This window comes from Aeromonas sp. S41-2, from assembly GCF_027705845.1.
GTDB classification, from domain to species: Bacteria; Pseudomonadota; Gammaproteobacteria; order Enterobacterales; family Aeromonadaceae; genus Aeromonas; species Aeromonas hydrophila.
Genome location: NZ_JAPDCG010000001.1, coordinates 660592 through 718262, shown reverse-complemented (window position 1 = coordinate 718262; position 57671 = coordinate 660592). Strand labels below are relative to the sequence as shown.

48 protein-coding genes (2 of these 48 only partly in view) are annotated in these 57671 nt (G+C 61.7%); 32 read left to right on the top strand and 16 right to left on the bottom strand.

Annotated elements, in window-relative coordinates:
• The 3 genes from OKC44_RS03235 to OKC44_RS03225 all read right to left on the bottom strand — a co-directional run.
• Positions 1-212, bottom strand: the 5' portion of a protein-coding gene (locus OKC44_RS03235) for a DUF2789 domain-containing protein (protein WP_011705082.1). Its footprint begins 25 nt before the window's first position; the window shows 212 of its 237 coding nt (coding positions 1-212); its start codon is at positions 210-212; its stop codon lies off the left edge, out of view.
• Between the two features lie 57 nt (positions 213-269).
• Complete coding sequence (locus tag OKC44_RS03230) at positions 270-569, bottom strand: DUF3301 domain-containing protein (protein WP_011705083.1); 300 nt, start codon at positions 567-569, stop codon at positions 270-272.
• A 69-nt stretch (positions 570-638) separates the two neighbouring features.
• Complete coding sequence (locus OKC44_RS03225) at positions 639-1667, bottom strand: DUF3549 family protein (protein ID WP_039212953.1); 1029 nt, start codon at positions 1665-1667, stop codon at positions 639-641.
• Between the two features lie 263 nt (positions 1668-1930).
• Between OKC44_RS03225 and OKC44_RS03220 the strand changes: the two genes are divergently transcribed.
• The 6 genes from OKC44_RS03220 (at position 1931) to ptsG (ending at position 8333) form a co-directional block, all read left to right on the top strand.
• On the top strand, positions 1931-2266 hold the full coding sequence (locus OKC44_RS03220; protein ID WP_011705085.1) for a YqcC family protein: 336 nt from the start codon (positions 1931-1933) through the stop codon (positions 2264-2266).
• The gene (gene truC / locus OKC44_RS03215; RefSeq protein WP_270811010.1) at positions 2263-3036 is read left to right on the top strand and encodes a tRNA pseudouridine(65) synthase TruC; all 774 of its coding nucleotides are present in this window, start codon (positions 2263-2265) and stop codon (positions 3034-3036) included. Before OKC44_RS03220 ends, truC begins: the two co-directional genes overlap by 4 nt.
• A 76-nt stretch (positions 3037-3112) precedes the next feature.
• Complete coding sequence (locus OKC44_RS03210; RefSeq protein WP_270811008.1) at positions 3113-3553, top strand: flavodoxin; 441 nt, start codon at positions 3113-3115, stop codon at positions 3551-3553.
• 528 nt (positions 3554-4081) lie between these two features.
• Positions 4082-5407 (top strand): maltoporin, encoded by a 1326-nt coding sequence (locus OKC44_RS03205; RefSeq protein WP_319867471.1) that lies wholly within the window; start codon positions 4082-4084, stop codon positions 5405-5407.
• Positions 5408-5498: 91 nt separating this feature from the next.
• On the top strand, positions 5499-6470 hold the full coding sequence (locus OKC44_RS03200) for a MalM family protein (protein ID WP_270811002.1): 972 nt from the start codon (positions 5499-5501) through the stop codon (positions 6468-6470).
• 432 nt (positions 6471-6902) lie between these two features.
• Complete coding sequence (ptsG, locus tag OKC44_RS03195; RefSeq protein WP_016349865.1) at positions 6903-8333, top strand: PTS glucose transporter subunit IIBC; 1431 nt, start codon at positions 6903-6905, stop codon at positions 8331-8333.
• A gap of 180 nt (positions 8334-8513) precedes the next feature.
• On the opposite strand, the gene OKC44_RS03190 is transcribed toward ptsG, so the two are convergent.
• The 4 genes from OKC44_RS03190 to map all read right to left on the bottom strand — a co-directional run bounded on the left by OKC44_RS03190 (position 8514) and on the right by map (position 13560).
• Positions 8514-8897: a DUF3461 family protein gene (locus tag OKC44_RS03190; protein WP_011705091.1), complete on the bottom strand. Its 384-nt coding sequence runs from the start codon at positions 8895-8897 to the stop codon at positions 8514-8516.
• Positions 8898-9025: 128 nt separating this feature from the next.
• A complete protein-coding gene (dapD, locus tag OKC44_RS03185; protein ID WP_005303473.1) occupies positions 9026-9853 on the bottom strand; it encodes a 2,3,4,5-tetrahydropyridine-2,6-dicarboxylate N-succinyltransferase in 828 nt (275 codons plus the stop codon).
• Between the two features lie 166 nt (positions 9854-10019).
• Positions 10020-12674, bottom strand: coding sequence for a bifunctional uridylyltransferase/uridylyl-removing protein GlnD (gene glnD, locus OKC44_RS03180; RefSeq protein WP_024946045.1), 2655 nt, complete (start codon positions 12672-12674; stop codon positions 10020-10022).
• Positions 12675-12771: 97 nt separating this feature from the next.
• Entirely contained in the window at positions 12772-13560 is a 789-nt protein-coding gene (gene map / locus OKC44_RS03175) for a type I methionyl aminopeptidase (protein WP_011705093.1), read from the bottom strand.
• A 359-nt stretch (positions 13561-13919) separates the two neighbouring features.
• Here map and rpsB point away from each other — a divergent pair, with 359 nt between their 5' ends.
• The 21 genes from rpsB to pdxY all read left to right on the top strand — a co-directional run bounded on the left by rpsB (position 13920) and on the right by pdxY (position 40409).
• Positions 13920-14648: a 30S ribosomal protein S2 gene (gene rpsB, locus OKC44_RS03170; protein WP_005303470.1), complete on the top strand. Its 729-nt coding sequence runs from the start codon at positions 13920-13922 to the stop codon at positions 14646-14648.
• Positions 14649-14752: 104 nt separating this feature from the next.
• Positions 14753-15634: a translation elongation factor Ts gene (gene tsf, locus OKC44_RS03165; RefSeq protein WP_016349867.1), complete on the top strand. Its 882-nt coding sequence runs from the start codon at positions 14753-14755 to the stop codon at positions 15632-15634.
• Positions 15635-15705: 71 nt separating this feature from the next.
• The gene (pyrH, locus tag OKC44_RS03160) at positions 15706-16440 is read left to right on the top strand and encodes a UMP kinase (protein WP_011705095.1); all 735 of its coding nucleotides are present in this window, start codon (positions 15706-15708) and stop codon (positions 16438-16440) included.
• A gap of 94 nt (positions 16441-16534) precedes the next feature.
• Positions 16535-17092 (top strand): ribosome recycling factor, encoded by a 558-nt coding sequence (gene frr, locus OKC44_RS03155; RefSeq protein WP_011705096.1) that lies wholly within the window; start codon positions 16535-16537, stop codon positions 17090-17092.
• Between the two features lie 72 nt (positions 17093-17164).
• Entirely contained in the window at positions 17165-17941 is a 777-nt protein-coding gene (uppS, locus tag OKC44_RS03150) for a polyprenyl diphosphate synthase (protein ID WP_270810999.1), read from the top strand.
• A gap of 26 nt (positions 17942-17967) precedes the next feature.
• Complete coding sequence (locus tag OKC44_RS03145; RefSeq protein WP_005303453.1) at positions 17968-18825, top strand: phosphatidate cytidylyltransferase; 858 nt, start codon at positions 17968-17970, stop codon at positions 18823-18825.
• A 63-nt stretch (positions 18826-18888) separates the two neighbouring features.
• Positions 18889-20082, top strand: a complete 1194-nt coding sequence (ispC, locus tag OKC44_RS03140) for a 1-deoxy-D-xylulose-5-phosphate reductoisomerase (RefSeq protein WP_270810997.1) — start codon at positions 18889-18891, stop codon at positions 20080-20082.
• Positions 20083-20164: 82 nt separating this feature from the next.
• Entirely contained in the window at positions 20165-21517 is a 1353-nt protein-coding gene (gene rseP, locus OKC44_RS03135; RefSeq protein WP_044799422.1) for a sigma E protease regulator RseP, read from the top strand.
• A gap of 34 nt (positions 21518-21551) precedes the next feature.
• Positions 21552-23975 carry an outer membrane protein assembly factor BamA gene (gene bamA / locus OKC44_RS03130; RefSeq protein WP_011705100.1) on the top strand — a complete coding sequence of 808 codons (2424 nt, stop codon included), beginning with the start codon at positions 21552-21554 and terminating at the stop codon, positions 23973-23975.
• Positions 23976-24123: 148 nt separating this feature from the next.
• Positions 24124-24636, top strand: coding sequence for an OmpH family outer membrane protein (locus OKC44_RS03125; RefSeq protein ID WP_011705101.1), 513 nt, complete (start codon positions 24124-24126; stop codon positions 24634-24636).
• A 3-nt stretch (positions 24637-24639) separates the two neighbouring features.
• Positions 24640-25659, top strand: a complete 1020-nt coding sequence (gene lpxD / locus OKC44_RS03120) for a UDP-3-O-(3-hydroxymyristoyl)glucosamine N-acyltransferase (RefSeq protein WP_011705102.1) — start codon at positions 24640-24642, stop codon at positions 25657-25659.
• A 24-nt stretch (positions 25660-25683) separates the two neighbouring features.
• On the top strand, positions 25684-26145 hold the full coding sequence (fabZ, locus tag OKC44_RS03115; RefSeq protein ID WP_010634777.1) for a 3-hydroxyacyl-ACP dehydratase FabZ: 462 nt from the start codon (positions 25684-25686) through the stop codon (positions 26143-26145).
• Positions 26146-26150: 5 nt separating this feature from the next.
• A complete protein-coding gene (lpxA, locus tag OKC44_RS03110) occupies positions 26151-26942 on the top strand; it encodes an acyl-ACP--UDP-N-acetylglucosamine O-acyltransferase (RefSeq protein ID WP_270810994.1) in 792 nt (263 codons plus the stop codon).
• Positions 26935-28074, top strand: coding sequence for a lipid-A-disaccharide synthase (gene lpxB, locus OKC44_RS03105; RefSeq protein WP_011705104.1), 1140 nt, complete (start codon positions 26935-26937; stop codon positions 28072-28074). Before lpxA ends, lpxB begins: the two co-directional genes overlap by 8 nt.
• 75 nt (positions 28075-28149) lie before the next feature.
• Entirely contained in the window at positions 28150-28740 is a 591-nt protein-coding gene (rnhB, locus tag OKC44_RS03100) for a ribonuclease HII (RefSeq protein WP_026080161.1), read from the top strand.
• Between the two features lie 38 nt (positions 28741-28778).
• Positions 28779-32258, top strand: coding sequence for a DNA polymerase III subunit alpha (gene dnaE / locus OKC44_RS03095; protein WP_270810992.1), 3480 nt, complete (start codon positions 28779-28781; stop codon positions 32256-32258).
• A 16-nt stretch (positions 32259-32274) separates the two neighbouring features.
• On the top strand, positions 32275-33225 hold the full coding sequence (accA, locus tag OKC44_RS03090) for an acetyl-CoA carboxylase carboxyl transferase subunit alpha (protein ID WP_016349878.1): 951 nt from the start codon (positions 32275-32277) through the stop codon (positions 33223-33225).
• Positions 33226-33628: 403 nt separating this feature from the next.
• Positions 33629-35149, top strand: a complete 1521-nt coding sequence (gene cadC, locus OKC44_RS03085; protein WP_270810990.1) for a lysine decarboxylation/transport transcriptional activator CadC — start codon at positions 33629-33631, stop codon at positions 35147-35149.
• 775 nt (positions 35150-35924) lie between these two features.
• On the top strand, positions 35925-37259 hold the full coding sequence (gene cadB / locus OKC44_RS03080) for a cadaverine/lysine antiporter (RefSeq protein ID WP_024946039.1): 1335 nt from the start codon (positions 35925-35927) through the stop codon (positions 37257-37259).
• A gap of 76 nt (positions 37260-37335) precedes the next feature.
• On the top strand, positions 37336-39468 hold the full coding sequence (locus OKC44_RS03075; protein WP_270810989.1) for a lysine decarboxylase CadA: 2133 nt from the start codon (positions 37336-37338) through the stop codon (positions 39466-39468).
• A 74-nt stretch (positions 39469-39542) separates the two neighbouring features.
• Positions 39543-40409, top strand: coding sequence for a pyridoxal kinase PdxY (pdxY, locus tag OKC44_RS03070; RefSeq protein ID WP_270810986.1), 867 nt, complete (start codon positions 39543-39545; stop codon positions 40407-40409).
• A 9-nt stretch (positions 40410-40418) separates the two neighbouring features.
• On the opposite strand, the gene OKC44_RS03065 is transcribed toward pdxY, so the two are convergent.
• Together OKC44_RS03065 and OKC44_RS03060 are read right to left on the bottom strand one after the other, a co-directional pair.
• Positions 40419-41840 carry an MATE family efflux transporter gene (locus tag OKC44_RS03065; RefSeq protein ID WP_270810983.1) on the bottom strand — a complete coding sequence of 474 codons (1422 nt, stop codon included), beginning with the start codon at positions 41838-41840 and terminating at the stop codon, positions 40419-40421.
• 106 nt (positions 41841-41946) lie between these two features.
• Positions 41947-42855, bottom strand: coding sequence for a LysR substrate-binding domain-containing protein (locus OKC44_RS03060; protein WP_270810981.1), 909 nt, complete (start codon positions 42853-42855; stop codon positions 41947-41949).
• A gap of 504 nt (positions 42856-43359) precedes the next feature.
• Between OKC44_RS03060 and OKC44_RS03055 the strand changes: the two genes are divergently transcribed.
• The gene (locus OKC44_RS03055; protein WP_024946034.1) at positions 43360-44655 is read left to right on the top strand and encodes an HAAAP family serine/threonine permease; all 1296 of its coding nucleotides are present in this window, start codon (positions 43360-43362) and stop codon (positions 44653-44655) included.
• Between the two features lie 67 nt (positions 44656-44722).
• Here the strand turns inward: OKC44_RS03055 and OKC44_RS03050 are convergent, their stop codons facing one another.
• Entirely contained in the window at positions 44723-45757 is a 1035-nt protein-coding gene (locus OKC44_RS03050) for an MBL fold metallo-hydrolase (protein WP_270810978.1), read from the bottom strand.
• Between the two features lie 157 nt (positions 45758-45914).
• On the opposite strand from OKC44_RS03050, the gene OKC44_RS03045 reads away from it, so the two are divergent.
• A complete protein-coding gene (locus OKC44_RS03045; RefSeq protein ID WP_270810976.1) occupies positions 45915-46817 on the top strand; it encodes a LysR family transcriptional regulator in 903 nt (300 codons plus the stop codon).
• Between the two features lie 19 nt (positions 46818-46836).
• On the opposite strand, the gene OKC44_RS03040 is transcribed toward OKC44_RS03045, so the two are convergent.
• Both OKC44_RS03040 and OKC44_RS03035 read right to left on the bottom strand, forming a co-directional pair.
• A complete protein-coding gene (locus tag OKC44_RS03040) occupies positions 46837-47781 on the bottom strand; it encodes an alpha/beta hydrolase (protein ID WP_270810974.1) in 945 nt (314 codons plus the stop codon).
• A gap of 20 nt (positions 47782-47801) precedes the next feature.
• Positions 47802-48713 (bottom strand): alpha/beta hydrolase, encoded by a 912-nt coding sequence (locus tag OKC44_RS03035; protein ID WP_270810973.1) that lies wholly within the window; start codon positions 48711-48713, stop codon positions 47802-47804.
• Between the two features lie 246 nt (positions 48714-48959).
• On the opposite strand from OKC44_RS03035, the gene OKC44_RS03030 reads away from it, so the two are divergent.
• Positions 48960-49856, top strand: coding sequence for a LysR family transcriptional regulator (locus tag OKC44_RS03030; protein ID WP_270810971.1), 897 nt, complete (start codon positions 48960-48962; stop codon positions 49854-49856).
• Between the two features lie 136 nt (positions 49857-49992).
• Complete coding sequence (yjeH, locus tag OKC44_RS03025; RefSeq protein ID WP_029301572.1) at positions 49993-51273, top strand: L-methionine/branched-chain amino acid transporter; 1281 nt, start codon at positions 49993-49995, stop codon at positions 51271-51273.
• Between the two features lie 41 nt (positions 51274-51314).
• On the opposite strand, the gene OKC44_RS03020 is transcribed toward yjeH, so the two are convergent.
• The 4 genes from OKC44_RS03020 to OKC44_RS03005 form a co-directional block, all read right to left on the bottom strand.
• A complete protein-coding gene (locus tag OKC44_RS03020; protein WP_270810966.1) occupies positions 51315-51854 on the bottom strand; it encodes a GNAT family N-acetyltransferase in 540 nt (179 codons plus the stop codon).
• An 83-nt stretch (positions 51855-51937) separates the two neighbouring features.
• A complete protein-coding gene (locus tag OKC44_RS03015; protein WP_270810965.1) occupies positions 51938-53677 on the bottom strand; it encodes an ABC-F family ATP-binding cassette domain-containing protein in 1740 nt (579 codons plus the stop codon).
• 364 nt (positions 53678-54041) lie between these two features.
• Complete coding sequence (locus OKC44_RS03010) at positions 54042-54479, bottom strand: PliI family lysozyme inhibitor of I-type lysozyme (protein WP_016349890.1); 438 nt, start codon at positions 54477-54479, stop codon at positions 54042-54044.
• Between the two features lie 110 nt (positions 54480-54589).
• On the bottom strand, positions 54590-56620 hold the full coding sequence (locus OKC44_RS03005) for a M13 family metallopeptidase (protein ID WP_270810963.1): 2031 nt from the start codon (positions 56618-56620) through the stop codon (positions 54590-54592).
• A gap of 128 nt (positions 56621-56748) precedes the next feature.
• Between OKC44_RS03005 and tilS the strand changes: the two genes are divergently transcribed.
• Positions 56749-57671 carry the 5' portion of a tRNA lysidine(34) synthetase TilS gene (tilS, locus tag OKC44_RS03000; RefSeq protein WP_270810961.1) on the top strand. It continues 418 nt past the right edge of the window, so the window shows 923 of its 1341 coding nt (coding positions 1-923); it begins with the start codon at positions 56749-56751; its stop codon lies beyond the right edge, outside the window.

Here is a 57671-nt window from a genome sequence, read left to right as displayed (position 1 = left end):
TCCAGTTCGTCGATGGCTTCCGACCAGTCCGCATCGTTCCACAGGGCATCGCGCAGAAAGTCGGCCTGGGCGCGGTTCCAGAAGGGGGCTTCCGGCAGCAGGGTCTGGTTGTCCAAGCGGTGCTCGTGAATGAAGCGGTGCAGGCTCAGCTCGTCGTTGGCCAGCCCCAGCTGGGCAAACAGGGCGGCCAGATCGTGGGTCAGGAATTCCATCTCATCTCTCCCAAGAGGCATTCCTGAACATTATAGGCCCGCCCCGTGGCAGTAGATTTACAGGGTGGGCACCCGGTGGGGTGGCAGCTCGACACCGACCACCTGCAGCCCCTGCATGCGCAGTTGCCCCAGATAGTGGCTCTCGCCATCGCTGGAGAATTCAAACTCGTAATAGGTGAGCAGCCGCAGCGGCTGGTGGGCCAGCGCACGGTGGCTGCGGGCCAGCGACAGCAGTTGCAGGTCGTGATGCTGGCAGTAGCGGCGCATGTATTGCCAGGCGAGCTCGGCCTGACGCCGCTGGTGCCAGAAGGCACCGGCACCGAGGATAAGCAGCAAGATTGCGAACATTTCACCCATCGCGGGCTCCTTCCGGGGTGTGATCCGTGGCGACAGGCGACCCGCCATGGTGGCGGGCCGCCGACATCATCAGGCCGAGGCGAACAGGCGACCGATGGCCTGGCCCAGGGCGTCGCTGCGCTCGGGGTCGCGCAGCCTGGCCAGCATATCATTGCGCAGGGCCGGCAGGGTCACCAGCTCGGCAAATACCTGATTGAAGAACTGGGTCGGCTGCAGGGCCAGCTGTTCCAGGAACAGGCTGAGCAGGCCGGCGTCCTTCAGATCGGGCCAGAGCCGACCGGCGATGGCCAGCAGCAGGGCCGGGCTCGGCTGGGTTTGCAGCAGGGTCAGCAGCTTGTTGGTGCGCATGCTGCTGCCGTTGCAGGAGGCCAGTGCCCGGCACAGGTAGGCCAGAGTCTCGGCATTGGGCTCGGCACACTCCTGTTCCTTGCCGATGCGCTCGAACAGGGCACCCTGTACGGCCGGCGGCAACGGGGCGTTTTCCAGGCTCTGGCAAAGGGCGTAGAGCGGCTCTTGCGGCAGTTTTGGCAGCGCCTTGCACACCAGCGCCAGGTTGCGTTCATCCTGCAGCCGCTCAGCCAGATCGGCAAAACCCTGTACGCCGAGGGTCTGCCATCCCTCTGGCGTCGGGGCCGCCAGATAGTGGCAGAGCCCCTCGAAGTAGGTCGAGGGGGCCTGCTCCAGCTGACGGGCCAGTTTGGCGTGCAGGCTGGCCATCTTGGCCTCGGCCGGGCGGAAGGTGTAGGGATTCTCCGCCAGACGCTGGGCCTTCTCTTCATCGAGTTCGCCGGTCAGCTTGTAGCCCAGGGTTTCCACCACCTGATCCATGAAGTGTTTGGGGCCGCTGGCGATGAGCAGACCGCGCTCGTCGAGGGCAAACTTGAGAAACCACAGGTAGTGACGGGATTCGGCCGGCTGGAAGAAGTGGACACCGAGCCAGGCGTGCTGCTGCAGGGGCCAGGGGTAAGGCTCCTGCTGCTGCTCGATGCGCTCGAAGGTGTCGCTCGCCAGCGGTCGCACCTGGCGGCCCATGTCGAACAGTTGAAACTGGGTGTCGGCCTGGGTCAAGAATTCGGTCAGCGTATTGATGGTGGACATGAGGTGATCCGGCTAAGGGTGATGCGGGCCGATTATAAGGAGGTTGCACAAGATAGCCAGTGGGGGCGCGCCGCCCGGCATCTGGCCCGGTACGCCTAGAGCGGGAGCCGCCATGGTTCTTCGCCCGTATTGTCGGCCGCAAGGGGCATGGCAGAGGATAGGGGGGAGGGTGTATAGTAACGCCCTTTTTTGCAAAGTTCGGCCTGCCGCCAGCGACACAGGATTGGCGGCGGACGGTGTGTGGTGATGAGGAAGAGAACGCAATGAATCAATATCTGCTGGTAGCCGGCCTGTTGGGTGAACTGACCGCCGAGCTGCAACGTCTGGAACGCTGGCAAGCGGCCCATCCGGGTGAAGAGGCCCTGGCCAGCGAGCTGCCATTTTGCGTCGATACCCTGAGCTTCGATCAGTGGCTGCAGTTCGTGCTGATCCCGCGCATGGAGCAGCTGGTGCTGTTGCAAGCACCGCTGCCCAGCAGCGTCTCCCTCTATCCCATGGCCAGCGAAGTCTACAAGGAGGAGCTAGCCGAGGTCGAAGCCCTGCTGCGCCTGATCGCCCGCTTCGATCTGCTGCTCTCCGGCAAAGTGGTTGAGCAATGATGCGTGAGCAGGCACAGGAAGATAACGCCTTGCAGCTGACCCTGCTTTATCAGGATGACTGGCTGGTGGCGGTCAACAAGCCCTCCGGCCTGCTGGTGCACCGCAGCTGGCTCGACAAGGCCGAGACCCGGTTTGCCATGCAGATGACCCGGGATCTCATTGGCGGTCGCCACGTCTACCCGGTACACCGGCTCGACCGGCCCACCTCGGGGGTGCTGCTGTTTGCCCTCGATCCCGCCGTGGCTCGCATCCTGACCGAAGCCTTTGCCGCCCGTCAGGTGCACAAGGAGTATCTGGCGCTGGTGCGTGGCTGGGCCCCCGAGCAGGGGCTCATCGACTATCCGCTCAAGGAGCAGCTGGACAAGATCGCCGACGCCATGAGCGACCCGGATCGTCCGGCCCAGGAGGCGGTGACCGCGTTTCGTCGCCTGCATCAGGTCGAGCTGCCCCATGCGGTCTCCAAGAAACACCCCACCAGTCGCTACAGCCTGGTTCGGCTGTTCCCCAAGACAGGCCGCAAGCATCAGCTGCGCCGCCATCTCGATCATCTATTCCACCCCATCGTCGGTGACACCACCCATGGTGATGGCCGCCACAACCGCTTCTTTCGCGAGCACTATGGTTGCGATCGCCTGCTGCTGGTGGCTCGCACCCTCAGCTTTGAGCATCCGGTGCTGAAGGTGCCGATGCGGATCCAGGCGCCGCTGGGGCAGGAAGTACTGCAGCTGTTTGCCGAGCTGGGCTGGCCCGCCAGCGAGAGCGACTACTGAGGCTGACGATCGCGGGGTGTTGCCCAAGCTGTTGCTGTGGCATGCTGGGCATCCATGTTGGTCAAAGGGGTCCGTGATGGCGCAGATAGACATAGTGGTGGGAACCGTATACGGCGCAGCCATGCTGGTGGCCGAGACGCTGGCGGCACAGCTGGAGCAGGCGGGGCACGGCTGCCAGGTGTTCGAGGAAGCCGAGCTGGCAGATCTTGATGCGAGTCGATTCTTGCTGGTCATCACGGCTACCACGGGGCAAGGCGATATTCCGCCCAATCTGCAGCCACTGGCCACCGCCCTGGCTGACCGGGCCCCCTACATGAAAGGGTGGCGTTATGCACTGATCGCCATGGGAGACAGCAGCTACGAGCACTTTTGCGGTGCCGGTCGTCACCTCGATGCGCTGTTGCAGGAGCTCGGTGCCAGTCCTCTGCTGCCCCGGCTGGAGATAGATGCCACCGTCGACGATGAGCCGGAAAAGGTGGCGCTGGCCTGGCTCAATGGCTGGCTAAATAAACTGTAGCGATCGTCCGTTTTTATCCTTTATTCATCCCCGCTCAGCCCGTCTGGCGGGGATGTTTATTTTGCGATAATCAGCAGTCTCAACTGACCATATTTGCCCGATATTTATCCGGTTATTTTCCACGTCATCCCCGCTTTGCTCAGCGATTTATTTCGGGGGCAGCCGACATGTCTCAAATTTAAAAGTTCCCCATTGAAAGCGATTTCAGTCATGTTTTTGTCATCAATTTGAATATTTATAACTTATTCATCGAAGCGAATTAATGGTTGGTAGCGGTTTCATGATGGATCTTTTCGCTTTTGCTCCCGTTTGGGTGGTGAATTATTGCATGGTTAGGTCGATTATCATCGTACAAAACCCTCCACGGCCAATGCTGGGCGATTTGTCGCCATTTTGTGAATCAGCTCATGTTTGTCCCGAAATTGGCTACCTATAATCGGCCTCGGTTATCACCTAAACGTTTTTATGGTGATAAGAACTTGGATATTCAGGATCACACTCCTCTCAGCGGGAATAAGGAAAATGAAAATGAAAGCAAAGTGGCTCCCGATCGCTGCAGCAGTAACCGCAGCCCTGGCTTCCCAAGCCGCCTTCGCCGTTGATTTCCACGGCTACTTCCGTTCAGGTGTCGGCGTTTCCGGTGACGGCGACATGGTGAAATACAACGTGAACAAGGTTGGTCGTCTGGGTAACGAAAATGATACCTACGGCGAAGTTCAGCTGGGTCAGGAAGTATTCAACAAGGACGGCAAGACTTTCTACGTTGACTCCATGTTTGCCATGACTTCCAACGGTTCCAACGACTGGGAAGGTACCGGCACCGTTTGTAACTTCGATGCCAAGCAGTGTAACGGCGACTCCGATTTCGCGCTGCGCCAGTTCAACGTGCAAGCCAAGGGTCTGCTGGGCTTCGCCCCGGAAGCCACCCTGTGGGCTGGTAAGCGTTTCTACCAACGTCACGACATCCATATCTCTGACTTCTACTACTGGAACATCTCCGGTGCCGGTGCCGGTATCGAAGGCATCCAGGCTGGTCCTGGCAAGCTCTCCTTCGCCTGGGTCCGCAACGACCGCAGCGCGGCCGATGTGTTCGGTCAGTACAACCAGATTGGAACAGACCCGACTACCGGTAATCCTATCTATCGTAAAAACGAAGACTTGAACGTCAACACGCTGGACCTGCGTTATGCCGGTATCCCGCTGTGGAGTGAAGCATCTCTGGAAGTCGGCGCCATGTATGCCCTGGTCAACGAGACCGACGCTCAGAAACAGCTGAAAAACAACAACATGAAAGACGGCGTCATGCTGACCGCCGAACTGACTCAGGGTGTGTTGGGTGGTTTCAACAAGACCGTGCTGCAGTACGGTACTGAAGGCTACTCCAAGACCATGGCCTACTACGGTGACGGCTCTTGGTATGGTGCTGAGGCCAAAGACGGTGCCGATGGTTATCGCCTCATCAACTGGGGTGTCATCCCGATGGGCAACTCCTGGGAGATGGGTCACCAGCTGGTCTACGGTGTAGGCAACGAGATGTGGGACACTCAAGACAAGTTTGAAACCATGTCCGTCGTTGTTCGCCCGATGTACAAGTGGGATGACTTCAACAAGACCATCTTCGAAGGCGGTTACTTCAAAGAAAAAAATACCTTTACCAACAAGGCTGATGAGAAAGACGCTGGCTACAAGCTGACTCTGGCTCAAGCCTGGTCTGCCGGCTCCAGCTTCTGGGCCCGTCCTGAAATCCGTGTGTTCGCCTCCTACCTGGCCAACGACGAAGACAAGAAAGTGTTCGAAGGTGATACCTCCAAAGACACCTACCAAGTTGGTGTTCAAGCGGAAGCTTGGTGGTAAGCAGCTGTTTAAGTTAAGTTAGTCACTGCCCCCGTATGGGGGCAGTTTTGTTTCGCCGGGTAACGGCAACCGGGTTATGGAGATAAGAAGAATGAAACTGGTAAAGATGTCTATCGCAGCCGTGGTTACTGCGCTGTTGGCCGGTTGTTCCGGTAGCATGTTGGTCCCCGTGCAGGATCATGCATCCATCCTGAGTAATGCCGATCAGGCCAAGCAGGCGCTCTCGCAGGCGACCAGCTGCTGTGCCGCTTTCAGCGATTTCAATTATGTGGCGTTGCCGGAGGGCGACACTCTGCTGGCCCTCGACAGCAAGCAACCCAGTTTTCAGTTTGACGAGGGGATGAGCTATTTCGCCGCTTATCGCCTGCCGGCCAATACCGGCAATCTGGCCATCAGCATCGCATCCCAGGTGAGCAAGACGGTGCTGATCCCGCAGGTCATCATGCTGGATGCCCAGTTCAAGGTGACGCGCGTGCTGGGTGAATCGGTATTCACCTATCAGCCGGCCCATCTGCTCGATAACGACAGGATTGAGGGCAAGTTGTTCGTCGACCGCAGCATGCCGGGCAATCCGGCGGCCGAGACCTATATGATTGTCTATGCCCCGGCCAACAAGCTGGCAGGCAGCACCACCATACTGCACCCCTCCAAGGCGTTTGCCAGAGCCAACGGGACGGTTGAACCGGATATCAAGGACCCCGTGATCCCGCATTCCCCATGGGGCCTGGTACAGATCAAGGTGGCCGACATGGCAAAAGGGCAGGGACTGGAAGCGGTCTTCAAGCCTGAATATGCCGACAAGGTAGCAATGAGCAAGGCTGCACCGGCGGCGACGGCCGTTGCGGCAGGCACTGTGGCGACCGCTGCGGTAGCCGCGCCTGCCAAGCCTGCGCCCGCCATGCTGAACGAAACCGAGGCCTTCTATCAATCCCAGATCGAAAAAGCGGTGAAAGCCGGTGACATTGACAAGGCGATGCAACTGGTCAGCGAGGCTGAACGAGCGGGCTCGACCAAGGCGAAATCGATCTTTATTGATGCGGTGAAGCGCTCCCAAAAGGGCTGAATATTGCCCGGTCTTTAAAATATAATATTTATTTGAGGCCTCCCTTGTTGGAGGCCTTTTTAATCGGTAGACTAAAATAGAAAAAACAGCAAATGGTTACATTAAGTTACAATGCGTTTCGTTGAGTATTAATTTGATTGGCTAAAATACAATGCGAAACAGCACTTTTCATATTTATGGCTTAGCATGAAGATGCCGAAATATATCCGTAATTAGCTGAAAATTCCCGCCGAAATTATCTTGTGATCTCCCCTCCAAATTTTTTATTCGCTTACCCCTGATGGAAGATATTTGCGATCTGCTGGGTTATATTCAGTTGGTCAAAATAAACAAACCCGCGTCGAATTCATGCCGATGAGAGATGATGTTGATGATCGTCTATAAATTGGACTGAAGCGTCTACGGTAAGACATTCCATTCAGGAGCGCACACATGTTAAAAAATGCTTTCTCTAATCTGCAAAAGGTCGGTAAGGCGCTGATGCTGCCAGTATCGGTCTTGCCCGTTGCAGGTATTCTGCTGGGGGTGGGGGCTGCCCACTTCAGCTGGTTGCCGGAAATTGTCTCCCAATTGATGGAGCAGGCTGGTGGTTCCGTATTTGGTCAGATGGCCCTGCTGTTCGCAGTGGGTGTGGCCCTCGGCTTTACCAATAACGACGGCGTATCCGGTCTGTCAGCCATCGTTGGCTACGGCATCATGGTTGCCACCCTGAAGGTCATGGCGCCTGTGATGGGCGTTGAGACCATCGAAACCGGCGTCCTGGGCGGTATCCTCGCCGGTGGCGTGGCCGCATGGGCGTTCAACCGCTTCTACAAGATCCAGTTGCCCGAGTATCTGGGCTTCTTCGCCGGCAAACGCGCCGTGCCCATCATCACAGGTTTCGTCTCCATTGGCCTGGGCGTGATCCTGTCCGTCATTTGGCCGCCGGTGGGCGCTGCCATCGGTGCCTTCTCCGACTGGGCTGCCAACCAGAACCCGGTACTGGCTTTTGGTATCTACGGCGTGGTTGAGCGCTCCCTGATCCCGTTCGGTCTGCACCACATCTGGAACGTACCTTTCTTCTATCAGGCTGGTACCTGTGTCAACGCTGCCGGTGAAACCGTACACGGCATCATGACCTGCTTCCTGACTGCTGACGACGCTTCCCGCGCTGCCGGCAACGGCTTCGGTCAGCTGGCTGGTGGCTACCTGTTCAAGATGTTCGGTCTGCCTGCTGCCGCGTTTGCCATCGCGCACTCCGCCAAGCCGGAAAACCGTGCCAAGATCGTAGGTATCATGGCCTCTGCCGCCCTGACCTCTTTCCTGACCGGTATCACCGAGCCGATCGAATTCTCCTTCCTGTTCATCGCCCCGGTACTGTACGCCATCCACGCCGTGCTGGCTGGTCTGGCCTACGTGCTGACCAACTCCCTGGGCGTGGTACACGGTCACACCTTCTCCAACGGCTTCATCGACTTCGTGGTGCAATCCCCGCGTGCCGATCACATGCTGCTGCTGGTGGGTCTGGGTCTGGTCTATGCCGTCATCTACTACGTGGTCTTCACCGTGGTCATCCGTGCCATGAACCTGAAAACCCCGGGTCGTGAAGACGAAGCGGCCGAAGAGAGCGTTGGTCAGAGCAAGGACGAGATGTCTGCCGCACTGGTCTCTGCCTTCGGTGGCAAAGAGAACATCGCTTCGCTGGACGCCTGCATCACCCGTCTGCGGGTCGGTGTGAAAGACGTGGCCAAGGTTGACCAGGCTGGTCTGAAGAAACTGGGCGCTGCCGGTGTGGTAGTGGCAGGTTCCGGCGTACAAGCCATCTTCGGTACCAAGTCCGACAACCTGAAAACCGACATGGACATCTGGATGAAGAGCAACTAATCCTGTTGCCTGAATACCAGAGTTGTTAAAAAGGGAGGCGCAAGCCTCCCTTTTTGCTGGGCGTCATAGGGTAGCCGGATGCGGTGGTGCATGTTTCGACCGGCGCGGTATCAATGTTGCTATCGCTTTTGAGTTAAAAGAAAAAGGCGCCCATGGGCGCCTTTGTTGCATCAGACCGGTTTAGAGCTTTTCCAGATCCCGCTCGATTTCGCTGATCTTGTTCTGCACCACTTTTTCTAGGTGGCGCAGGTCGCGCAAGATCTTCTGCTTGATGTCCGGGTCGGCCTGCACGTGCACGCCCTGGGTCAGGTTGTCGAGCTCATCCACCACGTACTTGAGGTTGGCGTTGATCTCGGTGACATCCTTGTACTCGTGGGTGCCCGAATCGACCAGCATGGTCTTGCGCTGGCGCGGATACTTGAACTTGACGCTCTTGGCGAAGAACTCGCCCTTCTGTTTCTTGAAGTAGATCTTGAGGATGTCGTGATTGGCTTCCTGGCGCAGGGTATAGCTGTCCACTGAGGTGGGTTCCTGGATCCCCAGGCTCTTCAGATTCTCGTACATCGGGCTTCCTCGGTTTGAAACGATCCTGACCAATCTATCTTAACCGAGTCGGTGTGGCTTGCCTGTGACAGGGGCGCCAAAATCAAAAGGGCGCCATCAGGCGCCCTTTTAAATCACTGCAAAACTGCTTACTCGTCGATGGAGCGCAGCAGGGCGTTGATGCCGACCTTGGCGCGGGTCTTGGCATCTACCTTCTTGACGATGACGGCGGCGTACAGGCTGTACTTGCCGCACTTGGAGGGCAGGGAGCCGGAGACGACCACTGAGCCGGCCGGGACGCGGCCGTAGTGGATCTCGCCGGTCTCACGGTCATAGATGCGGGTGGACTGGCCGATGAAGACGCCCATGGAGATGACGGAGCCCTCTTCCACGATCACCCCTTCCACCACTTCGGAACGGGCACCGATGAAGCAGTTGTCTTCGATGATGGTCGGGTTGGCCTGCAGCGGCTCCAGTACGCCGCCGATGCCGACGCCGCCGGAGAGGTGCACGTTCTTGCCGATCTGGGCGCAGGAGCCCACGGTGGCCCAGGTGTCGACCATGGTGCCTTCATCGACGAAGGCGCCGATGTTGACGTAGGAGGGCATCAGCACGGTATTGGGGGCGATGAAGGAGCCTTTGCGGGCGGTGGCCGGCGGCACCACGCGCACACCGGCAGCCTTGAACTGCTCGGCGCTGTAGTCGGAGAACTTGAGGGGAACCTTGTCGTAGTACTGGGCGTCGTCGCCCTTGATGATGCCGTTGTCATTGATGCGGAAGTAGAGCAGTACCGCCTTCTTCAACCACTGGTGTACCACCCACTCGCCGGCAATCTTCTCGGCGACGCGAGCCTTGCCGGAGTCCAGCAGGTCGATGGCTTGCAGGATGGCGGCCTTGGTGGCGGCATCGACGGAGCCGGGAGTGATGGAATCACGGCGCTCGAAGGCCGCTTCGATGATCTGTTGCAACTCGGTCATGACAGGTTTCCTTTAAAAAATTCCGTTTGTTGTATCACACTTTTCCAATTGTTTTTAAGGGCTCGGGCCGATTTCTTCACGGGAACGCCGATTTATTGTGCTTGCGTGGTCCAACCATTTGTTCTGCTTGATAAATCAGGGGCAGACTCGGCGTCTTGTGAAGCCTTCATAGGCCCGGCCTGCCCTCATCATCGGCCGACTCTTGCGGGTTGAGCTGGTTGACCAGCCGCTCCTCCAGCGCCTGCTGCTCGGCCTGGGTCAACGGCTCGCCGGCCAGGGTGGTGAGGCTGAAAAAGTCCTCCACCCGCTCGCCGATGGTGGTGATCTTGGCGGCATGGAGCGACAGGCCGCACTGCTGGAACACGGCGCCGATGCGGGCCAGCAGCCCCGGGGTATCGAGCGCGGTCAGCTCCAGCAGGGTGTGGCGGGTCTCCCCTTTGTGGGGCAGAAAAACCACCCGGGTCGGCACGCTGAACTGGCGGTGGCGCCGTGACAGGGGCTTGCTGCGCAGCACCAGCTTGCCCGGCTCCTGCAGCGCCTTCTCCAGCGCCTTCTTGATGGTGGCGGTGCGGTTGGGGCTGATGGGCTCGCCGTTGGGCTCGAGCACCACGAAGGTATCGAGCACATAGTCGCTGCGCGAATTCATGATCTGGGCGTCGTGGATATTGAGGTTCTTCTGATCCAGCGCCGAGGCCACGGTGGCGAACAGATTCGGGGTGTCGCGACAATAGATGAACACCTCGCTGCCGCCGCGGGTCGGGTGCTTGCCGATGATCACCAGCGGCGCCGGGTTGTCGCCGTGTTCGATGATCTTGCGGCAGTGCCAGGCGATCTGCTCCGGCGTATGGCGCAGGAAGTAGTCGGCCTTGAAGTCGCTCCAGAGCTGGTTGATGGCTTCCTCCGGCACGTCGCGCTGGGCCAGGATCTGCTTGGCCTGGCGCTGGTTTTCGCGGATCTTGAGGCGCATGTCGGGCGGATTTTCCAGCCCCTGGCGCAGCGCCTTCTGGGTGGCGAAGTAGAGCTCGCGCAGCAGGGTGCCTTTCCAGTCGTTCCAGAGGGTGTCGTTGGTGGCGCAGATATCGGCCACGGTCAGGCAGTAAAGCAGGTCGAGGTGCTGCTCGTCGCGCACCTTCTGGGCAAAGTCGGTGACCACCTCGGGGTCATAGATGTCGCGGCGCTGGGCGGTGACCGACATCAGCAGGTGGTGGCGTACCAGCCAGGCGACCAGCCGGCTTTCGTAGCGATCCAGGCCGTGCAGCTGGCAGAACTCCAGCGCATCGACGGCGCCGAGCTCTGAGTGGTCGCCACGCCGCCCCTTGGCGATGTCGTGGAACAGGGCGGCGATGCTGAGCAGCTCCGGCTTGCGCAGCCGGGTGAACACCTCGTGGCAGAGCGGGTGGGTCTGGCGGCTGGCCGGGTTGGGAAACTGATGGATGTTCTTGAGCAGCCGGTGAGTGTGTTCATCCACCGTGTAGGCGTGGAACATGTCGAACTGCATCTGGCCGACGATGAGGTTCCACTGCGGCAGGTAGGCCGCCAGGATGCCGTACTTGTGCATCAGGGTGAGCGGCTGGCCGATGCCGTTGGGGTGGCGCAGCAGCGCCATGAACAGGCGGCGGCATTCCGGCAGATCCTGCAGCCAGCAGTTGAGCTTGCGGCGCGCCTCGCGCAGCTGGCGCAGGGTGGCGGAGTGAATGCCGGCAATCTCCGGGTGCTGGGCTATCTGGTAGAAGAGGCGCAGGATGGCTGCGGGCTCGCGGCCGAACAGCTCGGAATCCACCGCATCGATGAGGCGCCCGCGCAGCTGGAACTCGTCGGAGAGGCGGCGCACGTCCATGGCGGTGTTGCCGAGGATCGCCTCGTCAAACAGCTGCAGCAGCATCTCGTTGAGCTCGGAGACCCGCCGCACCGTCTGGTAGAAGCGTTTCATCATCTGCTCGACCGGGGCGTTGCCTTCCCCCTCGAAGCCCAGCATCTGGGCCACGGTACGCTGGCGATCGAACAGCAGCCGGTTGTCGCCCTTGTTGATGGCCATGTGCAGGGCGAAGCGCACCTTCCACAAAAAATTCTGGCAATCGAGCAGCTCGCGATACTCGGCCCGGTTGAGGAAGCCGTGGCTGGTCATCTCGAACAGGGTGGTGGCGCCGAAGTGACGGCGAGCCACCCAGGCCAGGGTCTGGATGTCGCGCAGGCCGCCCGGATTGCTCTTGAGGTCCGGCTCCAGCTTGTAGGCGGTGCCGAGAAACTGCTGGTGGCGCTGGGCCTGCTCTTCGCGTTTGGCCTTGAAGAACTGCTCGCTTGGCCAGAAGTGCTGGGGGCCGGTGGCCTCCTTGAGCTGCTGGAAGCCCGCCTCGCGGCCGGTGATGTAGCGCGCCTCGATGAGGTTGGTGGCAACCGTGATGTCGCCGCGTCCCTGCTCGAGACACTCGGCTACGTTGCGCACCGCCTGGCCCACCTCCAGCTTGAGATCCCACAGCAGGGTGATGAACTCACCGATGCGCAGCCCCAGCACCTCGTCCAACTCGTCCCCTTCGTAGAGGATCAGCAGGTCGATGTCGGAGTGGGGGTGCAGTTCGCCACGGCCATAACCACCCACCGCGATCAGGGTGAGCTCCGTCTTGTCGAAGCCGAACTTTTGCCACAACCGGGTCAGCAGCTCGTCCATGTATTCGGAGCGGGTAGCCACCAGTTCGATGATGTTGTCACCGGCATCGAAGCGGGCGTGCAGCCAGCCGAGAAAACGGCTCAGGTACTCCTTGCAGTTCTCGCGGGTGAGCTGAGCGTCGGGTAACAGGTGGGGGGAAAGCAGGCTGGCATCCATGGCGTCTCACACTCTACTGTCGCACGCCTGTGCGCTGTTCTCGCACGGGTTCGCGGCTGATAAAAACAAAACCCCGGCGGGAGGCCGGGGTTTGATGTTAACCGTGTTTGATGAGACGGTCGATAGTGTCATCCGGGCGCAGGGTCAGCACCTCGCAACCATCCTCGGTCACCAGCAGGGTGTGTTCCCACTGGGCGGAGTCGCCGCCATCCTTGGTGGTCACGGTCCAGCCATCCTTCGGATTGACCTTGCAGTGGTACTTCTTGCTGTTGACCATGGGTTCGATGGTGAAACACATGCCCGGCTTGAGCTCCTGCTTGCCGCCGTTGCGATAGTGCAGGATCTGCGGCTCTTCATGGAACTCGGCCCCGATGCCGTGGCCACAGTAGTCGCGCACCACGGAGAAACCGGCCTTCTCTACGATGGGCTGGATCACGGCACCGATCTCGGTGATGCACATGCCCGGCCGCACCTGCTTGATGGCGGCGTAGAGGCTCTCCTGGGCGACCTTGCACAGCTGACGGCGCAGCGGGGTGGTCTCACCCACGATGAACATGGCCGAGGTATCGCCGTGGTAGCCATCCTTGATGACGGTGATGTCCAGGTTGATGATGTCCCCTTCCCGCAGTTTCTTGTGGTTCGGGATGCCGTGGCAGATCACATCGTTCACCGAGGTGCAGATGGACTTGGGGAAGCCGTGGTAGTTGAGCGGCGCAGGGATGGCCTGCTGCACGTCGACGATGTAGTCGTGGCAGAGGGTGTTCAGTTCGTCGGTGGTGACGCCCGCCTTGACGTGGGGGGCGATCATGACCAGCACATCGGCGGCCAGTTGGCCGGCAACGCGCATCTTTTCAATCTCTTCCGGTGTCTTGATTTTAATGGACATGGGATCTCTCTTGGGACCTGATCGCGCATCTATCGATGTCCGGCAATCAGGTAATGAAAAATAGATGCGTTTGCAATCAGGCCAAAATTTTATCCCCAACCCCCGTTTACTTCCAGTGTGATTGTCATCACAGCGTCAAATCGGCGCTTCAGCATGCTGCCCAGGGATCCATTTTTAGCGGTTAGGCTGGTGGTGTCCTGACCAAAGTTATGGTATAAAGCGCGCCGGAATGGGGAACTTGTGTCCTCATTCCATCACCCTTACTTAAACAACACACACACATCGACACATATGCCGGGGTGCCTTAACGGGTCGGTTATATGGGATGTGTGGAGGCCTAACCCCAATAGAGGTATAAAATGGCTAAAGTTTCTATGCGCGACATGCTGCAAGCCGGCGTTCACTTCGGTCACCAGACTCGTTACTGGAACCCGAAAATGAAATCCTACATCTTCGGTGCCCGCAGCAAGGTTCACATCATCAACTTGGAAAAAACCGTTCCGATGTTTGACGATGCCATGAACTTCATCAGCTCCGTAGCTGCCAAGAAGGGCAAGGTACTGTTCGTAGGTACCAAGCGTGCCGCGTCTGAAGCCGTAAAAGAAGCCGCTGAGCGTTGCGACCAGTTCTATGTTAACCACCGCTGGCTGGGCGGCATGCTGACCAACTGGAAAACCGTTCGTCAGTCCATCAAGCGCCTGAAAGATCTGGAAACCCAGAGCCAAGACGGTACCTTCGACAAGCTGACCAAGAAAGAGGCGCTGATGCGTACTCGCGAAATGGAAAAGCTGGAGAAGAGCCTGGGTGGTATCAAGAACATGGGCGGCCTGCCTGACGTTCTGTTCGTTGTCGATGCCGACCACGAGCACATCGCTATCAAAGAAGCCAACAACCTGGGTATCCCGGTAGTTTCCATCGTTGATACCAACTCCAACCCGGACGGCGTTGACTATGTCATCCCGGGTAACGACGACGCTATCCGTGCCGTTCAGCTGTACCTGAATGCTGCTGCTGACACCGTACTGGAAGCTCGCGCTCAGGACATCGTTGTTCAAGCCGAACAAGATGGCTTCGTTGAAGCTGAGTAATTGATAAGGACTGCAAAGCCCTTATTAACCAAGCTGATGTAATTGGTTAGCAGGGGCCCTTGTGGCCCCTGTTTCTTGTCAATTCAAGACCGAGGATACTGGACATGGCAAACATTTCTGCCGCCCTGGTAAAAGAACTGCGCGAGCGCACCGCCGCTGGCATGATGGATTGCAAAAAAGCACTGGAAGAAGCCAACGGTGATATCGAACTGGCTATCGAAAACATGCGCAAATCCGGTCAGGCCAAAGCCGCCAAGAAAGCTGGCCGTATCGCCGCTGAAGGTGTGATCTTCGCCCGTACCGAAGGCAACGTTGCCGTCATGATCGAGCTGAACTGCGAGACTGACTTCGTTTCCAAGGATGCCGGCTTCCTGGCCATGGGTCAGAAAATCGTTGAAATCGCCGCTACCCAGAAGATCGCTGACGTTGACGCGCTGAAAGCCGCCGACTTCGGCAACGGCGAATCCGTCGAGCTGACCATCACCAACCTGATCGCCAAGATCGGTGAGAACATGAACCTGCGTCGCGTGATGCTGGTTGAAGGTGACAACCTGGGCACCTACGTTCACGGCTCCCGCATCGGTGTTATCACCAAGCTGGCCGGTGGTTCCGACGAGCTGGCCAAAGATCTGGCCATGCACGTTGCTGCCAACAGCCCGCAATTCGTCAAGCCGGAAGATGTATCTGCCGAAGTCGTTGCCAAAGAGCGCGAAATCCAGATCGACATCGCCATCAACTCTGGCAAGCCGAAAGAGATCGCCGAGAAAATGGTTGAAGGCCGCATGAAGAAGTTCACCGGTGAGGTTTCCCTGACTGGTCAACCGTTCGTGAAAGATCCTTCCATGACCGTTGCCGAGCTGCTGAAGAAAGAAGGCGCTGACGTTGTTTCCTTCACCCGTTTCGAAGTGGGCGAAGGCATCGAGAAGCAAGAGACCGATTTCGCTGCGGAAGTTGCAGCCCAAATCGCGGCCGCTCAAAAGGCCTAATCGAACCGGTTTTTCCGTTTCCCCAGACCGCGACTTATGTCGCGGTCTTTATATGACCAGGAATCAGTGACATGAGTACCAATCCCAAGCCTGCATACAGACGTGTTCTTCTGAAGTTGAGTGGTGAAGCCCTGCAAGGATCCGAGGGTTTTGGCATTGATCCGGCGGTGCTGGATCGGATGGCCCAAGAGATCAAAGAACTGGTTGAGCTGGGTGTTCAGGTCGGTCTGGTCATCGGTGGCGGCAACCTGTTCCGTGGTGCCGGTCTTGCCAAGGCGGGCATGAACCGCGTGGTGGGCGACCACATGGGTATGCTGGCTACCGTGATGAACGGTCTGGCCATGCGTGATGCCCTGCATCGTGCTTATGTGAATGCCCGTCTGATGTCTGCCATCTCCCTGCAAGGCATCTGTGACTCCTATGTCTGGGCCGAAGCCATCAGCCAGCTGCGCGCCGGCAAGGTGGTGATCTTCTCCGCCGGTACCGGCAACCCCTTCTTCACGACCGATTCTGCGGCCTGTCTGCGCGGGATCGAGATCGAAGCTGACGTCGTGCTCAAGGCCACCAAGGTCGATGGCGTGTTCACCGACGATCCGGTCAAGAACCCGGATGCCGTGCTGTGCCATGAACTGAGTTATGATGAAGTTCTTGAAAAAGAACTCAAAGTAATGGATCTTGCTGCTTTTACTCTGGCCCGCGACCACGATCTGCCGATCCGGGTGTTTAACATGAACAAGCCGGGTGCGCTGCGTCGGGTGATCATGGGCGAGCCGGAAGGTACCCTGATCCATCACGTCAGCAAGTGAGACAAGCGTGAGCTTCGGCTCGTTTGTCCATGACGCCAGCCAATAAGATAGATACGGGCCGGTTGACGGCTCGTTCGCCAAAAGGAAAACCACTGTGATCAACGAGATTAAAAACGACGCCAAGGACCGCATGGCCAAGAGCGTAGAGTCGCTCAAGACCCAGATGTCCAAGATCCGTACCGGCCGTGCTCACCCGAGCCTGCTCGACGGTATCCAGGTGGAGTATTACGGTGCGGCCACTCCTCTGAAACAGTTGGCCAACGTGGTGGCTGAAGATGCCCGCACCCTCTCCATCTCCATCTTTGACCGCTCCATGATCCAGGCGGTGGAAAAGGCCATCCTGACCTCCGATCTGGGCCTCAACCCGTCCAGCAACGGCCAGACCCTGCGCGTGCCGCTGCCGCCGCTGACCGAAGAGCGTCGTCGCGACCTGACCAAGATCGTGCGTGCCGAAGCGGAAGGTGCCCGGGTTGCCGTGCGCAACATCCGTCGCGATGCCAACGCCGACCTCAAAGCGCTGCTCAAAGACAAAGAGATCTCCGAAGACGACGACCGTCGTGCTCAGGAAGAGATCCAGAAGCTGACCGATTCCTTCATCAAGCTGGTAGACGAAGCACTGGCCCTGAAGGAAAAGGAGCTAATGGAAATCTAAGCCTCTGACAGGTATATTACGAGCGCCGTGTAGTGCCCCTGCACGGCGCTTTTGTCTTTGTGGGAGAAATGAATGTCGCTTTTGGCAGCCGTAGGTGATTGCGCCAATTCGTCCTTGCCTCGTCACGTCGCCATCATCATGGACGGCAACGGACGCTGGGCCCAGAACCGTGGCAAGATGCGGGTCTATGGCCACAAGGCAGGCGTGAAGTCTGTTCGCGAGGCGGTAACCTTTGCTGCGCGGGCCAAGATAGACGCGCTGACCCTGTTTGCGTTTTCCAGCGAGAACTGGCGTCGCCCGGAAGGGGAGGTCAGCGCCTTGATGGAGCTGTTCATGACGGTGCTGGGCCGTGAGGTGCAGAAGCTGCACAGCAACGGCATCCGGCTCAAGGTGATCGGCGATACCGCCCGTTTCAGCGAGCGTCTGCAGACCAAGATTGCCAAGGCGGAGGCGCTGACCGCCAACAATCAGGGGCTGACCCTCAATATCGCCGCCAATTACGGTGGTCAGTGGGACATCGCCCAGGCGGCCCGCAAGCTGGCCCGTGCCGTGGCGAGCGGGGAACTGGCTGCCGACCAGATAGATGAAGCCATGCTTGGCCGCGAGGTATGCATGGCCGACCTGCCGCCGGTGGATCTGCTGATCCGCACCGGGGGCGATCATCGCATCAGCAATTTTGTGTTATGGCAGCTCGCCTATGCCGAGCTCTATTTTACCCCGGTGCTGTGGCCTGATTTCAACGAGGCCGAGTTCAGCGAGGCCGTTGCCTCCTTCGTGGCCCGTGAGCGTCGTTTCGGCTGCACGGGTGAACAGATCCGGGAATTGATCGCCGAGCAACAGACCGGCTAACCCCCCTCCCAAGAGAGAGGCTTCTTTTGCTAAAACAACGAATTATTACCGCATTGCTACTGGTTCCCCTGGTGTTGGGGGCGCTGTTTTTTCTGCCGTTGAAATTCTTTGCCCTGTTGGCATCCCTGGTATTTCTGTTGGCCAGCCGCGAGTGGAGCGGCTTCGTCTCTGCCAAGCCGCAGCAGTGGCTGCCGCTGGTGTACTGCCTGCTGCTCGGCGCCAGCCTGTTCTGGCTGCCGGTGGAGCAGCTGTGGACTCCTCATCTGCATCCGCTGGTGATGGGCGTGCTCTGGACCGCCGTCAGCTGGTGGCTGCTGGGGCTGCTGCTGGTGTTGCGCTACCCCCAGAGCGCCAAGCTGTGGAAGGAGTCCATCTGGCTCAAGTCCCTGTTCGGCCTGGTGACCCTGGTCCCCTTCTTCTGGTCCCTGGTGGCCATCCGTGGTTACAACTTCTATCACGACCCCATGATGGGGGCCTGGATCCTGCTGTTCGTGATGGGACTGGTCTGGGCGGCAGATTCTGGCGCGTATTTTTTCGGCAAGGCGTTCGGCAAACACAAGCTGGCGCCGGCCGTGAGCCCCGGCAAAACCATCGAAGGCATGTGTGGCGGCCTGTTTACCGCCAGCCTGCTGGCGGTCGGGGTGACCTGGTTCATGGGCTTCGTGCCCGCCAAGATGGCCATCGTGCTGTTCTGCTCCTTGCTGGCGGTGCTGGCCTCGGTGCTCGGCGATCTCACCGAGAGCATGTTCAAGCGCGAAGCCGGCATCAAGGATTCAGGCACCCTGTTGCCCGGCCACGGTGGCATCCTCGACCGGATCGACAGCCTGACCGCCGCGCTGCCGGTGTTCCTGCTCAGCTATCTGCTGCTCAGCCAGGAGTTTTGATGCTCAGCCTGATGCGTCTGCCTGCGGCGGGCGCCATCCATTCGTCATACAGCGGGAGTTTTGATGCATAACCTGGTGATTCTGGGAGCCTCCGGTTCCATTGGTCAGAGTACGCTCAAGGTACTGCGGCACAATCCGGGGCGCTGGCAGGTGCTGGCGCTGACCGCGGCCCGCAGCGTGGACGCCATGCTGCGCGACTGCCTCGAATTCTCTCCCCGCTTCGCCGTCATGGTGGACGAGGCCGCCGCCAGCGAGCTGGCCGCTCAACTGAAGACCCACGGCAGCGCGACTCGCGTCATGGCTGGCCCCGCCGCCCTGTGTGAAGTGGCCGCTCACCCCGATGCCCACAGCGTGATGGCCGCCATCGTCGGCGCCGCCGGGCTTGCGCCCACCATGGCTGCGGTGCGTGCCGGCAAGCGCATCCTGCTGGCCAACAAGGAAGCCCTGGTGATGTCCGGCGCCTTCTTCATGGAGGCGGTGCGCGAGCACGGGGCCGAGCTGCTGCCCATCGACAGCGAACACAACGCCATTTTCCAGTGCCTGCCCGAGGCCATTCAGCGCCAGCCGGGCTTTTGTGACCTGGCGGGAGCGGGCATCAGCAAGATCCTGCTGACCGGCTCCGGTGGCCCGTTCCGTTATACCGACATCGCTGAGCTGGCACGCGTCACCCCGGCTCAGGCCATCGCCCATCCCAACTGGTCCATGGGGGCCAAGATCTCGGTCGACTCCGCCACCATGATCAACAAGGGGCTGGAGTATATCGAGGCGCGCTGGCTGTTCAACGCGGCGCCCGAGCAGATCCAGGTGGTGATCCATCCCCAGTCGGTGATTCACTCCATGGTGCAGTACAAGGATGGCTCCGTGCTGGCCCAGCTCGGCAATCCGGACATGTGCACCCCCATCGCCCACGCGCTGGCCTATCCGGCTCGAATCGAGTCCGGTGTGGAACCTTTGGATTTCTTCAGTGTCGGAGAGTTCAGCTTTATCCGTCCCGACTATGAGCGCTATCCCTGCCTGCAGCTTGCCATGCATGCCTGTCAGCAGGGGCAGGCTGCAACCACGGCCCTCAATGCCGCCAACGAGGAGGCCGTGGCGGCTTTCCTTGCAGAGCGGATCGGTTTTATGGATATTGCCAGAGTCAATGAGGCCACCATGCTCGCCCTGGGCGGTACGGCGGCCGGTTCGCTGGACGATTTGATTGCGCTGGATGGGGCGGCCCGTGCCCGTGCTCACAATTTGATTGAGGAGCTTAGCTGATGAGAGCTGTTTCGTGGCATTGTGCTGCCTTCACCCTGATTGTCGGAGACAGGACCATGCATGAAAGCGAGGTGATGGGCTGATGGGCGGTGTGTTGTGGAACATCGGTGCCTTTATCGTCGCCCTCGGGCTGCTGGTTGCGGTACATGAATTCGGCCACTTCTGGGTGGCCCGTCGTTGCGGCGTCAAGGTCGAACGTTTCTCCATCGGTTTCGGCAAGGCCATCTGGCGTCGGCTGGGCAAGGATGGCACCGAGTACGTGCTGGCCCTGATCCCCCTCGGCGGTTACGTCAAGATGCTGGACGGCCGGGTGGACGAGCTCAAACCCGGTGACGAGCAGTTCGCTTTCAATCACAAGAGTGTCTGGGCGCGGATGGCCATCGTGGCAGCCGGCCCCATGGCCAACTTCGTGTTTGCCCTGTTCGCCCTCTGGCTGATGTTCATGATCGGCGTGCCCGCCGTCAAACCCGTGGTGGGCGAGGTGCGTCCCGCCTCCATCGTGGCGGCGGCCGGGGTGGAACCCGGCATGGAGATCGTCGGCGTCGGCGGCGAGGAGACCGGTGACTGGGAGAGCGTGACCTATGCCCTCATCAGCCACCTTGGCGATGACTCGGTCCAGCTGAAGCTCAAGGCGGCCAACACCAGCTACGCGGTGGACAAGACCCTGCAGCTGGCCGGCTGGAAGTTTGACCCCGACAAGGAGTCTCCCATCGGCAGCCTGGGCATAGTGCCGCTCGGTGGCAAGGTGCTGCCGGTGGTCGATGCGGTGGTGGCCGCGAGCGCCAGCGAGAAGGCCGGCGTTCAGGCGGGCGATCGCATCAAGCGGGTAGGGGAGCAGGAGATCACCGAGTGGGCCCAGTTTGTCCACCAGGTGCAGCAGTCGCCCCAGCAGCCGCTTGAGGTGACCGTCGAGCGGGCGGGCAGCGAGCTGACCCTGACCCTGACGCCGGATGCCAAGAAGGTGCGGGGCCAGCTGGTCGGTTTTGTCGGCCTGTCGCCGCAACTGGTTCCATTACCGGATGAGTATCGGATTCTGTTACAGTATGGGCCTTTGCAAGCCCTGTGGCAGGGCGCCCAGAAGACTTGGAGCCTGACCACCCTGACCTTCGACATGATCGGCAAGCTGATCGGTGGCATCGTCTCGCTGGACAACCTGAGCGGCCCCATCTCCATTGCCAAGGGCGCGGGCAGCAGTGCCGACTACGGTCTGGTCTACTTTCTCGGCTTTCTGGCGCTGATCAGCGTCAACCTGGGGATCATCAACCTGTTCCCCCTGCCGGTGCTGGACGGTGGCCATCTGGTCTACTTCCTCATCGAGGCGGTCACCGGCAAGCCGGTATCAGAAAAAATTCAGGAAGTGGGTTTCCGGATTGGCGCCGCCATTCTGATGTTACTGATGGGTATTGCGCTGTTTAATGATTTCGCTCGCCTCTGAGGCCAGAGCATCAACAAGGACACATAAGAACAAAATGGCTGTTAAAAAAGCATTGGTGTTGAGTTGCCTGCTGGGTGCCAGTTTCCTGGCCCAGGCGGCCCCTGCCTCTTTTGTGGTGCAAGATATTCAGGTTGAAGGTCTGCAGCGGGTGACCCTGGGTGCCGCCCTGCTGAACCTGCCGATCCGGGTGGGCGATTCCGTCGATTCCGTGACGCTGGCCAACGCCATCAAGAAGCTCTATGCCTCCGGCAACTTCGAGGACGTCAAGGTCTACCGCGACGGCCAGGTGCTGCAAGTGGCGGTCAAAGAGCGGCCGACCATCTCCAGCATCGAGTTCTCCGGCAACAAGGATATCAAGGAAGAGCAGCTGACCCAGAGCCTGGAGTCCTCCGGCATCCGGGTGGGTGATCCGCTGGATCGCACCGTGCTGAGCTCCCTCGAGAAGGGGCTGGAAGATTTCTACTACGGCGTGGGCAAGTACTCCGCCAAGGTCAAGGCCATCGTCACCCCGCTGCCGCGCAACCGGGTCGACCTCAAGTTCACCTTCGTGGAAGGGGAAGCGGCCAAGATCCAGCAGATCAACATCGTCGGCAACAACGTGTTCCCGGAAGAGAAGCTGCTGGCCCAGCTCTCCCTCAAGGATGACGTGCCCTGGTGGAACTTCACCGGTGACCAGCGCTACCAGAAGCAGAAGCTGGCCGGCGACATCGAAACCCTGCGCTCCTACTACATGGACCGCGGCTACATCCGCTTTACCCAGGAGTCGACCCAGGTCTCCATGACCCCGGACAAGAAGGGGGTCTACGTCACCCTCAACGTCAAGGAAGGGGATCAATACAAGGTGTCCGGCATCCAGCTCAAGGGCGATCTGATCGATCGCGGCGGCGAGATGAAGGGGCTCATCCCCATCGAGACCGGCAGCATCTACTCCGCCAGCCAGGTGACCCACACCGAAGAGGTGCTCTCCAAGTTCCTCGGTCGTTACGGCTACGCCTACCCGAAAGTGGTCACCTTCCCGCAGGTCAACGACCAGACCAAGGAAGTGGAGCTCATCGTCAACATCGAGCCGGGCCCCCGCGTTTACGTGCGCAACATCAACTTCACCGGCAACGTCACCACCAAGGACGAAGTGCTGCGCCGCGAGATGCGTCAGATGGAGGGCACCTGGCTCTCTTCCGACAGCGTCGAGCAGTCCAAGACCCGTCTCAACCGCCTCGGCTTCTTCGAAACCGCCGAAGTGGACACCAAACGGGTGCCGGGCAGCGATGACCAGGTCGATCTGGACTTCAAGGTCAAGGAGCAGCCGGCCGGTTCCATCAACGCCGGTGTGGGCTACGGTACCGAATCTGGCCTGAGTCTGCAGGCGGGCCTGCAGCAGGACAACTTCATGGGGACCGGCAAGAAGATCGGCATCTCCGCCAGTACCAACAAGTACTCCAAGAGCGTCGACCTCAGCTACAACGATCCCTACTTCACCGTGGACGGGGTCAGCCTCGGCGGTCGTCTCTACTACAACCAGTTCAGTGCGGCCGACGCCAACATCGTGGACTACGAGAACACCACCATCGGCTTCCGCCTCTCCAGTGGTTTCCCGGTCAACGAGAACAACCGTCTCGACTTCAGCCTCGGGGTCGAAAACAACAAACTGTCCCAGCCCAACCCCTATCTGCAGGTGGATGAGTTCTGGAAGGTGTACAGCGAGAACAAGGATGGCGACAACCGCATGGTGTTCAACACCGTCGACGTCACCGCCGGTTGGACCCGTTCCACCCTCAACAAGGGCCAGTTCCCGACCGCCGGTGACCGTCAGCGGGTCAACGCCAAGGTGACCGTGCCGGGCATGGATCTGCAGTACTTCAAGCTCAACGCCGAAGACGCGCACTACTTCCCGTTCGATGCGGATCACAAGTGGGTGCTGATGGCCAAGGCGCGTGCCTCCTACGGCAACGGCTACGGCAGCAACGGCAGCTATGACCACGTATTGCCGTTCTTCGAGAACTACTTCGCCGGTGGTTTCGACACCCTGCGCGGCTTCAAGAGCAATACCGTGGGTCCGAAGGCGCTCTACTACTACAACCTGAGCGGCAACGACGTCATCCAGGGCACCGATAGCTCGGTGGGCGGCAACGCCCTGGCGGTCGCCTCCCTCGAGATGATAGTGCCGACGCCGTTTGCGTCCGAGACCTATCAGCCGCAACTGCGGACCAGCTTCTTCATCGATGCCGGTTCCGTGTGGGATACCACCTTCGACTATGACCAGTACCGCAACCGTTGCTTCAGCGGCTGCAACTATCTGGCCGACTATTCGGATCCGACCAACTACCGCGCCTCGGCCGGTCTGTCGCTGCAGTGGCTCTCCCCGATGGGCCCGCTGGTGTTCGCGATTGCCCGTCCGCTCAAGCAGTACGAGGGCGACCGGACCGAGTTCTTCTCATTCAACATCGGCCGTACCTTCTAAGGACGGACCCTGCCCCCACCCAGCGGTGGGGGTATTCAATGATGGGACGCGCAGCTTGCGTGCCTCACCAGGTAACAAGTCGGTCCGGGTACCACTTGCATAATCAGGTAAATCAGGTAGCCCTCACATGAGGGAACAAGGAGTAAGTGTGAATAAAGCGTTGAAAGTAGCTGGTTTGAGTTTTGCACTGATGGCTGCCGGCATGGGCTCCGCCTTGGCCGAGACCAAGATCGCCGTGGTCGACATGGGCGAAGTATTCCAAAAGCTGCCCCAGCGTGAAGCAGTCTCCAAGAAGCTGAAAGGCGAATTCGAGCCGCGCATGCGTGAGCTGCAGAAGCTGGAATCCGACGGTCAGAAACTGGTCGAGAAGTTCAAGAAGGACGAAGCCTTCATGAGCGCCGAGCAGAAGAAGCAGAACCAGGAGAAGCTGGCCAAGCTGCAGATGGAGTTCAACCAGAAGCGTCAGGCGTTTGAACAGGACAACGGTCGCCGTCAGTCCGAAGAGCGCAACAAGATCCTGACCAAGGTGCAGGCTGCCATCGATTCCATCGCCAAGAGCAATGGTTACGATCTGGTGCTGGAGCGCAACGCCGCCCCGTATGCCGCCAGCAAGCTGGACATCTCTGCCCAGGTTATTTCTCAGGTAAGCAAGAGCAACTAATTGATGGCATTCACTCTCGCACAGCTGGCCCAGCAACTGGGGGCCCAGGTCCATGGCGACGGAACCCTGGAAATCCGCAAGGTAGCGACACTGGAAAAGGCCGGGGAGGGGGACATCACCTTCCTGTCCAATAAAAAGTACCGGCATTATCTGGAGCAGAGCAAGGCGACCGCCGTGCTCATCACAGAAGCGGATCTGCCATTTTGTCCCACCAATGCCCTGGTGCTCAAAGACCCCTATGTGGGCTTTGCCCGGGTAGCCCAACTGCTGGACACCACCCCGCAGCCGGCCACGGATATCCATCCGAGCGCCGTCATCGCGGCAGACGTGCAACTGGGCGAGAGAGTGGCCATCGGGGCCAATGCGGTGATCGAATCCGGCGTGGTGCTGGGGGATGATGTGCGCATCGGTCCGGGCTGTTTCGTTGGCAAGAATACCCGACTGGGAGCTCGCTCCCGGTTGTGGGCCAACGTCACCCTGTATCACAACATCACCATGGGCACCGACTGTCTGGTTCAATCCGGCACAGTGATCGGGGCCGATGGGTTCGGTTATGCCAACGAGCGCGGCGAGTGGATCAAGATCCCCCAGCTCGGCGGCGTGACCATCGGCAACCGGGTCGAGATCGGTGCCTGCACCACCATCGACCGCGGCGCGCTGGAAGATACCCGCATCGCTGACAACGTCATCATCGACAACCAGTGCCAGATCGCCCACAACGTCGAGATCGGCTACGGCACCGCCGTGGCGGGCTCCACCGTGATGGCAGGTAGTCTCAAGGTCGGCAAATACTGTATCATTGGCGGCGCCTCCGTCTTTAACGGGCACATGGAGATCTGCGACCAGGCCACCGTTACCGGCATGGCCATGGTGATGCGACCCATTACCGAGCCCGGTGTCTACTCTTCCGGCATCCCCCTGCAAACCAATAAAGAGTGGCGCAAGACCGCCGCCCGGGTGATGCGTATCGAAGAGATGCACAAGCGGTTGAGCAAGCTTGAGAAGAAGCTGGACCAAGAATAATCACGATTGGTATAGGGTACTGTTTTGACTACTGAAAAGAAGAGCCTGGGTATCCAGGAAATAATGGATCTGCTGCCCCACCGTTATCCGTTCCTGATGGTGGACAAGGTGGAAAACTATGAGATCAGCGATGAGCGCAAGACCTTGCGTGCCATCAAGAACGTCTCGTTCAACGAGCCGATCTTTCAGGGCCACTTCCCGGCCAAGCCGGTGTTCCCCGGCGTGCTGATCCTGGAAGCCATGGCACAGGCCACCGGTATCCTGGCGTTTACCATGGTGGGCAAGCCATCTCCCAACGAACTCTATTACTTTGCCTCAATCGACAACGCTCGTTTCAAGCGTCCGGTAGGCCCCGGCGATCAGCTGGTGCTTGACGTGGAATTCCTGAAAGAGCGTCGCGGTATCGCCAAGTTCACCGGTGTGGCCACGGTCAACGGTGAAGTGGTCTGTACCGCCGAGCTGATGTGCGCCAAACGCGAGGTTTAACACACGTGATCGACCAGACTGCCATCATTCACGATACTGCCGTCGTCCATGAGTCTGCCGTCATCGGTAAAGGGGTTGAAATCGGCCCCTTTTCTGTCATCGGTGCCGAGGTGGAAATCGGCGACAACACCTGGGTCAGCTCCCATGTGGTGATCAAGGGCCCGACCAAGATTGGTCGCGGCAACAAGATCTTCCAGCACACCTCCATCGGTGAGGATTGCCAGGACAAGAAGTACGCCGGCGAGCGCACCTTCCTCGAGATCGGCGACAACAACGTCTTTCGCGAGAACTGCACCGTGCACCGCGGCACCATCCAGGATCAGTCCCTGACCAGGATCGGCAGCGGCAACCTGTTCATGGTCAACGTCCACGTTGCCCACGACTGCATCATCGGTGACAACTGCATCTTCGCCAACAACGCGACCCTGGCGGGCCACGTGGTGATCAGCGATTTCGTGATCTTCGGCGGTCTCTCCGCGATCCACCAGTTCGGCCGCGTCGGCTCCCACGCCTTCGTCGGTGGCTGCGCCGCCCTCAACAAGGACGTGCCGCCCTACGTGATGGCCGCTGGCAACTACGCCAAGCCGTTCGGGGTCAACTCCGAGGGGCTGCGTCGCCGCGGTTTCAGCGCTGAGGCCATCTCCGCCGTCAAGCGCGCCTACAAAGAGATCTTCCGCTCCGGCAAGACCATCGAAGAGGTGCTGCCGGTGCTGATCGAAATGGCGGCCAGCGAGCCGGCCATCCAGCTCTACGTGGATTTCCTCAAAGACAACGAGCGCGGGATCATCCGTGCCTGATCCCGTTCGCATCGGTATCGTCGCCGGAGAGGTTTCCGGCGACATTCTGGCTGCCGGCCTGGTGCGCGAGCTGCAGGCCCGCTACCCGGACGCCCAGTTCGAAGGGATCGCCGGGCCGCGCATGCAGGCCCTGGGCGTGAAGGCGCTGTTCGAGATGGAAGAGCTTTCCGTCATGGGGATCACCGAAGTGCTGGGCCGTCTGCCGCGCATTCTCAAGGTCCGCCGCGAACTGCTGCGTCACTTCATCGCCAATCCGCCCGACATCTTCATCGGGGTGGATGCACCGGATTTCAATATCGGGGTGGAGCTCAAACTGCGCCGCGCCGGTATCAAGACGGTTCACTACGTCAGCCCCTCGGTGTGGGCCTGGCGCCAGAACCGCATTCACAAGATCAAGGCCGCCACCGACATGGTGCTTGCCTTCCTGCCGTTCGAGAAAGCCTTCTACGACCGCTTCGATGCCCCTTGCCGTTTCGTCGGCCACACCATGGCGGACGACATCCCGCTGGTGCCGGATCAGGCCGCGGTACGCAGAACCCTCGGCATCGACGCCAACCGGCGCTGGCTGGCGGTGCTGCCGGGCAGCCGCAGTGCCGAGGTGGGCTTTATGTCGCCCCTGTTTCTCGAGGCCTGCAAGCACCTGACGGTGCGCTATCCGGATCTCGGTTTCATCGTGCCACTGGTCAACCAGAAGCGGCGCGAGCAGTTCCTGGCCATCAAGGCCGAGCTGGCGCCGGATCTCGACATGGTGCTGCTGGAAGGGCAGGGCCGTGAGGCGATGATCGCCGCCGACGTGGTGATGCTGGCCTCCGGTACCGCGGCGCTTGAAGCCATGCTGGTGAAAAAGCCGATGGTGGTGGGCTACAAGCTCAAGCCGTTCAGCTACTGGCTGGCCCAGCGGCTGGTGAAGACCGAATTCGTCTCCCTGCCCAACCTGCTGGCCGGTCGCATGCTGGTGCCCGAGCTCATCCAGCACGAGTGCACCCCGGAGAATCTGGTGGTCGAGGTGAGCAAGTTCTTCGAGCACGACAACAGCGCGCTGGTGAACACCTTCACCGAGCTGCACCAGCTCATCCGCTGCAACGCGGATCAGCAGGCGGCCGAAGCGGTGGCCGAGCTGCTCGGCAGATAACTTCCGGGCGGCCGCAGGGGCTGCGCCAACGTGACGCCAGGCCCTGCGGGGCCTGTTTTGATTCAAGGCTACAAGATGATGATCGATATTCCTGACGACAGGCTGGTTGCCGGTGTGGACGAAGTGGGTCGTGGCCCGCTGGTGGGTGACGTGGTCACCGCCGCGGTGATTCTTGACCCGGCCAATCCCATCATCGGGCTGAACGACTCCAAGAAGCTCTCCGAGAAGAAGCGGCTCGCCCTGTTTGACGAGATCAAAGAGAAGGCGCTGGCCTGGTCCGTCGGCCGTGCCAGTCCGGCGGAGATCGACGAGCTCAACATCCTGCACGCCACCATGCTGGCGATGCAGCGTGCCGTGGCGGGGCTCTCCATCGCGCCCGAGCTGGTCTTCATCGACGGCAACCGCTGCCCAAGCTTGCCGATGGAAGCGCGCGCCGTGGTCAAGGGTGACAGCCTGGTAGCCGCCATCAGCGCCGCCTCGATTCTGGCCAAGGTGACTCGCGATGCGGAGATGACCGAGCTGGACAGCCGTCATCCCGAGTACGGTTTCGCCCGTCACAAGGGCTATCCGACCGCGGAGCACCTCGCCATCCTGGCCGAGCGCGGTCCGCTGCCCGAATATCGCAAAAGTTTCAAACCGGTGCGTCGCGCACTGGGGATCGAATAGACCATGCAATTTAGTCCGAGCAACGAGAGGGGATGACGATGGCTGAACCCCGTTTTATCCACCTGCGGGTCCACTCCGACTTCTCCATGGTCGACGGCCTGCAGAAGATCAATCCCATCGTCGGTGCGGCGGCGACCAACAACATGCCGGCGCTGGCGCTGACCGACCAGATGAACATGTGCGGCCTGGTGCGCTTCTACGGCGCCGCCCACGGCAAGGGCGTCAAGCCCATCGTCGGGGCCGACTTCTGGGTGCAGAGTGACGAGCTCGGCGACGAGCAGTTCCGCCTCACCCTGCTCGCCATGGACAACGACGGCTACCAGAACATCACATTGCTCATCTCCCGCGGCTATCAGCGCGGTCACGTGCAGGGGCGCCCGGTCATCGACAAAGCCTGGCTGGCCGAGCATGCCAAGGGGGTGATCGTGCTCTCCGGCGGGCGCGAGGGGGACGTGGGCAAGTTCCTGCTCAAGGGCAACCGGCAGATGACCGAGCAGTGTCTCGCCTTCTATCAGAGCCACTTCCCCGACGCCTATTACCTGGAGCTGCTGCGTACCGGCCGCCCCGATGAAGAGGTCTACCTGCACATGGCGGTGGCGATTGCCACCGAGTTTGCGCTGCCGGTGGTGGCCACCAACGAGGTGGTGTTCCTCACCGCCGATGACTTCGATGCCCACGAGATCCGGGTCGCCATCCACGACGGCTACACCCTGATGGACAAGCGCCGGCCGCGTCGCTACAGCCCGCAGCAGTATCTGCGCAGCCAGGAGGAGATGGCGGAGCTGTTTGCCGACATCCCCGAGGCGCTGGAGAACACGGTGGAGATCGCCAAGCGCTGCAACGTGACGGTGCGCCTCGGCGAATACTTCCTGCCGAACTTCCCGACCGGTGACATGACCACCGAAGACTTCCTGGTCATGAAGTCGAAAGAGGGGCTGGAGGAGCGGCTGGAATTCCTGTTCCCGGATCCGGCGGTGCGGGCCGAGCGCCGTCCCGAGTATGACGAGCGGCTCGACATCGAGCTCAAAGTGATCAACCAGATGGGCTTCCCGGGTTACTTCCTCATCGTGATGGAGTTTATCCAGTGGTCCAAGGACAACGGCATCCCCGTTGGCCCGGGCCGGGGCTCGGGGGCGGGCTCTCTGGTGGCCTACGCTCTCAAGATCACCGATCTCGATCCGCTGGAATTTGACCTGCTGTTCGAACGTTTCCTGAACCCCGAGCGGGTATCCATGCCCGACTTCGACGTCGACTTCTGCATGGACAGGCGCGACGAGGTGATCGACCACGTCTCCGAGATGTACGGCCGGGAAGCGGTATCCCAGATCATCACCTTCGGCAGCATGGCGGCCAAGGCGGTGGTGCGGGACGTGGGCCGGGTGCTGGGCCACGCTTACGGTTTTGTGGATCGCATCTCCAAGCTGATCCCGCCGGATCCGGGCATGACGCTCGCCAAGGCGTTCGAGGCCGAACCCAAGCTGCCCGAGCTCTACGAGCAGGACGAGGAGGTCAAGGACCTCATCGACATGGCGCGCCGCCTCGAAGGGGTGGTGCGCAACGCCGGTAAACACGCCGGTGGCGTGGTGATCGCGCCCACCAAGATCACCGACTTCGCGCCACTCTACTGCGATGACGAAGGCCATCACCCGGTCACCCAGTTCGACAAGAACGACGTGGAATACGCCGGGCTGGTGAAGTTCGACTTCCTCGGCCTGCGCACGCTCACCATCATCGACTGGGCGCTCGGCATGATAAACCCGCGCCTTGCTAAAGAGGGCAAGCCGCCGGTCGACATCGCCGCCATCCCCATCGACGACAAGCGCTCGTTCGACCTGCTGCAACGCTACGAGACCACCGCGGTATTCCAGCTGGAATCCCGCGGCATGAAGGATCTCATCAAGCGGCTGCAGCCTGACTGCTTTGAAGACATGATCGCTCTGGTGGCGCTGTTTCGCCCGGGCCCGCTGCAGTCGGGCATGGTGGACAACTTCATCGAGCGCAAGCACGGCAAGGAGGCCATCTCCTATCCGGACGAGAAGTGGCAGCACCAGAGTCTGCAGCCCATTCTGGAGCCCACCTACGGCATCATCCTCTATCAGGAGCAGGTGATGCAGATTGCCCAGACCCTGGCGGGTTATACGCTGGGCGGCGCTGACATGCTGCGCCGGGCGATGGGCAAGAAAAAGCCGGAAGAGATGGCCAAGCAGCGGGCCGGCTTCGAGGAGGGCGCGGTCAAGAACGGCGTCGACGGCGAGTTGGCGATGAAGATCTTCGATCTGGTGGAGAAGTTTGCAGGTTACGGCTTCAACAAATCTCACTCCGCCGCCTATGCGCTGGTCTCCTACCAGACCCTCTGGCTCAAGACCCACTTCCCGGCGGAGTTCATGGCGGCGGTGATGACCGCCGACATGGACAACACCGACAAGATCGTGACGCTAGTAGACGAGTGCCAGCGGATGGGGTTGACGGTGATCCCGCCGGACGTGAACACTGGTCGCTACCGCTTCAGCGTCAACGAAGATGGTCACATCGTCTACGGCATCGGTGCGGTGAAGGGGGTGGGGGAAGGCCCCATCGATGCGATCCTGGAAGCGCGGGATCGGGACGGGCCGTTTCGCGATCTGTTCGACTTCTGCAACCGGGTCGACATCAAGAAGCTCAACAAGCGGGTGATGGAGAAGCTCATCCTCTCCGGCGCCATGGACCGGCTCGGCCCCCACCGCGCCGCCCTGATGGCGACCCTGGAGGAGGCGATGCGCGCCGCCGAGCAACACGCCAAGGCGCAGGCGGTGGGTCAGGTCGACATGTTCGGCGTGCTCACCGAAGAGATAGACGACGTCAAGAAGGCGTTCGCCAACGTGCCGCACTGGCCTGACAAGGTGTGGCTGGAAGGGGAGCGCGAGACCCTCGGGCTCTACCTCACCGGTCATCCCATCAACCAGTACAGCGGCGAGCTGCGTCGTTATACCTCGGGCCGGCTGTGCGATCTGCACCCCACCTCCCGCGATACCGTGACCACGGCCGCCGGCTTGGTGATTGCGGCGCGCAGCATGGTGACCAAGCGTGGCAACAAGATGGGGATCTTCACCCTGGACGACCGTTCCGGTCGCCTCGATGTGACCCTGTTCAGTGAAGCGCTGGAAAAGTATGAAGAATTGATGCAAAAAGACCGTATTTTGGTGGTTTCTGGACAGGTCAGCTTTGATGACTTCTCCGGTGGCCTTAAAATGTCGGCCCGTGAATTACTGGATATCAACGATGCGAGAGAGCGTTTTGCCAGGGCGATCCGCATCTCTCTCGATGAACAGCAGATTGATGATCGTTTTTTCCCGCGTTTGTGCGAGATTTTGGAACCCGCCCGTGCCGGAGTTTGTCCGGTTCAGGTAAACTATCGTCGCCCCGGCTCCCGGGTGCGATTGACGCTCGGTACCGAGTGGCGGGTGACGCCCACCGATCAACTGATAGATGACTTGCGCGTCCTGCTTGGACGAGAGCGGGTTGAATTGGTTTTTGATTAGAGGATCTATAGTCCCTATGAGTCTTTTTCTGGATTTTGAACAGCCGATCGCCGAGTTGCAGGCGCAGATTGACGAACTCCGTCATGTGAGTGAAGGCAATCACGCCGTGGATCTTAAAGAAGAGATCCGTCGGCTGGAGAAGAAAAACGAAGAGCTGACCAAGAAGATCTTCGGCGATCTGGGGGCCTGGCAGGTATCCCAGATGGCGCGTCATCCCCAGCGCCCCTATACCCTCGACTACATCGAGCACATCTTCACCGACTTCGACGAGCTGGCCGGCGATCGCGCCTATGCCGATGACAAGGCCATCGTCGGCGGCATCGCCCGTCTCGACGGCGAGCCGGTGATGGTCATCGGCCACCAGAAGGGGCGCGAGACCAAGGAGAAGATCAAGCGCAACTTCGGCATGCCGCGCCCGGAAGGGTATCGCAAGGCCCTGCGCCTGATGGAGATGGCCGAGCGCTTCAAGATGCCGATCATCACCTTCATCGACACCCCGGGCGCCTATCCTGGCGTCGGTGCCGAAGAGCGTGGCCAGTCCGAGGCGATTGCCCGCAACCTGAAAGTGATGGCCGGTCTGACCGTGCCGGTAGTCTGCACCGTGATCGGTGAAGGCGGCTCCGGCGGCGCCCTGGCCATCGGTGTCGGCGATCGCGTCAACATGCTGCAGTACTCCACCTACTCGGTCATCTCGCCGGAAGGGTGCGCCTCCATCCTGTGGAAGAGCGCCGACAAGGCGCCGGTCGCGGCCGATGCCATGGGCATCACCGCCCAGCGTCTGAAAGAGCTGAAACTCATCGACAACATTGTCGAGGAGCCGCTCGGTGGCGCCCACCGCAATGTGGAAAAGATGGCCAAGCGCCTGAAAGACCGCATTCAGCAGGATCTGAACGCCCTGCGCCCGCTCGAGACCGAGCAACTGCTGGAGCAGCGTTACCAGCGCCTGCTGGGCTACGGCTACTGCTAAGCGCTTCGGCATCGCTCCATGCTGGAAGGCCCCCGCTCTGCGGGGGCCTTCTTTTTTTTGGCGAGAGTTTGGGCGAGAGCAGGGCAGTGAAAAATCCTGTTCATATGGATACCTGTTGGCACGATGTTTGCCGAAAACCCCCCTGTTGGATCAATTCAACGGCGATTTGTGGCCGAAAAAAGTGGGATCCCGCTCCCGTTTTGCTTAAAGTGATTGTTTCCGATCGACCCGATCGGCATGCCCGCAAGGACGCTCTGCGGACGTAAACAGGCCAGCCCGGCCTGACTCACAGGAATGTTCACCTTCCCGGCGGCCCAGTCTTGTGCAGCACCCTGCTGCGTCCAGCCGCCCCGGTGTTACGTCACTCTCATCGTGCATCGTCTCCATCTGCAGCGAGTGAATCATGAGCGAATCGGTTTTTGAGATCCATGACTGGACCCTGAGCGTCGACGACAACATGCTGTGTCGTCCCGACCGCGAGGTCTACCTCGAGCCCCGGCTGGTCAATCTGTTGCGCTTCCTGGCCAGCAACGCCGGCACGGTATTTGGGCGCGACTGCCTGATCAACGAGGTGTGGGATGGCGCCGAAGTGACCGATCAGGTGGTGACCCAGTCCATCTTCGAGCTGCGCAAGATCCTCAAAGACGGCCGCAACGATGCCGCCGACTACATAGTCACCGTGCCCAAGCGCGGCTACAAGCTGGTGGCGCCGGTGCGGCCGCTGCAAGTGGTGTCGGTGGTGATGGCGCCAGCCGGCGACGAGGTCCGCAGCGATTTGAGCCCGCCGCTGGCAGAGGAGGACGCGGAGGCCGTGGTCACCGCGGCCCCCTTCCCGGCCGGCCCGCTGACCCGGGCCATCTCGAGCCACGCTCAGGATGGTCGCAGCCGCTGGAAGATGATCGGCTTCGATGTCTTCGTGGCGGTGATCCTGGTCTCCATCGTCAGCCTGCTCAGCTATCAGCACGCCAGCCCCCAGGTGCACTCCATGCTGGATCCCGACCTGCTGGTGTTTCGCTTTCACTCCGGCATGGATGGCAGCAACGAGAACGTGCGCCTGGCCGACGGCATCACCCGCGCCCTGATGGGGGAGGTGGCCGCCGCCACGCCGCTGCGGGTGCAGTATGGTGCCAACACCCTGATGGGGGGCATCCTGCCCGGCAAGGAGCTGAGCGTGCGGGTCTCCCGCCAGCCGGGGGGCACCTATCTCGATCTGGAGTACCGCAACATCAACACCAACCGGGTGCTGTTCAGCCACCAGTACCAGCTCAGCCGTCACAACGTGCACGGGGTATTGCAGGCGAGCAGCCAGGATCTGCTGCGCGCCCTCGATCAGCCGGACGTGCTGCCCGGCATGGGCTGGCCGACGGATGACGGGGCGCTGATGGCCATGATGGAGGCGCACTACTACATCAACAGCCAGGATCCGGTTGCCCTCAGGCGTGGCGTCGAGCTGCTCGACAAGTCGCTGGCCAGTCAGCCGGATCAGCCGCTGCTGCTGGCGGAGCGTTATCTGGCCGGGGAGGCGCTGGCGACCCTGACGGGAACGCCCCAGAGCGAGCGCCTGCAGGGCATCGGTGCCCATCTGGCCAGCGTGGTACGGGATCAGGCCGCCCTGCCAGCCCGGGTCTGGGAGGCCCTTACCTTGCAGGCGATCCTGAACGGGCAGCAGCAGGAGGCTACCCGCCTGCTGGCCGAGGCCGCCAACCGGGGCCGCTCCGTGCTCTATCACATTCTGCGCGGCAAGCTGGCCGAGCTGGATGGCCGTCCCGAGGCGGCGGGGGATGCCTACAGCCAGGCCTTCCTGATGGAGGCGACCGAGCAGACCTATCTGCTTTGCCAGCAGCTCGGTTTTTACAGCAATATGGAAACCCTCACCCCGGCCCTGTTCAATGCCCTTGGCCAGAGCAAGGTGAAGCTGTTCTGATTCCTGCCGGGGCCATCGTGGCCCTGTCGCCAAGGCGGCGCTCACCGCCGGTTGCCTGAGGGCCGCCGGCGGGTGCGCCGCCTGACATCATCTCTCAGTCGTCCCTATCCCAGGTCTGCTCCGTGCAGGCATGACCCATGATTGCCGCCATCCTTGGCGCCAGCATCGAACCTCTGAACCTCTGAACCTCTGAACCTCTTAACCTCTGAACCGCCGAACTGGTGCCGGTGTTTACCGTGCTGCAAGCACTCAAGGTGCCCGACCTTTGCCTTGATATTGTCCTGAGTTGTCTTGAGCCTGGAGATCGGCGCAGTTGTGGTCACCAGCCGGTGCCAGTTGCGGCGACCCAGCACTACCGGCCGAAGGCGAGAGCGTGCCCACGGCCGAGGGAGGAGCAAAAACACCCAGCAAAAGGGGCCGTGCGAACCCGTCTGCCGGGCATGGCCGGACTCGGTGGGTCATGAATGACGCACGTTATGCTGCGGCGCCCCTCAGAAAAATATCAAGGCGTGCCGACTGGCACTTATCGGCCGCATCAAGGGGGGCGGCGGATATCAAGGTTTTATCAAGGTGCTTGATGACGCATTGGGTAGCCGCTTGTTTTTAAAGTGTTTTTATCGATTCAGGCCGCCTGGTCGAAAAAGTTCACTCATGTTTTTATCCCTTAGCTGGTCTTTATGTTTTCCGGGGCCGAGGGGCCTAGTCTGTGGCCATTGGTTGGCGGGAGGCTCCGCCAAGCGTGTGTTTGATGCCTTAATATCGACCCGGAGATTTTATGTCCCTAGATACGAGCAAGAAGATCGGCCTTGTCGCCTGTACAGGTGTGGTGGCCGGCAACATGATGGGGAGCGGTATTGCACTGCTGCCCTCGGCCCTGGCCACCATAGGTTCCATCTCTGTGTTCAGCTGGGCCATCTGCCTGGTCGGCGCCATGGGGTTGGCCTTCGTGTTTGCCCGCCTCGCCACCAAGAACCCGCAAGAGGGTGGCCCCATCGCCTACGCCGGCGAGATCTCTCCGGTGTTCGGTTTCCAGACCGGTGTGCTCTACTACCACGCCAACTGGATCGGCAACCTGGCCATCGCCATTACCGGCGTCTCCTACCTCTCCGTTTTCTTCCCCATTCTCAACAGCCCGATCCCGGCCGCCGCGGCCACCATCGCCGCCGTCTGGATCTTCACCTTCGTCAACCTGCTTGGCGGCAGCTGGGTGAGCCGGCTCTGTACCCTGGGTCTGGTGCTGATCCTGTTGCCGGTAGTGGGTACTGCCGTGATGGGTTGGGGCCATTTTGATGCCACTGTCTACAGCCAGAACTGGAACACCACCAGCGGCAGCGACCTGCATGCGGTCATCAGCGCCGTGCTGATCTGCCTCTGGTCCTTCGTGGGTGTCGAGTCCGCCGCCGTCTCTTCCGGCATGGTGAAGAACCCCAAGCGCACCGTACCGCTCGCCACCATGCTGGGTACCGGTATCGCTGGCGTCATCTACATCCTCTCCACCCAGGTGATCAGCGGCATGTTCCCGGCCGGTGAAGTGGCTGCCTCCGGCGCGCCGTTTGCCATGGCCTCTTCCGCCATCTTCGGCAGCTGGTCCGCGCCGTTCGTCTCCGCCTTCACCGCCCTGGCCTGCTTCACCTCGCTGGGTTCCTGGATGATGCTGGTGGGCGAGGCGGGCAAGCGTGCCGCCCATGACGGCAACTTCCCGAAAATCTACGGCGAAGTGGACAAGAACGGCGTGGCCAAGAAGGGTCTGATCCTGGGCTCCCTCAAGATGACTGCGCTGATGGTCGGCCTGACCGCCTTCACCTCCCAGTCCGCCCACGCGGCCGATCTCTTCAACGTGCTGACCACAGATGCGGTGCTGCTGACCATGCTGCCCTACTTCTACTCCAGCATTAACCTGATCCGTTTTGAAGGCATGACCTCCCGCAGTATCGGCGCCATGATCTTCTCCGGTGTCGCCTGCGTGTTCTGCCTGGTGGCCCTGATGGGTGCCAAGGGTTCCAACCTCACCGCTACCTTCGTGGTGTCGCTCATCATCCTGATGTTCTACGCCAAGAAACAGGGTCTGCGTCAGCACGACGCCCTGCTCAAAGAGCAGACCAGCCACTAATTCCGTTTTCCTTTTCCGAGCGCTCTTCACTCACCATCCCTGATGGAGAGCGCCCCATCACGTGTGGAGCATTACGATGAATATCATTGCCATCCTCAACCACCTGGGCGTTTTCTTCAAAGAAGAACCCATTCGCCAGTTGCAAGCCTCCCTCGAGCGCAAGGGGTTCGAGGTCGTTTATCCGGTCGACGTGGCCGACCTGCTGAAACTGATTGAGAAGAACCCCCGCGTCTGCGGCGCCATCTTCGACTGGGACAAATACTCCCTGGGCCTGTGCAAGGAGATCCATGATCGCAACGAGAAGCTGCCGATCTTCGCCTTTGCCAACGACCAGTCCACCCTGGACATTCACCTGACTGACCTGCGTCTGAACGTGCACTTCTTCGAGTACCGTCTCGGCATGGCCGATGACATCGCCCTCAAGATGGGTCAGGCCACCCAGGAGTATCAGGACGCCATCCTGCCGCCCTTCACCAAGGCGCTGTTCAAGTACGTGGAAGAGGGTAAATACACCTTCTGTACCCCGGGTCACATGGGCGGTACCGCCTTCCAGATGAGCCCGGCCGGCAGCATCTTCTATGACTTCTATGGCCCGAACGCGTTCAAGGCCGACGTCTCCATCTCCATGCCGGAGTTGGGCTCCCTGCTGGATCACTCGGGTCCGCACAAGGAAGCCGAAGAGTACATCGCCCGTACCTTCAACGCCGATCGCTCCTACATCGTCACCAACGGCACCTCCACTGCCAACAAGATCGTCGGCATGTACTCCGCGCCGGCCGGCAGCACAGTGCTGGTGGATCGCAACTGCCACAAGTCGCTCACTCACCTGATGATGATGAACGACGTGACCCCGCTCTACTTCCGTCCGACCCGCAACGCCTACGGCATTCTGGGCGGTATCCCGCAGAGCGAATTCAGCCGCGAAACCATCGCCGCCAAGGTCGCCGCCACCCCGGGTGCCCAGGCGCCGCGCTACGCCGTGATCACCAACTCCACCTATGACGGCCTGCTCTACAACACCGGCTTCATCAAGGAGGCGCTGGACACCCCCTACATCCACTTCGACAGTGCCTGGGTGCCCTACACCAACTTCAGCCCGATCTACGAAGGCAAGTGCGGCATGAGCGGCGAAGCGATGCCGGGCAAGGTGTTCTACGAGACCCAGTCCACCCACAAGCTGTTGGCGGCCTTCTCGCAGGCCTCGATGATCCACATCAAGGGCGACGTGGAGGAAGAGACCTTCAACGAAGCCTTCATGATGCACACCTCCACCTCGCCGCAGTACGGCATCGTGGCCTCCACCGAGATCTCCGCCGCCATGATGCGTGGCAACACCGGCAAGCGGCTGATCAAGGACTCCATCGATCGCGCCATCTCCTTCCGCAAAGAGATCAAGCGCCTGCGCGAGCAGAGCGAAGGCTGGTTCTTCGACGTATGGCAGCCGGACAACATCGACACCGTCGAGTGCTGGAAGCTGGATCCGAAAGATGATTGGCACGGTTTCAAGGACATCGACGACAACCACATGTACCTGGATCCCATCAAGGTCACCCTGCTGACCCCGGGCATGGGTCGCAATGGTCAGCTGCTGGACAACGGCATCCCGGCTTCGCTGGTCTCCAAGTTCCTGGACGAGCGCGGCATCGTGGTGGAGAAGACCGGCCCCTACAACCTGCTGTTCCTGTTCTCCATCGGTATCGATCAGTCCAAGGCGATGCAGCTGCTGCGCGCCCTGACCGAGTTCAAGCGTGGCTACGACCTGAACCTGACCATCAAGAGCATACTGCCGAGCCTCTATCGCGAAGACCCGAGCTTCTACGAAGGGATGCGCATCCAGGAGCTGGCGCAGCGCATTCACGAGCTGACCAGCAAGTACCGCCTGCCGGAGCTGATGTTCAAGGCGTTCGACGTGCTGCCGGAGATGAAGATGACCCCGCATGCCGCCTGGCAGCAGGAGCTGGCCGGCAACGTGGTGGAAGTGCCGCTGCGTGACATGGTGGACCGCATCAGCGCCAACATGATCCTGCCGTACCCGCCGGGAGTGCCGCTGGTGCTGCCGGGCGAGATGGTGACCCAGGATTCTCTGCCGGTGCTCGAGTTCCTCGAGATGCTGTGCGAGATCGGGGCCCACTACCCGGGCTTCGAGACCGACATCCACGGCCTCTATCGTCAGGCCGATGGCAGCTACACCGTCAAGGTGCTGCGTTAAGCGAGAGTGACAACAACGGGCCGCAAGGCCCGTTTTTCCCATCTGGGTTCATCCATTTTTTTTTGCGAGTCAGCATGAAGCGAGTTCTCTCCATCCAGTCCCACGTGGTGTTCGGCTGTGCCGGCAACAGCGCCGCCGTGTTTCCCATGCGTCGCATGGGGCTGGAGGTGTGGCCCGTCAACACGGTGCAATTTTCCAACCATACCCAGTACAGCGCAGGCTGGCAGGGGATGGTGATGCCAAACGGCCATATCCGCCAGCTGATGGCGGGGCTGGCCGACATCGGCGTACTGGGGCAGTGCGATGCGATCCTGAGCGGTTATCTCGGCTCGGCCGAGCAGGGGGAGGAGATCCTGGCGGCGGTGGCCCACCTCAAGGCGCTCAACCCGAATGCCCGCTATTTTTGCGACCCCGTGATGGGGCATCCCGACAAGGGGTGCATGGTCGCGCCCGGCGTCGCCGATTTTCTGAAAAACCGGGCGCTGGCCTGCGCCGACCTGCTGGCCCCCAATCTGCTGGAGCTGGAGCAGCTGACCGGCCGCGAGATCTGCAATCTGAGCGAGGCGCTGGCGGCGTGCCAGCAACTGCGTGAGGGGGGCGTGGAGCTGGTGATGGTCAAGCATCTGGGCCGCGCCGGCTTGAGCCTGGACCGGTTCGAGATGCTGTTGGTGTGCGAAGAGGGGGCGTTTCATATCTCGCGCCCCCTCTATGAGTTTCAGCGTCAGCCCATCGGGGTGGGGGATCTGCTGAGCGCCACCATGCTGGCCAACTTGCTGGCGGGCTTTACGCCGGTGGCGGCGTTCGAGCGCACCAATGCCAGCGTGGATGCGGTGCTGGCCCAGACCTGGCTGGCGGGCGCCTACGAACTGCAGCTGGTAGCCGCCCAGCAGGCGATGGTCGAGCCCGAGATCCGCACCTGTGCTCGTCGGCTGCCGACCTGATGGCGGCGCTTAACCGGCGCGTCTGGCCAGTTGCACTTGTTGGCGCGCACCAAGCGGTTTGCGACCGGGCCGGCTCAGCGGGGCACAGGCCAGCTTGAGACGGCGCCACTCGCGCCACAGCAGCCAGCACAGCGGCAGGGTCAGCAACACCACGGTAGTGGGCTGGGCCAGCAGCACGCCGTCCCGGCCCCACCAGAGCGGCAGCATGAAGATCAGTGGCAACAGCAGCAGGGTCTTGGCGGCCGAGATGAGCAGTGCCTGGCGGGTACGGGCCATGGACTGCAGCAGCACGATGCCAAACATGATGATCCCCTCCAGCGGAATGGCGCCGAGGTTGAGGGTCAGGCTGCTGATGGCGGCCGCGAGCAGCTCGCCATCCTGATCGCCGGTGTAGAGCATGGCCACCTGGCGCGGCAGCAGCTGGATCAGCAGCCAGACCGCCAGACCGTAGATGAGCGTGATCTTGAGCCCCATCTCCATCAGGAACTTGAGGTCACGATGACGTTTGGCACCGGCCGCCTGGCTGACCAGCGGCTGGATGCCGAAGGCCAGCCCCTGCAGGATGACGATGAACACCGCCTCGGTGTAACCGGCCACGGTGAAGCCGGCCAGATCCTTGACCGAACCGTGCACCATCAGCTGGCTGTTGTGCAGCAGCAGCAGCAGGCCGAGGTTGAACTGGGCGATCAGGCTCGGCAGACCGGTGAACAGCAGGTTTGGCATGGCCGGGAAGTCGGGCACCAGGTGGCGCCACTCTATGCGCAGCTTGGCATGGCGGGTAAAGAAATAACCCAGCCCGAGCAGGCTGACGACCCCTTCCGAGATGAGGGTGGCCTGCGCCGTACCGATCAGTCCCAGCCCCAGCCGGCCCACCATGATGTAGTTGAGAATGATGTTGAGGATGGCGCCGCTGCTCACCAGCAGCATGGCGAGACGGGGGCGGCCGTCGTTGCGCAGCAGATAGGGCACGGCCAGGTTGCAGGCCAGCAGCAGGGTGCCGCCGCCAATCCAGTAGAGGTAGTCGCTGGCCTGTTGCCAGGTGTCGGTACCCTGTTCAATGCCCAGTGCCAGCAGGATGTCGACGTGCCAGTAGTGCAGCAGCAGCGGCGCCACGGCGCCCAGCAGCCCCAGCAGCCAGAGCGCATTGACCAGTGCCTGGCGGGCCAGACCGAAATTTCTGGCACCTTGCTGGAAGGAGATGGCGGTGGCCGCCCCCATGCTGATCATGGCGGCGAGACCGATCAGCACCATGATGACCGGGTAGACCAGGTTGATGCCGGCGAGGCCGGCGGCCCCCACGTAGTGACCGACGAAGATGCCATCGACCAGGTAGTAGGCGCCGGATACCAGCATGGCCATGATGGAGGGGAGGGCATAGCCCCAGAAACGGCGGGTCATCGTCCGCTGGCGCAGAGTGAAGTAGGCAGACATATCTGTTCTCTTGGGGAGTTCGATTATCGAGCAGACAGTCTAGATTAATATTTTTTTATCGATAATCCGGTTTCTACTTGATGAATTGCTGAGCCAAATTCATCAATCAGCGTGGCTGGTAGTGTCCCTTGAGCATGTCGATGAGGGCGCGCAGCCCGTTGCCCAGCTGATGACGACTGGGATAGAAGAGCGAGAAGCCGACGAAGGTGGGGCACCAGGGCTCCAGCACGCTCACCAGGGTGCCCTCGGCCAGCTGCCTGCTCACCTCCTCTTCTAGGCAGTAGGCCAGCCCCAGCCCCGCCTCGGCCGCCCCCAGGTAGAGGGCCGGCGTGCTGGTGGTGAGCGGCCCGGTCACTTCGATCTCCAACATGGCGTCCTCCTCGCCGGCAAAGGCCCAGCGATAGTGATGGGAGGGGGTGAGCCGATAGCCGATGCAGGCGTGCCGGGTCAATTCGCGCGGGTGCTGCGGGGTGCCGTGCTCGGCCAGATAGGCGGGAGAGGCCACCACCAGATAGCGCTGGGGCGGGCCGAGCGGTACCCCGATCATCTCCTTGGGCAGCAGATCCCCATAAAAGAGGGCGGCGTCATAGCCATCTTCGATGAGGCGCGGCATCAGCTCCTGCTCCACCACCTCCACCTGCATGCGCGGGTAACGCACCATGTAATCGATCAGCACCGGAGCCAGCAACTCATCGATGGCGCCGCGTGGCGCGCTGATCTTCAGCCTTCCTACCGGTTCGTCGCTGTGACGGGCCAGCTCACCCAGTGCGCTCTCCAGATGGCTCAAGGTCGGCAGCAACTGGGTCAGCAGGCGCTGACCGGCATCGGTGGGCACCACGGCGCGGGTACTGCGATTGAGCAGCCGTACCCCCAAACGGGTCTCCAGCCCTTTCAGGCTGTGGCTCAGGGCGGAGGCAGACACGCCGAGTTCGAGGGCGGCCTTGCTGAAACTCTGGTGGCGGGCGACGGCGGCAAACACCGCCAGTTCGGCGAGATCGGTACGGGTGATGGCCATATTAATTCAGCGAAAAAATGTTGAGCAACAGGGTACGTCAGCAGACGGCGAGGCACAACCTGAGCAAGAAATGTGCGAATGTAAGCAATTTGTTGTACCCACAAGGATATAGATACGGGTGAAACTACCTCTATTTGTTAACGGCTGTTCACAAAATTGGGCTCGCAACGTGATCTCTGACGCCAGAAAGGCGATTCCAGTCAAACTTTGGTTGATTAATTCAAAAAAACACTGTGATCGCTAAGGGGATTTAATTAGAGTCAGCGCATCGGAACAAAAGCGTGTTAGCGAGTTGTAAAGTCTGACGCGTTTGTGGCCCTCGGGCCTATGACCCGCCGGCTTGTTTGTTGCAATTTGGTTGTTACATGGAGTGATGACCAGCTTGCCGGGCCGACGGGATGAGAATAACAGGGATGGACTGCAGGAGTTCCAGGGAGATGGAACAGGGCATTGCGCCCGGTTGACTAGAAATTTTCTATTTTCCTTGATGACAGGAACACCCCTATGTCTGACATGAACATTGCAGTAGAAGGCAGCTTAGCCAGTAATGCGTCTTCCCGTGGCATCAACAAGGCCGATGTGGTCTGGATGCTGGGTCTGTACGGTACCGCCATCGGTGCCGGTGTACTCTTCCTGCCGATCAACGCCGGTGTAGGTGGTCTGTGGCCGCTGGTTGCCATGCTGGTGCTGGCCCTGCCGCTGACCTTCTTCGCACACCGTGGCCTGACCCGCTTCGTGCTGTCCGGCTCCACCCGTGATGGCGACATCACCGAGGTAGTAGAAGAGCACTTCGGCAAGACCGCAGGCAAGTTCATCACCCTGCTCTACTTCTTCGCCATCTACCCGATCCTGCTGATGTACTCGGTAGCCATCACCAACACCGTCGAGAGCTTGATGGTGCACCAGCTGGGCATGACTGCACCTCCCCGTGCCATCCTGTCTCTGGCGCTGATCCTGGGTCTGATGGCGATCGTTCGCCTCGGCGGCCAGGTTATCGTCAAAGCGATGAGCGTGCTGGTATTCCCGTTCGTGATCACCCTGATGGGCCTGGCGCTCTACCTGATCCCGCACTGGAACGGTGCCATCATCACTGAAGCTCCGGCGCTGGGTGATGCCTTCAACGGCGACTTCCTGAAAACTCTGTGGCTGGCCATCCCGGTCATGGTGTTCTCCTTCAACCACTCCCCGATCATCTCCTCCTTCGCGGTGGACAACAAGGGTCGTTACGGTGAAGGTGCCGAGAAGAAGTGCAGCAACATCCTGCTGGGCGCCCACGTCATGATGGTGATGACCGTTATGTTCTTCGTATTCAGCTGCGTACTGAGCCTCTCCCCGGCTGACCTGGCTGCTGCCAAGGAACAGAACATCTCCATCCTGTCCTACCTGGCCAACCACTTCGACAACCCGGTTATCGCCACCGTGGCTCCGCTGATCGCCATGGTCGCCATCAGCAAGTCCTTCCTGGGTCACTACCTGGGTGCACAAGAGGGCATGAACGGTCTGATGGCCAAGTCCCTGCGTGAGAAAGGCAAGAACGTTGACGTCAAGCAACTGAACAAAGTGACCGCAGTGTTCATGATCCTGACCACCTGGGCCATCGCCACCATCAACCCGAGCATCCTCGGCATGATTGAAGACCTGGGCGGCCCCATCATCGCGATGCTGCTGTTCCTGATGCCGATGTACGCCATCACCAAGGTGCCGGCCATGCGCAAATACGCTGGCAACATCAGCAACGTGTTCGTGACCATCATCGGCCTGATCGCCATGTCCGGTATCATCTACAAGCTGATTGCCTGATAACACGGGTTACCCGCTTGAATGAAGAAGCCGCCTCGCAAGAGGCGGCTTCTTTTATGGCCGGGATTCAGGGCTGGGCGTTGTCGATGTTCTCCGCCTGCCAGAGGGCGTAGCCCTTGCCGGCAGCGGTGGTGGGCAGGTCAATCTGCATCAGGTCATTGCCGATGACGAAGGGGCCCGAGTAACTTGCGCGCAGGCTCTGCGCCAGATCCTTCACCCCGAGCTGGCCGTTGAGGCCGATATGGCTGAACACGGTCAGCGCCGGTTTGGCTTCGTTCATCACCCGGGCGGCCTGCTCGGGGGAGGCGAGGTGACCGGCGATCGCCCGGTAGCCCGGGTTGGCCTTCATGCGGGCGGCGGAGGTCATGGAGACGCAGTGCACCAGCAGATCGGCCCCCTTGGCCTCTTTCACCACCTGCGGGCTGTAGCGGGTATCACCGGAGAGCACCACGCTGTGGCCGTGGTAGTCGATGCGATAGCCAAACGACGGCTTGATGTTGACCCCGTGGTCGTTGTCAAAGGCGGTTACCTTGACCCCATCCCGGTCGTAGACCACCCCGGCAGTCACCTCGTGGCTGTTGATCTTCACCCCGTCCAGCGGTGTCCCTTCATCCTTGACCCGGGTGGCGATGTCGGTAGCGTAGGCCTGCTGCAGGCCGCTCGCGAGGGCATCGGTGCCCCTGGGGCCGTAAAGCTCCATCGGCGCGTGACGCTGGCCATAGGCAGGTTGCAGCCAGCCGGTCAGCCAGAGATCCGCCAGCCCATTGGTGTGGTCGGAGTGGAAGTGGGTGAGGAAGAAGGCGTTGACCCGGCCGATGGGGATATGCAGCTGCCACAAGCGGGTGGAGGAGTTGCGGCCAAAGTCGAACACCAGCTTCTGGTTGCCCGCCTCGACCAGGGTGCTGTAACCGCCGCGGCTGATCTGGGGCACCGGGGTGCCGGTGCCAAGCAGGCTGACCCGGAAGATATCGGGCTGGGCTTTGGTCAGAGTTGCTGAGGCCGGGGCGTGATCGTGGTTGCTGATAAAGCTGCTCTCGGCAGCCTGGCTGACACCGGTGGCCAGCAGACCGACCAGCAGGGCGGCCAGATAGGTACTTTTCATGGATGAATGTCCTGATGGGTGAGGTTGCTGATCACTATATTGGTAACCAAAAGTGCGATAAATTGGCCAAAAACCATTTCTTAATAAACTTTTGGTTGTGAATGTGGGTCGCTTGCTGCGGGCCAAATGGCCTAGAAACGTGGGCAAAGGAGGGGTTGTGGACCGATTGACCAGCATGCGCATCTTCACCCGGGTGGTGGATCTCGGCTCCTACAGCGCGGTGGCGAACGAGCAGGGGATCAGCGCCCAGATGGTGGGCAAGCATGTGCAGGGGCTGGAGCAGTGGCTGGGGGGCAAGCTGTTTCACAAGACCACCCGCCAGCAGACCCTGACCGAGCTGGGCCAGCTGTTTCTGGCCCGCTGCCAGCGGGTGCTGGAAGAGCTGGCGCTGACCGAGTCGCTCACCCAGCACCTGCTGGCCGAGCCGGCCGGGCGGCTGCGCATCGCCGCCCCTCTAAGCTTTGGCCACCATCGGCTGGTGCCGCTGCTGCCCGCTTTTCTCGACCGTTACCCCAGGCTGGAGGTGGATCTGCAGCTTACCCCGCGCTGGGTCGATCTGGTGGAGGAGGGGTTCGACGCCGCCATCCGCACCCTGCGCCCGCAGGATGAGGCGCTCATTGCCCGTCCGCTGCTGACCCAGCACTACCGCCTCTGCGCTGCGCCCGCCTACCTCGCTCGCCACGGCGTGCCCCGTGATCCGGCCGATCTCGCCAGCCACCAGTGCCTGCACGGTAACTGGGGCGAGCACGAGCGCTGGCAGTTTGTCGGGGGCGATGGCCAGAGCGAGGAGGTGCGGGTGGCCTCGCGCCTTCGCATCAACCACTGGCCGGCCTTGCTGACGGCAGCGCTGGCAGGGGCGGGCATCAGCTTGCAGCCCGCCGAGCAGGTGCAAGGCCATATCGCGGCGGGGCGGCTGCTGCCCCTGCTCGATACCTACCGCATTCCGGACAAGACCCTTCATTTCATCTACCCGGCGGCGCGCCGGCAGGTGCTCAAGATTACCCTGCTGGGGGATTTTCTGGCGGAGGTGCTGGCCGACCAATCACCGCAGCCGGCATGAGCCGGTTGCGGTGATTGGGTTATGCCTGCGCCAGGTGTTGCCTGAAGAAGGGGACTATCTGTGCCAGTGCCTGGCCGGTGGCGTCGGGCTGGTCGTAAAGATCGTAATGGCTGGCCCCCTCGACAATCTGCAAGCGTTTTTGCGGCGAGCGGGCACGGCCAAAGAGCTCGAACCCGTCCCGGTAGGAGCCGAAGGCCCCGGGCGTTCCACCACCGATGACGATATGCAGTGGCTGGGTCAGCAGCAGTTCGGCAAAGGCAAACGCATCCCAGTTCATGGCCGGCCCCAGGCTGCTCATGCGCAGCTTGTTGGGGGAGCCGGGTTGTTGGCCGCGCGCCGTGGTGTAGTACTGCACCGCTTCGACGATGTCGATATCGTGCAGCCCCGCCTGCTCGCGTTTTGCCTCCGAGCCCGGGATATAGCCCGTCACCATGGTGTCGGCGCCGCGCGCCTCGGCGGTGCGCTGGGCGGCGATGGCCTCCAGAGTCTTGAGGGCCGCATCCGGGGTGAGATCCCCCTGGCGCAGGATGCGGCCGTAGTTGGCCACCACCACGGTGGCCACCGCCTTGAAGCGGCGCTCGGTCATGGCGGCGTTGACCGCGTAGCCACCGCCGCCGCACACCCCGAGTACGCCGATGCTGTCGGCATCCACGAAGGGCAGGGTCACCAGGTAGTCGACGGCGCAGCGAAAATCTTCGACCCGGGTGGCGGGGTCTTCGCTAAAACGCGGCTCGCCGCCGCTCTCTCCCTGGGTGGAAGCATCGAAGGCCAGGGTGATGAAGCCGGCCCGGGTCAGGGCCTCGGCGTAGACGGCGCCGGCAGTCTGCTCCTTGCAACTGCTGATGGGGTGGGCGCAGACGATGGCTGCATAGTGTTGGCCGGCATCAAATCCCTCAGGCAGGCGCAGGGTGGCGGCAACGTCCCAGTGGTGGTGGGCAAAGCGGACCGATTGTTGCAGTGTCATCGGTTGTTCCTCACAAAGAATCAAAGGTGGGTACGAAAGAAGGGGATGAGGCCGGTGAGTGCGCCGTCGACCCATTGGGGCTGGTCGTACAAACCGATATGGGTGGCTCCCTCGACGATGAACAACCCCTTGTGCACACTGGCGGCCCGCTGATGCAGCGCTTCGCTCATCCAGCGGGTGCCGGCTTCGCTGCCTGCCACCAGCAGCAGGGGCTGGGCCAGGAACAGTTCGGCCTGGTGGAAGGCATCAAACGTCACCAGCTGAGCCAGGCTGCGGGTGGTGAGCCGGCTCGGGGCGTTGTCATGCCGGGCCCGTGGCGTGCGGTAGTAATCGAAGGCTTCCGCCCAATCCGGATGAAGCTGCTCTCCCTGTTCACGGCTGAGCGGCGTGGTGGGCAGATACTGGATGGCTGCGCCGGTCGCCTCGGCAGTGCGTGCGGCCATCGCCAGGTCGCGCAAGGCCAGACACTCGGCCGGCGTGCCGCGTTTGTCCCAACCCTGGCGGTACATCTGACCGTAGTTGACCGCACTCACGGTACCGATCGCCTTGAGCCGGGTGTCCATCATGGCTGCAGCCGTGGCGTAACCGCCTCCGGCGCAGATCCCGAGCACGCCGATGCGCTCAGGGTCGACCTCGGCCAGAGTGGTCAGGTAATCGACGGCGGCGCTGATGTCGTCCACGCGCACATGGGGATTTTCCAGCTGGCGCGGTTCACCCTCGCTCTCTCCCTGATAGCTGGCATCAAAGGCCAGCGCGATGAAACCGGCCTTTGCCAGGTGCGCGGCATAGAGGCCGGCGGTCTGCTCCTTGACGCCACCGGAAGGGTGAACGCAGACGATGGCGGGGTAGCGTACACCCGCTTGCAGGTCGGCAGGCAGATGAAGGTGGCCGGCCAGGCTCAGGTGTTGATTGGCAAAACGAACGGGGTGCATGGTGTGCTCCTTGGGAGTAGGGCGCCAGGATGCGGCGACGAAGAGAGCATATGCGGCCACCTTTGATTTGATTAGATGGCCCAATCCAAATGCTTTAATACTGATTTCTTATGAATAGCGGCAAGAATCGGGTGACGTTGCGAGCGGGAGGCGCGGATGGACGCTGGCACAGCAGGGCAGCAGCGGTGAGAAAACTTATCTGGATGGCGCGTATAATCGGGGCAGTATTATCACCATGACTAATCAATGATGAAAGAGAACCTCAACGAGCTGACGACCTTCATGGTAGTGGCCAGGGAGCAGAGCTTCACCCGCGCGGCTGCCCAGCTCGGGACGTCCCAGTCCGCCATCAGCCAGACGGTGAAGACCCTGGAGCAGCGGCTCGGCCTCAAGCTGCTGTCACGCACTACCCGCAGCGTTACCCCCACTGAAGCTGGCGAGCGGCTGATCGCGCTGGTGGGACCGGCGCTGGCGCAGATCGACAGCGGTCTCAGCCAGCTGACGGCGCTGCGGGACAAGCCGGCCGGCACCATCCGCATCACGGCGGACGAATACGCCATTCGCGCCGTGCTCTGGCCCAAGATCAGCGCTTTTTTGCACCACTATCCGGATATCCGGGTCGAACTCAGCACTGATTACGGCCTGGTGGACATCGTCGCCGAGCGCTACGACGCCGGGGTGCGTCGCGGCGGCTTGATCGCCAAGGACATGATTGCCACTCCCATCAGCCTCGAGATCAGGATGCTGGTGGCGGCCGCCCCCCGCTATCTGGCGGCTCATGGCCGCCCGAGCCGGCCGCAGGAGATCGCCAGCGCTCATCAGTGCATCAATCTGCGCTTGCCGACCCAGGGCGGATTTTTCTCTTGGAGTTTTCTGGAAGGGGGGCGGGAGCTCAAGATCCGTGGCGAAGGGCAACTGGTGTTCAACAGCATCGGCAACGTGCTTGAGGCGGCGCTCGACGGTTACGGGCTGGCGTACCTGCCCCAGAGCATGGCTGAGCCCTATCTGGCGGATGGCCGGCTGGAGGAGGTGCTGGCCGGTTACAACATGGTGCACCCCGGTTACTACCTCTACTACACCAGCCGCTTGCAGGCCTCGCCCGCTTTCTCGTTGCTGCTGGAGGCGCTGCGCCACCGCAGCTGACCTCGACTCACCCGCGAGCCTCCCGGCCTGAATAAAGGGCTGCATATTCTTGCCATCCTGCTTAACTATCGTGCTTAACAAAGGGGCGGGGGAGGCCTAACATGGCGGGATGTTTTTCTAGTCGGGACAAAAGGATATGTCTGGGTTGAAAAAGGATCTCGGGCTCTGGCAGGGGATGGGGCTGCTCGCTACCTCGCTGCTGGGCACCGGGATCTTCGTGGTGCCGGCGACTGCCGCCTCGCTGGCGGGTGGGGCCTCGCTGTGGGCCTGGTTGCTGTTGATTGCGCTGGTTCTGCCCATCGCCTTTACCTTCGCTCGCCTCGGCCGCCGTTACCCCCACGCCGGCGGCGCGCCGCACCTCATCGGCCTTGCCTTTGGCAACGGCGCCGAGCGCTTCTCCGCCTTCCTGTTTCTGGCGGTGCTGCCGGTGGGTCTGCCCGCCGCCCTGATGATCGCCGCCGGCTTCTGGCACGCCCTGTTCGACCTGGGGGAGTGGACCCTGTGGGGCATTCAGCTGCTCACCCTGCTCGGGGTATTTTTGCTGGGGCTGCGCGGGGCGCGCTCCTCCGGCAACCTGCAACTGCTGATCGCGCTCGCCATTTTGGGGCTCACCCTGCTCATCTGGTTCAAGGGGGATATCAGCTGGCGCGACGCCGCCCGGCCGCTGCCGACGACGGACGAGTGGCCTGCCATGGCCACCGCACTGGCGGTGATGTTCTGGTGTTTCGTCGGGCTTGAGGCCTTCGCCCACATGGGGGAGGAGTTCAAGCGACCGGAGCGGGACTATCCGCTGGCCCTGCTCGGCGGGGTGCTGCTGGCGGGGCTCATCTACTGGGTGCACTCGCTGGTGGTGCTCAAATACGGCCTCTACGGCGATGAGGCGACCAACGCCACCGCTATTCCGGCCCTGCTCTCGCTGCTGTTCGGCCCCACCGCCAAGTGGCTGGTGGCGGTGCTCGGCTATCTCTCCTGCTTTGCCAGCATCAACATCTACCTGCAGGGGTTTGCCCGGCTGATCTGGAGCATGGCGCGCGAAGGCAAGCTGCCGGTCTCGCTGGCCCGCCTCACCGCCCGTGGCGCGCCGCTGCGGGCCTTGAGTCTGGTGCTCGCCATCTGTCTGGTCTGCATCACCCTGATCATCTGGCTGCGACTGCCCCTCGATGAGCTGATCCGCTACGCCAACGGCAACTTCGTGCTGGTCTACCTGCTCTGCATGGCGGCGGGTTGGCGTCTGCTCGGCGGGGTGGGCAAGGGGCTGGCGGGGGTGAGCGTGCTGCTCTGTGCCCTGGTGCTGGTGGCGCTCGCCTCCCAGGTGCTCTATGCCGTCGTGCTCAGTCTGGGGTATGGCTGCTTCTCCCTGTGGCGGCGCAGACGCCGCCGCTCGGCGTCCGATGAGGGTGTCTGCGCCATCAAGTAACCCGAAAAAAAGCCCCGCAGTGCGGGGCTTTTTGTTGCGGGTCACAGGTTGGTGGGCAGGTCGCTGCGCAAGATGGCGTAGTGGCGCAGGGAGATGAAGCCATCCCCCTTGCGTTCGCACTCCCGCGCAGTGCCCTCGTAGTGAAAGCCGGCCCGTTCAAGCAGGCGGGCGGAGGGGCGGTTGGGCTCCTCCACCACCGCCAGCAACCGGTGCAGCTCGCTGGTGCGATAAGTGAGCGGCAGCCACAGCCGCAGTGCCGCGCTCATCACCCCCTTGCCCCAATGTTCGGGATAGAGCCAGTAGCCCAGCTCGGCCCGCCGGTGAGTCGGGTCGGCATCGTTGTAACCGATGGCGCCGAGCGGTTCGCCCGTGTGCCGGTCACGAATGAGGTGCCAGGCGCCACGGCCGGTGCGGGTCAGCTCGGCATACCAGGCCATCTGGGCCTGGCACGCCGTCAGGCTGTCGTAGCTGACGCCGTAGTAGGCGACGACCCGTGGATCGGAGAGGCCGCGATAGATGTGGGGCAGATCGGCGTCGCTGACCGGATCCAGCCTGATGTGGGGTTGTTGCGTTGATGTCATGGTGGCTCCTTGCGGCCAACCGGAGTTGGCCGCGAGTGGTGAGTCAAACAGGGATGGCTGGCAGAGCCGGTTGATGGCTCTGCTCATGATCCGACCAGCCCGAGCTGGTCGGTGAGCCTGGCCAGCTCGTCACGCCACTGCTGCTGCAGGCGCGGGGTCTGGTGCCTGGGCTTGCGGGCCAGATCGGCGGCGAGCAGGGCGTCGAGTTCATACCAGCGTGCCAGCAGCGCCTCTTCGTCATCCGCCGGGCCGGCCGGGGCCTGCCCCATGGCGGGGGTAGCCAGGCTTGCCTTGTCTGCTGCCGGCGAGGGCGCATCGCCGAGCAGCTCGGCATAGGCCCGCTCGGCGCTGTGAGCCTCCTGGATGCGGCCGTCCCTGATCAGCCAGAAGTGGTTGCAGCTGCGCTCGATCAGCTCCCGGTCGTGGGAGACCAGCAGCACGCTGCCCGGGAAGGCGGCAATCGCCTCGGCCAGCTCCTCCTTGCCGGCCAGATCCAGGTGGTTGGTGGGTTCGTCGAGCCAGAGCATGTGGTGGCTGCCGAGCGACAGGGCGAGAAACAGCAGCCGTGCCCGCTCGCCCCCGCTCAAGGTGTGTACCTGCTGGCCGTGGCGGGCATAGGGGAAGCCCGCCCGGATCAGCGCATGACGCCGCGTGGTCTCCGGCAGAGGGGCCAGCGGGTAGAGGGCGTCGCTCAGGATGGCATCGTCAGCCAGCTGCTGCAGGGATTGATCGTAATAGGCGATGCTGGCACCGGGGTGGCAGTACCAGCCTGCCTGCGGGCTCTGCGCGGCCAGTTCGCGCCAGCACTGGCGCAGCAGGGAGGACTTGCCGGTGCCGTTGGCACCGAGCAGGGCGACCCTGTCTCCCGCCCGTAGCCAGAGGCCCTCGGCGCGCAGCAGTGGCGGCAATGCTGGCGCCGGCGCCACGTCGAGGGCCTCCAGCCGCAGCAGGGTGTCGGCAGGCAGGCTCAGTCCGCGCAGCTCAAGCCGCCAGGGGGCCAGCGCCGCGACCTGGCTCTGCTCCTCCTGCAGGCGGGCGATGCGCTTTTCCATGGACTTGGCCTGGCGTACCAGCTTCTCGTTGTCATGCTCCCGCCCCCAGATGGCGAGACGTTTGCTGCTGGCGCTCAGGCGGTCGATCTCCTTTTGCTCGTCGGCCCGGCGCAGACGGGCCTGCTCGTCCTCGGCGGCCAGCGCCGCCCGCGCCTGGCTGCAGGGCAGGGCGAAGCGGTGCAGCTGGCCATCGCGCAGGATCAGGGTCTGCTCGGTGACCCGGTCGAGCAGGCGACCGTCGTGGGAGACCAGCACGAAGGCGCCGCGCCAGCCCAGCAGAAACTGCTCTAGCCAGAGCAGGGCGGGCAGATCCAGGTGGTTGCTGGGCTCATCGAGCAGCAGCAGGTTGGGTTGGCGCAGCAGGGCGCGGCCTATCTGCAGCCGGCTGTGCTGGCCGCCGCTCAGCGCACTGACCGGCAGCGCGGCCTGGGCCTCCAGCTGCAGCTCGGTCAGCAGCTTGTCCACTTGCCATTCGGCGCTCGGGTCATTGCCCAGCGCATCCAGCAGCACGGCGCGGGTGCTGAGGGTTGAAAGCCTGGCTGGCAGTTGCTGGGCCACGAACTCGCAGCGGCAGGCGGCAGCCTGCACGACCCGGCCGGCCTGGGGCGTGCGCTCGCCCGCCAGCAGTGCCAGCAATGTGCTCTTGCCGCAGCCGTTGGCACCAATCAGGCCGAGTCGGTCGCCCGCGCGGATGCCGAGTTCGAGGTGGTCAAATAACGGAAGGTGCCCCGCACTCATCTGCAGGGAATGGGTACTCATCAGGGTTGTCATGCTCTTGCTCTCTTAAATCGCGGGATCGAAGATCCCTGTCATCAGGAGCGCTGGCGACAACGGCAGAGTCGAGAAAGGTCTCGGTATGGAAGGGAGTCGGCTTTGCTCGAACCCGCTATCGCAGCGCGATGGTATGCAGGCAAGAGCACGCGAATGTGCCGAACAGGCGAGCCGAGAACATCGGACACGCTTGGATAACCATTTTTTACCTCCTTGTGTTTCGTGATGGCACGGTGCGGCGATTATAAGCGCAGAAAAAATAACCGTCTATCCATGGCGGTGCCCTGCGGGTGAGGCAGGAGGGAACCTCGTCAGAGGCGGGACAAAAAAACGCCCCGCTGGGCGGGGCGTGGTGATGGGGATGTCAGTCGCGCGGGGTCTTGAGCGCCTGGATCACATCTTCATTGGGGGCCAGCCCCTCCACGTGGTTGAAGCTGTCCAGCCCCTCCTGCGGGTTGATGGTGAAGGCGTCGGCGCTCAGGTAGCTGCCGCTGCCGGCACTCTCGACCACGACGATGAGCTCGGGCTGCTTGTCGCCGTTGAGATCCAGCAGCTTGAGCTCCTTGATGCTGCCATCGCGCGGCAGCACCTTGCCGTCGATGAACTGATCCAGCGGGAACTGGGGGTTGGCGCCGGAGTAGAGGCGCACGTCGTAGCTGCCGGTGGAGGCCGGTTCGCCGCGCCCTTCGCTGACGGTCACTACCTGGCCTGAGGGGAGCGTCAGCTGTTTGAAGAACCCGTCCGCCGCCTGGCTGGCGAGGGGCAGGGTGAGCAGGCCGAGTGTCATGAGCAAGGCTTTCATCGGTTTGACCCTTGTTACTGCGGCGGCGGTTGCCCGCCACCTGTGTCACTGTGCGAACCGGCCGGGCAAGCCCGCCGGTTCGCGTCATCCGCCCCTCATCGGGTCGGTCATTACCAGATCTTGACCCGTTTGGCCGGGTCCAGATAGAGCTTGTCACCCGGCTGGATCTTGAACGCCTCGTAGAAGGCGGGGATGTTTGGCACCACGCCGTTGACCCGGTATTCCGGCGGCGAGTGGGGATCCGAGGCGAGCAGCATCTGCATCAGCTCGGGGCGATACATGCCCTTCCATACCTGGGCCCAGCCGAGGAAGAAGCGCTGCTCGCCGGTGAAGCCGTCCAGCACCGGGGCCTCCTTGCCATCCAGCGACAGCAGGTAGGCCTTGTGGGCGATGGTAAGGCCACCCAGATCGCCGATGTTCTCCCCCAGGGTGAACTGGCCGTTGACGAACTGCCCCTTGATGGGCTCGAAGCGGTTGTACTGGGCCACCAGCCGGCTGGTGCGGAAGCGAAACTCCTTGAGATCCTGGGGCGTCCACCAGTCGCGCATCACGCCGTCACCGTCGGATTTGGCGCCCTGATCATCAAAACCGTGACCCATCTCGTGACCGATCACCCCGCCGATGGCGCCGTAGTTGACCGCATCGTCCGCCGTCATGTCGAAGAAGGGGGGCTGCAGGATGGCGGCCGGGAAGACGATCTCGTTGTTGCTCGGGTTGTAGTAGGCGTTCACCGTCTGCGGTGACATGTGCCACTCGTCTCTGTCTACCGGCTTGCCGAGGCGTGCCAGGTTGTCGGCGTATTCGAAGGCGCGGGCCCGCTGCAGGTTGCCCACCAGATCGTCGGCACGGATCGCGATGGCGCTGTAATCCTTCCACTTGTCCGGGTAGCCGATCTTGGGACGGAACTTGGCAAGCTTGGCCTGGGCCTGGGCCTTGGTGGCCGGCGACATCCAGTCCAGCTCCTCGATGCTCTGGCCGTAGGCGGTGCGCAGGTTCTCCACCAGCTGCTCCATGCGAGCCTTGGCCTGGGGCGGGAAGTAGCGCTCCACGTAGAGCTTGCCTACCGCCTCGCCCAGGTGATCGTCCAGCACGCCGAGCGCCCGCTCCCAGGGGGCGCGCTGTTTGGGCGTGCCGCTCAGGGTGGTGCCGAAGAAGGCGAAGTTCTGGGCATCGGTCTGGCTGTCGAGGTAGGGGGCGTAATCGGTGATGAGATGCCACTTGAGGTAGGCCTGCCAGTCGCCGACCGGGGTCTGCTGCATCACCTCGTTGAGGGCCGCGAGATAGGTGGGCTGGCCGATGATGAGGCTGCTCTGGCCGGCGAGGCCGGCCTGGGTCAGGTAAGCATGCCAGTCGATGGCGGGGGCGAGGCGTTTGAGTTCGCTCTGGGGCCCCTTGTTGTAGTTCTTCTCCCGATCCCGCAGGGTGACGTTGTCCCACTGGATCCGGGCGAGTTTGCTCTCAAGCGCCAGGATGCGTTTGGCCTTGGCCCCCGCATCCGCCTCGCCGAAGCGGCCCAGCATGGTGGCGATGTGCTGCTCGTATTTCTGGCGCAGCGCCTGGCTGGCGGCATCCGTCTTGAGGTAGTAGTCCCGATCCGGCAGACCGAGCCCTGCCTGGTAGAGGTAGACCGCATAGCTGTCCGGCGCCTTGGCGTCGGCATCGACCCAGAAACCGAACGGGGCACCGCCGCCGTTGCGACCGCTCTGGGCGAAGGCCCGGGCCAGATCCTGCGGCGTGCGGATCTGCTCTATCTCGCTCAGCATCGGCATCAGCGGCGCCGTGCCCTTGGCGTTGCGGGTCGTCTGATCCAGATAGCTCTGGTAAAGGTCGTGGATCTGCTGGGCCGGTGTGCCGGCGGCGGCCTTGCCGTCCAGCCCTTCCACCAGCACCCGCACGTCCGCCTGGGATTTGTCGCGCAGCATGTAGAAGGCGCCGTCGGCGGGCCTGTCGTCCGGGATCTTGGCGGTGGAGAGCCAGTGGCCGTTCACGTAGCGAAAGAAGTCGTCACCGGGTTTGACGCTGGTGTCCATGTTGGCCAGCGCGAGGCCGGAGTGTTTGTCTGCGCCGTCCGGGGCCTGACTGCAGCCGGCCAGCAGGGCCAGCCCGACGAGGGCGGCCAGTATGCTTTTTTTGTTGTTCATTATGTTGGATTCCAATTCGGGTTATGCGGCTTCCTTGCCCACGCAGGGAGCGTCTCACTCTAGCAGCCGGGTTAGCGCTTGATAAGCCCGAGTCTGCTAAGATCGGCCTGGTCGTATTGGGGAAGCCTATGATTTCTCGTATTTATTCTCGTTTTTGTCAGACTCTGCCCGCGCCGGAAGGTTCCCGTGGCCTGCTGGTGGCCTTCAGCGGCGGGCTCGACTCCACCGTGCTGCTGGTGCTGGCGGCTCGATTTGCCGGCGCCCACGGCCTTGCCCTGCGCGCCCTGCACGTCCATCACGGCTTGAGCCCACATGCCGACGAGTGGGTGACCCACTGCGAAACGGTGTGTCAGCAACTGGCGGTGCCGCTGCTGGTCGAGCGGGTGCAACTGCAACGAGGCAGTGGCGACAGCCTGGAGGCGCAGGCGCGGGAGGCCCGCTATCTGCGCCTTGCCGCTCAGCTGGGGGAGGGGGAGTGGCTGCTCACCGCCCACCATCAGGACGATCAGCTGGAGACCCTGCTGCTGGCGCTCAAGCGCGGCGCCGGCCTGCGCGGGCTGGCGGGCATGGTGCCGAGCCAGCCCTTTGCCGGTGGCCTGTTGCTGCGCCCCTTGCTCGAGGTGAGTCGGGCCGAGCTGACTGACGCGGCGGCCAGTCTCCCCTATGGCTGGGTGGAGGATGAGAGCAACCAGGATGTGAGTTATGACCGCAACTTCCTGCGCCAACGGCTCATTCCCCAGCTCAAGGCCCGCTGGCCCGCCATGGCCCAGACGGCGGCGCGCAGCATGGCGCTGTGCGCCGAGCAGGAGGCGCTGCTGGAGGAGCTGGCAGAGGCCGACTGGCGGCTGGCAGCGGCAGGAGAGGCGCTGCAGATCGCGCCGCTGCTGGCCCTGTCAGCTACCCGGCGCAACAACCTGCTGCGTTACTGGATCCGCCGCCAAGGGGGCGAGATGCCCTCCCGCGAGCAGCTCGGTCTGCTCTGGCAGGAGGTGGCGCTGGCACGGGAAGACGCCAATCCCCAGCTCAACTGGGGCGGGCAGAGCTGCCGCCG

Coding starts and splice junctions, on each gene's coding strand:
- ispC (WP_270810997.1), top strand. CDS start 18,889: ATGCATAACCTGGTGATTCTGGGAGCCTCCGGTTCCATTGGTCAGAGT.
- OKC44_RS03050 (WP_270810978.1), bottom strand. CDS start 45,757: ATGAAAAGTACCTATCTGGCCGCCCTGCTGGTCGGTCTGCTGGCCACC.
- yjeH (WP_029301572.1), top strand. CDS start 49,993: ATGTCTGGGTTGAAAAAGGATCTCGGGCTCTGGCAGGGGATGGGGCTG.
- dapD (WP_005303473.1), bottom strand. CDS start 9,853: ATGACCGAGTTGCAACAGATCATCGAAGCGGCCTTCGAGCGCCGTGAT.
- ptsG (WP_016349865.1), top strand. CDS start 6,903: ATGTTAAAAAATGCTTTCTCTAATCTGCAAAAGGTCGGTAAGGCGCTG.
- OKC44_RS03200 (WP_270811002.1), top strand. CDS start 5,499: ATGAAACTGGTAAAGATGTCTATCGCAGCCGTGGTTACTGCGCTGTTG.
- OKC44_RS03210 (WP_270811008.1), top strand. CDS start 3,113: ATGGCGCAGATAGACATAGTGGTGGGAACCGTATACGGCGCAGCCATG.
- OKC44_RS03225 (WP_039212953.1), bottom strand. CDS start 1,667: ATGTCCACCATCAATACGCTGACCGAATTCTTGACCCAGGCCGACACC.
- rseP (WP_044799422.1), top strand. CDS start 20,165: ATGGGCGGTGTGTTGTGGAACATCGGTGCCTTTATCGTCGCCCTCGGG.
- truC (WP_270811010.1), top strand. CDS start 2,263: ATGATGCGTGAGCAGGCACAGGAAGATAACGCCTTGCAGCTGACCCTG.
- OKC44_RS03010 (WP_016349890.1), bottom strand. CDS start 54,479: ATGAAAGCCTTGCTCATGACACTCGGCCTGCTCACCCTGCCCCTCGCC.
- uppS (WP_270810999.1), top strand. CDS start 17,165: ATGTCGCTTTTGGCAGCCGTAGGTGATTGCGCCAATTCGTCCTTGCCT.
- cadB (WP_024946039.1), top strand. CDS start 35,925: ATGTCCCTAGATACGAGCAAGAAGATCGGCCTTGTCGCCTGTACAGGT.
- OKC44_RS03075 (WP_270810989.1), top strand. CDS start 37,336: ATGAATATCATTGCCATCCTCAACCACCTGGGCGTTTTCTTCAAAGAA.
- OKC44_RS03020 (WP_270810966.1), bottom strand. CDS start 51,854: ATGACATCAACGCAACAACCCCACATCAGGCTGGATCCGGTCAGCGAC.
- accA (WP_016349878.1), top strand. CDS start 32,275: ATGAGTCTTTTTCTGGATTTTGAACAGCCGATCGCCGAGTTGCAGGCG.
- OKC44_RS03065 (WP_270810983.1), bottom strand. CDS start 41,840: ATGTCTGCCTACTTCACTCTGCGCCAGCGGACGATGACCCGCCGTTTC.
- lpxD (WP_011705102.1), top strand. CDS start 24,640: ATGGCATTCACTCTCGCACAGCTGGCCCAGCAACTGGGGGCCCAGGTC.
- OKC44_RS03190 (WP_011705091.1), bottom strand. CDS start 8,897: ATGTACGAGAATCTGAAGAGCCTGGGGATCCAGGAACCCACCTCAGTG.
- pdxY (WP_270810986.1), top strand. CDS start 39,543: ATGAAGCGAGTTCTCTCCATCCAGTCCCACGTGGTGTTCGGCTGTGCC.
- OKC44_RS03015 (WP_270810965.1), bottom strand. CDS start 53,677: ATGACAACCCTGATGAGTACCCATTCCCTGCAGATGAGTGCGGGGCAC.
- OKC44_RS03220 (WP_011705085.1), top strand. CDS start 1,931: ATGAATCAATATCTGCTGGTAGCCGGCCTGTTGGGTGAACTGACCGCC.
- bamA (WP_011705100.1), top strand. CDS start 21,552: ATGGCTGTTAAAAAAGCATTGGTGTTGAGTTGCCTGCTGGGTGCCAGT.
- rnhB (WP_026080161.1), top strand. CDS start 28,150: ATGATGATCGATATTCCTGACGACAGGCTGGTTGCCGGTGTGGACGAA.
- rpsB (WP_005303470.1), top strand. CDS start 13,920: ATGGCTAAAGTTTCTATGCGCGACATGCTGCAAGCCGGCGTTCACTTC.
- OKC44_RS03040 (WP_270810974.1), bottom strand. CDS start 47,781: ATGACACTGCAACAATCGGTCCGCTTTGCCCACCACCACTGGGACGTT.
- OKC44_RS03055 (WP_024946034.1), top strand. CDS start 43,360: ATGTCTGACATGAACATTGCAGTAGAAGGCAGCTTAGCCAGTAATGCG.
- OKC44_RS03230 (WP_011705083.1), bottom strand. CDS start 569: ATGGGTGAAATGTTCGCAATCTTGCTGCTTATCCTCGGTGCCGGTGCC.
- OKC44_RS03035 (WP_270810973.1), bottom strand. CDS start 48,713: ATGCACCCCGTTCGTTTTGCCAATCAACACCTGAGCCTGGCCGGCCAC.
- OKC44_RS03030 (WP_270810971.1), top strand. CDS start 48,960: ATGATGAAAGAGAACCTCAACGAGCTGACGACCTTCATGGTAGTGGCC.
- OKC44_RS03205 (WP_319867471.1), top strand. CDS start 4,082: ATGAAAGCAAAGTGGCTCCCGATCGCTGCAGCAGTAACCGCAGCCCTG.
- dnaE (WP_270810992.1), top strand. CDS start 28,779: ATGGCTGAACCCCGTTTTATCCACCTGCGGGTCCACTCCGACTTCTCC.
- OKC44_RS03005 (WP_270810963.1), bottom strand. CDS start 56,620: ATGAACAACAAAAAAAGCATACTGGCCGCCCTCGTCGGGCTGGCCCTG.
- pyrH (WP_011705095.1), top strand. CDS start 15,706: ATGAGTACCAATCCCAAGCCTGCATACAGACGTGTTCTTCTGAAGTTG.
- tsf (WP_016349867.1), top strand. CDS start 14,753: ATGGCAAACATTTCTGCCGCCCTGGTAAAAGAACTGCGCGAGCGCACC.
- cadC (WP_270810990.1), top strand. CDS start 33,629: ATGAGCGAATCGGTTTTTGAGATCCATGACTGGACCCTGAGCGTCGAC.
- glnD (WP_024946045.1), bottom strand. CDS start 12,674: ATGGATGCCAGCCTGCTTTCCCCCCACCTGTTACCCGACGCTCAGCTC.
- map (WP_011705093.1), bottom strand. CDS start 13,560: ATGTCCATTAAAATCAAGACACCGGAAGAGATTGAAAAGATGCGCGTT.
- OKC44_RS03060 (WP_270810981.1), bottom strand. CDS start 42,855: ATGGCCATCACCCGTACCGATCTCGCCGAACTGGCGGTGTTTGCCGCC.